The organism is Chloroflexota bacterium (genome assembly GCA_034717495.1).
Classification (GTDB): Bacteria; Chloroflexota; Anaerolineae; order JAAEKA01; family JAAEKA01; genus JAYELL01.
Window position 1 is genome coordinate 14,019 of record JAYELL010000103.1, and the last position, 50,758, is coordinate 64,776.

The following is a 50,758-nucleotide window of genomic DNA, read 5'->3' on the forward strand; positions in this document are numbered from 1 at the left end:
GTTAAATCAAATTGGCGCGGCACGGGAATCAGTGGCAAATTCGAAGTATCCATTTCGATTGGTTTAGCTCCTTGCTAACTATCAATTGTAAGTGGTCAACGATCAGTTGTTAACACCTGCGCCGGAAGATTCTTTTCCGATTCCTGACCTGGACATGCCAGAGGAACGCTGATTGCGCAGACCTCCGGCGCAGAGATCGCTGATCTTTTCTGATATCTGATCAGCGTTTACCCTTCGGCTGCGCTCAGGACAGGTCGGCGGTTATCTGCGGTTATGATTTTTCTCTGATTCCTCCGCAGATTCTCTCTGATCTTGTTTGGATTGATCTGCGTCCACCCTTCGGCTACGCTCAGGACACGTTTGCGTTTATCAGCGTCATACTTCGGCTACGCTCAGCACAGGTCTGCGGTTCATTCAGGTCTGCGATACATCCTTCTTGTTAGATTGGCGGTCACGATCGAGCAAAACCCCGGTGGAGTCGATGAGTCGGCGACGAACTGTTTGGGCGTCCAGACCGCCCTGTTCCATGCCAAGCAACGTAGCGCCCACCACCGGCGGCACACGGAGTCTCACCAAGCGGGCCAGAGGCGCCACCGCATGGATCGTTTCGCGCATGACGTCGATCAGGCGGGGGCTTCCTTTGTAAAAGCTGCCCGCCAGCACCACTTCAAACGCAGAATTCTCAAAATTCAGTTGGCGGATGACGCCGTTGGCCAGGTCGCCCAGCCCCCGGCCGGACCAGGTGATGAGGTCCTGCGCCACCTGGTCACCTGATGCCGCCACGTCAAAGACGATGGGAGCATGAGCCGGGCCCAGGTAGTAGCGATCACGCGCGAGTCCGGCCAACAGATCAACCGTGTCTCTGGCGCCCGTTGCTTCCAGAAAGGCGCCGCCAAGCACTGTGGATGGCCCTCGTTGCGTCCAGGCTGCGGCTACAGCTTGCACCGCTTTGCCCACCAATTCAAGGGCGCCGGCATGCTCACCAAACAGAGCACTCGATCCGGTGACACGCCCAACTCTGCCTTGCTGGTCCCTGCCCCGACAGTTGACGCTGGTCCCGGCGGATACAGCCACTCCCCAGCCGGTCCTGGAGCCTGCCAAAAGGCCGGACATGGCATCGTTGACCATAGCGTACGGTGCGCCGAGGTCGAGAGAATCGATCATCCGGCGGTGTGGTTCGACATCTTCGGGCCAATCATAGCCGGCGAGACCGAATCCCGCGCCGGTGAGGACTCCCATGTCCAGCCCGGCCGAGGTCAGAGTGCGATGGATGAGGTCACCCAGCACCTCGCGAGCGCCCTGCCAGCCGATGGCTTCCCAGCTGCCGGGACCGGTTTCGCTAAAACCGATGGCCTGGCCTTGTTCATCTGCGATCAGGGCGTGGCTTTTGGTGTTGCCGACGTCGACGCCGAGGTAGTATTTTGTCATGATTCTTGATGTCAGAATGTCAAGATGCGGATCGTGACATGATGATATTATTCACTGGGGTTACGCAGGTGAGTATTTTCAGAAGCCGGCGACACGGGGACGCGGCGACACGGGGACGCGGCGACCCTGAGACCCTGAGACTCTGAGACTCTGAGACTCTCTGAAACTCCGAAGTGCGTAACATCAGTTATCAAACTGCGGCAGGTACGCTTGGTTCGTGGCGATGAGATCGTTCAGGACTGCTTCAACCTGGTCGGCTGAAGGCCCCAGAGGATGGGCGAGCAGCGCCTGGTAGGCGGCGTCGCGGTCACCATGCACGGCGGCTTCAACTGTGAGCAATTCGTAGCTCTTTACATGCGCCAGCAGGCCGGAACAGACCGGCGGCAGGGGTTCAGTTGCGATAGGTTCGATGCCCGAGCGACCGACACGGCAGGGCATCTCCAGCACCCAGTCTTTGGGCCAACCAGGTACAGCACCGCCATGTGGAACATTGACCACATGTGTTTCGCCCAGATCGTTGTAATGGGCGTTGAGAAGTTGCGTAGCCACGGTCGAGTAATAGGCCCCGCCTCGTTTCATGAGGTCGTCCGGCGGCTCGGTCAGGGAGGGGTCGGCGTACTGCGCCAGCAAGTCTCGCTCGATCTCCATCACTTCCTCCGCGCGGGAGCCTGTCTCGTCCCATTTACCCTGTTGATCCAGCTTCTTTTCAGTGAAGTAGAAATACTGCAGATAATAATTGGGCAGCATCTTCAGCGATTCGATCAGTTCCGGCGGCCATTCAGGTTCCTCGCTGGCCCGAAGGTCGGCCAGGGCCCCGGCGATGACCTGCTGCCAGACATCTTCCTGCCCAATCGAAAATCCTCTGTGCCAGGAGAGATGGTTCAGGCCCAGGGTATCGAGTTGTGCCTGAGCGGGATCGATGCTCATGCCACTGCGCTTTTCAAGCTGCTCGATGATGTGCATCTTGGCGGTGATCGGCGCATTGCACACGCCAGCCGCTGGCACAGCCGGCGCGTGGCGAGCCAGGGCCTCGGTGACCAGCCCCGCCGGATTGGTGAAATTGACCAACAGGGCGCCGGCGGCCGATTCCTGCATGTCGTTGGCAATGCTGAGGATGGCGGGGATAGTGCGCAGCGCTTTGGCCATCCCACCCACACCGGTCGTCTCCTGTCCAATCAGACCGTGGCGCCGGCCCAGGTACTCATCCTCCCGACGGGCCTGCATACCACCCACCCGAAGCTGGGTGGTCACGTAGCTGGCTCCAGCCACGCCTTGACGCTGGTCGGTGGTGAGATGCACCTGAAAGGGGGAGCCTTTGGCCTGCACCATACGCCGCGCGAAACCTCCGACGATGTCCAGACGCTGCTGGTCAATATCCACAAGCCAAAGTTCGGACATGGGGAAACTATCGATTCGCTGTAAAAAGCCGTTGATGAGTTCGGGCGTGTAGCTGGAGCCACCGCCGATGACTGCTACTTTCATGTCCAGAGTCCTTTCATGTCATTTCGACGCGATTGCTTTTTTTTGTGTTAGTGTCGGCGAATCTGCACGGAGGGCTATTTCGGTTTGCCCGCGCAGCAGGCGGGCGTCATCACCATCAGGGTGACAGATTGCGGTGGCAGAACGATAGCCTGGCCGTTTTCCAGCGCCAGCGGTTCCAGTTCTTCGGCCATGTGTTCTCTATCCAACCGCCACACCTGTACGTCGTTATCGAGCGAGAAATTCTGCAGCCACAACGGCATACTCTTGGTTTCATCCGCCAGATTGACGAACATGATGGTGAGAACGCCATCCGGGCGTTTGGCCGCATACACGCCTACATCGGGGTCGTCGGTGTTGGCGTAGACCTGTTGCTCGCCGAAGCGTTTATAGAGTTGATAGGTGTAGTAGGTCGGTCGGGCATCGTAAGCATCCAGAAGCCCATAGCCTCCCTGCCCGCCGCGGGTGACGAGAATGAAGTAGCCGACCATGTCCACCTTGTTTTTGATCAAACGGCCCAGCACGTCGGCCCACCAAATGGCGTTGTAGAAGGAGTCGGGGGTGGCCTGGCCACCGACGGCGTGGGTGTAGTGCGAATTGATCTCAGTGACGGCGATGGGAATATCCCGGCCTGTGGTCTCGCGGATCACGCTTCGCAAGCTGGGGATGATGTGATCCCATTCGCGGGAATTGGTCCGCATTTCGTCGACGGTGGCGGGGATGCCTGGATCGCCGCTGGGGAAGGGATAACGATGAATGGTAACGATGTCCACCATGTCGCCGTTGGCTTTCAGGAACCCGGTCATCCAGTTCCGGCCAAAATCATCGACGGGATCGATCGAGGGCGTTCCTGCGTATTGGTGCGGTTCCGGCCCCATCAGCAGGATTTCGGGATCGATGGCTACCATGGCTTCACCGTACTGTCGCCATTGCTCGTTGTAGTAGTCGATGTTGCCCCATTGTTCCCAGCCAGGCATGCCGGAGTAGAGGGTAGGTTCGTTGCCGATGGCCCAGTAGCGAATATTGAAGCCTTTTTCGATGTTGGCGTAGCGCACCAGATCGGCGGCCACTTGGGAAGAGCTGTCGGGCAGGCGCACATTGATCATCGGCTCAACGTTCAGTTGCCGAGCCAGGGCGATGAATTGGTCAAGCTGGTAGGGCTGGATGTCGTTCTTGTCGCCCCATTCGCCGCCGGGATAGCGCAACAGGGTCACGCCAGATTGCTCGGCCAGGGGGATCGTCTCCGGTCGAAGGGAGACCCATGGCCCGTAGTTGGAGCCAAAGACCAGCGGATTGATGGTCCCCAACTCCCTGGAGGGATCGACGAAAAGTGTGCCAGGCACCGCCGTTGGCACCGGTGTGAAGGTGGGCAGGGCTTGTAGTTCCTGCGTGACAGCCGGCGGTTCGGATGAGGGCGTCTTCGCCGGCGCTTCAGCCGATGGCGGTGTCACCACAGGGGATTCGATGCCAACACAGCCCGCCAATAGAAACACCAGGGCCAGCAACAGCGCCCAACCAGCCAACCGCCTGGAAACACCCATCACACACCTTTCCTTACTCTTCAGGATCATCCATACTGCAAGGAACCTGGAGATGCTTCGGCACGCTCTGCGTCAGCATGACATAACCGAAGTTCCTTAGCAGACTTGCTCCGTGTCGAGAGGCGGAATCATGACATTCTGACATTCCGACATCCCAACCCCTACTTCTCCACGCCGGTAATGACCACACCCTGAATAAACCAGCGTTGGGCCAGGAAGAAGATGATTACCGGTAAGATCAGAGCCATCAGGGCCGCGGCCTGGATCAACGGGGGCCTGGAGCCGTAGATGCCGTTGAAGAAGGCAAGACCCACCGCAATGGGCTGGAGTTCGGGTTTGGTGGAGAGATAGATCAGCGGCGCGAAGTAATCGTTCCAGGCGAATACCAGGTGGAACAGGGTTACTGCGACGATCACTGGCCATGACAGTGGCAATATGATCGATAAAAGAATGCGGAATGAGCCTGCTCCATCGATTCGTGCCGCATCGTCCAGATCATGAGGAATCGTCATGAAGTACTGGCGCAACAGAAAGGTATTGTAGGCATTGGCGAAAAAATGAGGTACGAGCAGGGGCAACCAGGTACCGACCCAGCCGATCTTCACGAAGAAAGTGTAGGTCGGAACGACCGTTACAGCCGCAGGCAGGAAGATGGTCGAAATGAGGATAATGAACAGGATATCCCGTCCTGGAAAACGAAAGCGGGAAAAACCATAGGCAACCAGAGTGCAGGAGATGACCGTGCCGATAATTCCGATGACGGCGATAGCAAGGGTATTGAAAAAAAGCCGCGGGAAGTTGATCAGATTCCATGCCTCAAAAAAGTTCTCCGTGGTCGGTGCAAAGGTCCAGGGTCGGTCCAGGCTTCGCCAGGAGCCTTGCCAGAGGATCTCTTCCTCGGGATTGGCCGGGTCGACAAAGATACTCTCCTTGCGTCCCTTCTTGACGATGGCCAGTTCGTGTTGCGTTCCATCCTCGAAGGGCACTACGTAAACATCCAGGACCTCGCCACCATACTCGAAGACTGCCGCCTCCGCCGGCCATTCCGGTGCGCCCAACTCAGTAATCTGGTCGGTGGTGCTGAAGGCGATGAAGAGCATCTGCAGGAATGGCGCGAGAAAAGCCGCCAATAGCAGTAATACAAGCAGGGTAATGGCGATTGTCTTCCAGAGATTTCCCCAGTTCCTGCGCTTTTTTGTCCCGGTCGCTATCGTTGAGGCCTGCAGGGTCTCGCCTGTGTTTGTCATGGTCAGCGCTCCTCTAACTCGAATCGCCGGCGTAGTAAACCCAGTATTTAGCGCTCCAGAACATGAAAATGGTAACCACCAGGATCACCAGGAAGAGCAGCCAGCCCATGGTCGCGCCGTAGGCCATGTTCTGGTAGGTAAAAAAAGTTTTGTAGAGGTAAAGGTTGTAGAACATGGTGGCGCCGCCCGGGGCGCCCGTGCCTGAGTTGAGGACCAGCGGCACCAGAAAATACTGGAACAGGCCGACGACGGTCAGCAGCAGGTTGTAGAAGATCACCGGCGAGATCAAGGGCAGGGTCACGTTGAACAGCGTGCGCCAGAAGCCAGCGCCATCGACCTTGGCCGCATCGTAGAGCTCGGTGGGCACTCCCTGCAACGCGGCCATGTTGATCAGCATGGCGTTGCCGATTCCCCACAACCCCAGGATCACCAGGGCGGGATAGACCCACGTGGGATCGTTGAGCCAGTTCGGTGGATTCTTTACCCCCAGCCCCTCCAGTGCCATATTGAGCCAGCCTGTCTCGGGGTTGATGATGGCGCCCCAGATGAAGATCGCGGCCACGAAGGGAATGATGTAGGGAAAATAGAACAGCACACGCATGAAGTATTTGCCGTACAAATAGGCACTGTTCATCAACAACGCCAGAATGATCGGCAGGATCATGCCCACGGGCAGGGCGATCAGGCCAAATTTGATCGTAATCAGCAGCGATTCCCAGACCTGGGTGTCCCGGAAAAGGGTTCTGTAGTTCTCCAACCCCACAAAGTTCACCGCTTCACCGCTTCCCAGCCGGATGTTGGTGAACGTGAACACGACGGAGGCGATTACGGGGATCAGCGTAAAGATCAGGAAACCGATCAACCAGGGTGAGATATAGAGGTATCCCGTGAGGGCTTCCCGTCGGGCCATTCTGGACATGCCGCGCCAGCCCGCGCCCTTCTTTTCTGGACGGGATTGAAATTCAGTGATGGCTTCCATACCCTGCGCTCCCTGATTGCTTACGATGTTTCAGCGTGTCATCCCGGGGCAGGCCAGCTTCGGCCGGCTTGCCCCGGATTTTGTTGCAGAAGCCCAAGCCGCCTGGGTTTCTGCCTGTTTCAGTGGCCTACTCAGCCTTGTCGAAGATGACCTGAAGATCGGTCAACAGGGCGGCGATCTCGGCATCTATGTCGAGGCCAGCGTCATTGGACATAAGGCTGTTGAAGGTGTCTACACGGTCCCAGGCCTCGTTCCAACCAGGCGTGTAGCCCTCGGCGCTGGGAATGTCGGGATAAGCCAGACCGGCCTCCATGACAGCCCAGTTCTCCACGTTGGGATACTCTTCGCCCTTGGCGGCAAAGAAGTCCGCCATTTGCTCGGCGCGGGCGGGCATGCCGCCGTAGGTGGGAAGCAAGGTGGGGGCGGCCTCACCGATGAGGTAGGCCATGACCTCGAAGGCCTCGTCGGGATGTTCGGTTCCCTTCCAGAGACGATAGGTGTCGGCATCGACGCGGCCATGCACTTCTCCTTCGTAAGCGGGCAGTGCGGCCAGGTCCCAGCCGTCACCGGCGTCGCCGAGGCAGCAGGTGTACCACATGTGAGTGATGGCCATGGCGACCTTGCCGGAGTTGAAGGGATTGCCAGCGCCATATTCGGGGCTTTCAGAGACAGCGCCATTGGGGCTGAAGGGTTGTTCGCCCCACATGCTGTCGTAGTTCCAATTCCAGGCAGCGGCCCAGGCATCGGGGATTTGGGCGGTTTTGCCATCATCGGCAACGAGCGAGCCAGCGTCGAATAACGCGCCCATATGGTTGGGGTGCTGCCACTGCGGGAAGTAGCCGAACTGGACGATGTTGTCGGTGTCGAATTCAGCCATGGAAGCATCGTTGCCGTCGGCGTCCACGGTCAGGATTTTGGCGATTTCAGCCAGGGTGTCGAAATTCCACTCGACTTCAGAGCCATCGGGCATGATGTACTTGTCGCCATAGCTGGCGGGCGGGTAGTTGAGTCCGGCCTCGTCGAACATCTCTTTCTGATAGAAGACAGCGGCGGGGAAGACGGCGAAGGGCAGACCTACCTGACCCTCATCGGTGATGTAGAACTTGACCAGCTCCTCGTTGAATTGGGTGGTGTCGTAGTTGCTTTTCTCAACGAGGGAGCTGATGTCCAGCCACTGGCCGTGGAAGGCATTGGAGCCACCCCAACCCACGGGGCCGATGACATCAGGGCCGGCGCCGGCCGCGATCTGCGTCGCCAGCGTATCGCGGGCTGCATCGTAGGGCACGACTTCAAGGATCAACTCGATGTTATCGTGGCTGGCGTTGAAGTCCTCCACGACCTGAGCTTGCACTTCCTGCTGTTCCGGGTCTGTCCCGGTGCCAAGGCCAACGAACCAGCGGACCTGGACCTTGTCGCCAGCCATCTCCTCGACCTTCTCGGCAACTTCTTCGACCTTCTCGGCAACTTCCGGGGCTGCCTCTTCGACCTTTTCGGCCACTTCTTCGACCTTCTCCTGAACCTGCTCGGGCTGCACAGCGCCGCCACAGGCCACTGCCATCATGCTCACAATCAGAAGCATGGCCAGTAGTCCCATCAACCTGGAATTACGCATAACAAATCTCCTCCTGTAAGGAATGTAGAAAGGTGAAAACCAGACACCTCAGCTGGTGATCTGGCATCTGAATATCGGGGAGTTGGTGCCCATCCATCCGCCGTAAATCAGCTTCGTGATGGTTCACATCTCGCAGATACCCAGGTGCCAGCGCGCCAGAAAACCGCTCGTACCATGCTAACAACCACATGACTTGCGAACGACCAGTTCAGTGGGCAACAAGGTCAGGGGCTCACCCATCCCGGTACGCACCACGGAGATCAACTGCCTGGCCGCCGCGCTGCCCGCCTCTTCGATCGGTGCCCGAACGGTGGTCAACGGTGGCGACAGCAGGTCCACAAAAGGCACGTCGTCGAATCCAATGATCGCGACATCCTCCGGCACCCGTTTGCCGGCCCCTCGCATGGCAAACATGGCACCGGTGGCCATCTCGTCGTCGCCGGCGAAGATAGCGTCGATCTCGATGCCCTGCATCAACCATTCTTCGACCACCTGCCGGGCTTGAAGACCTTCGAAGTCACCAATGCCCGCCAATGCTGGATCGAAAGGCAGGCCATGGGCGTTCAGTGCTTCCCGATAGCCCATCTCCCGCCAGTAGGAATCCTCGTTTCCGGCAGGACCGGCGATGAAGGCGATGCGCCGGCAACCATGTACCTCGATAAGGTGCTCGACGGCCCGCCGGCTGCCCGCCTTGTTCTCGAAGGTTACACAGGGTATCGACAGTCCCGCCGGTGGCGTGCGATGCAACAGCACCAATGGAAAGTCACGCCGGTAGAGCCTGGCGAGGTCAGCATCACTCAAACGGTTGGTGAATACCATCAAACCGTCCGTATTATGCTGGCCCAACGGCATGGAACTGTACTCAAGATGAGCGGGAGTCTGAGAGGAGGCATGGATCAGGAGATCGAAACCGCTCTCGCGGGCTGCCAGCTCGATTCCCTGAATCAGAGGATAAAAAAAGGCCCCTGCGATCTGCGGAAGGAGCAGGCCAATGGTGGCAATTCGCCGACCGGCCAACGTCCTGGCCGCCGCATGAGGCGTATAATCCAGCAATCGCATCGCCTGACGAACCTGAACCATGGTATCGCCGGCAACGGGTGCTGTATCGTTGAGAACCCTGCTGACCGTGGAAATGGAGACACCGGCCAGTCTGGCTACATCTGAAATCGTGGCGCGTCGTCGCGAATTAGCTATCGTCACAGAATCGCTATGTCCACCAAATTGAACCGAAAGGGTTCTTAGAAAGCGCTTTCAGTGTCGCCAAAAAAAAGCCATCTGTCAGACCACCATGGTCCAACAACCCACTGAAAGCGCTTTCAGTATAACAGACGATTTGGCTTTTGTCAAGAGAAGATTAAGATGGATTTGAAGCGATTTCGTGGAGTTCACGTGTGCGCTCAGGAATGAGAATCTATCAACTTGAAAATCGACCAGGCACTTCACGCCTCATGGCATTGGCTCCATCCAGGCTTCGAAGACAGCGGCAATATTCCTGGCGGGCACGTCGTTTCCCCATTCGCACTGGGCGATGACGCCCCCCGTGCCCTTGTCCAGCACCCGGCGCACCCGGCGCACCGCCTCCTTGACCTGCTCCGGCGTGCCAAAAGGCAGCACCTGCTGGCGGTCGATCTCTCCCCAAAAGGTGATTTGCCCCTGGTACCTGTGGCCAAGCAGTTCGATATCCATGCAAAAGAGCTGTGAATTGAGCACATCCACGCCAATCTCGATCAGGTCAGCGTAGATTGCCTCGATGTTGCCATCGGAGTGCATGAAGGCGAATTTCCCGGCGTCGTGAATCAGCCGACAGTAGTCGGCATAGAGAGGTTTGAAGATCTCCCGCCACATGGGGAGTGAGATCAGCAAGCTTCGTTGCATCCCCCAATCGTCCATAAAACTGATGGCGTCCACGTCGGTTTCCGCCCACATCTCGATTTCCCGCAAAAAGAACTCATGAACCAGATCGCGCAGTTGCAGTACTTCCGCCTCACCATAGGCCAGGTCAATAAACAACTGTTCACTGCCGCGCAGGAATTGCATACGCTCGAAGGGTCGGACCGTGGTGTCGGCCACGATGAAGGGCTCGCTTTCAGCGCAGAGCTTGTGCGCGGAGCTCAGGTCTGCGCCCTTCAGTATCTCCCAGGGAGGCTGGAGATGATCCAGCGACCTCCATTGGGCCAGTGGTGGCTTCTTGACTTCACCGATCACTCCAGGCTCGGCCACCGACCAGCCACAGCCCCACTCGTCTACGTAGTCGCCCACCCTGCCCGGCGATCCCCTGGCTTTTTCGGCCCGGCCATAACAGGCGGCCATCTGCGGATGGTCGATGTCCAGAGGATAACGCTCCAACATCGCCCTCAACTCACCCTGGTTGAACATCTTGACGCCCGGCAGGGTCCAGAGATCGCGGGGCGCTCGATCCGGCTTCTGGAAGCGAAGGGTTCGCCGCATGCGTTCCTTACTGGTCATGGTCTCGCTGCTCATACGATGCTCCCTGAGGAGAGGTCGGGGACAAACATTCCCTGCCGCAACAGCCTGGTGGACGACCGCTGGGAATCCAACCGCACATCCTTGTCGCGACAAAGGGGACGCGAGATGGTCCCGCGCCCCCTCCAGTTTGACAGTGTGATCAGTTATCAGTCCTTTGCCACCGGTGAGGGTAACCGTTTACTGATAACTGATCACTGATTACTGGCAGGCAGCAGTTACTCCTGCCCACGCGGGTAGTCCGCCACATCCTCGGTGACATAGACGGAATATTTGGTGGTGCTGATGCTTTCGAAGCAGGGCCAGTGGCAGGCCTGAACGCCGAATTTATCTGGCTCCAACTGGTCGCCCCTGATGTAGGGTTTCCACATGTCAGCCGGGGTGCCATGCCAGAGGAAAATGCCGCCGACATCCTCAGCCAGGATGCGTTGAGCCTCCTCGAACATGGCGCTGCGTGTATCCAGATCGCCCATTAGAGCCGCCGCTTCCGTTACCAACTGGTCGAACTCCTCGTTCTCCCAGGCATGGCGGCCACCTGATTTCCAGATCCCCAACAGGTTGGAGGCGTCGAAGTAATCCATACCATAGGAAACCTCGCCGATGGTGATTTCATAGGCATTCATCGCATCCATGAATGTCTTTGAATCAGTGTTCGTTATCTCAACATCGATGCCCAGGTTTTCATTGAGCATGGCGCCGATACCGTTGCCAACCGCCACTTCCAACTCCTTTGCCTGACGAAGATTGAGTACCAGAGGTGGGAAGCCCTCTCCTCCCGGATACCCGGCCTCGGCTAACAGGCTTTGGGCCAGTTCCGGATCATAGGCCTGGTATTGTTCCAGCTCCGAAGGGGGCAAGGCATCGGGGAAACCGGGCATGAGCATGCCGTAGGCAACCTGGCCAGAGAATTTGACGATGTTGTCCACCAGCCCCTGGCGGTCGATGGCATGGGCAAACGCCTTGCGCACATTGAGATCATCAAAGGGAGGATTGAAGGTATCGAAGAAAACGTAGTAGGTGCGGAAGTCGCCGAAACCAGGATTATACTGCGCGCTCAGCTCCGGATCGGCTGCGATGAACTCCAGGTCTGCAGGAGAGAACCATTCGTGTGACAGGTCCAACTCATCGGCCAGGTAGGCATTAAACTCTTGATTCTTGTCTCCGTAAATGAAGGTGAATCGTTCCAGGTAAGGCGTTTCCTTGCCGGTGTAGTTAAGGTTGGGCGCCATCACGATCTGCTTGCCCTTGGTCCATTCCTCCAGGATCCAGGGCTCGGAGGAAAGCGAGGTCTCGGGATCGTTGTTATAGAATTCGCCGAATTTCTCCACCTGGTGCTTGGCCATGGGCCGGGAGAAGATCATGGTGGCAGGCGTGTAGGGAGCCGGCAGCTCGGTGACGACCTGCAGGGTGAAGTCGTCGATGGCCTTGACCCCCAATTCCTCCAGGGGCAACTCACCACTGACCACCTTATCCCAGTTCTTGGGATTGGAGGAGTAGCCCCAGTACCAGGCGAAGTCGTAGGCGTGCTCAGGATCGGCCATGTACTGGAAGCTCCACTCGTAATCGTGGGCCGTTACCGGAACGCCGTCGCTCCAGGTCAGCTCAGGGTCCAGGTGAAAGGTCCAGGTGAGGCCGTCGTCGGCCACTTCCCATGATTCCGCTGCCGCCGGCTGTAGCTCGAAGTTCTTGTCGAGCCGGATCAATGGGGTGCTCAAGGTTTGCCAGGGCGGATCAGGACGGTTGTACACCGCTACCGGGAAGTCGATCGTGCCATAGGTCGGGCCGATCATAACGCGCAGATACTGTTGATCGGGCGGAGCAGCATCGGCGGGCAAGGTCACGCCGAAGGCGTTTACATATTCACCGGCAGGTGCCTCGGCGGGCGCCTCCTCGGCTTCCGGTGCCGTCTCGGCCGCTTCCTTGGTTGGTACTGGCGTCGCCGGCTGGGGCAGCGGTGTGGGGCTGGCCGCCGGTGCCGCTGGTGCTGCTGGCGCCGGCTGGCAGGCCGAGACGATCAGGCTCAGCAGCACGAGCAATGCGAGCAGGGAGAAGAAACGTTTTTTGTTCAGGCCGGTCATCATGTCCTCCTGGGTAGGTGATGGCGTAAAGGAATCGCTCATCGGGTCTGTAAGGCGTTCCGATTCGTTGATCCGATCAAGCTGGTGTTGGTCTCAGGTTTCTCCTTTCTAGGTGTGGCATAGAAATCGCCGGTAGCAACCGGCAGGTCAATTCAACATCTTCGGGTCCAGGGCATCGCGCAGGCCGTCGCCCACAAAGGTGAAACCGAGTGTGGTGATGGCGATCATCAGCGTGGGAAATAGCGCCAGATGCCAGTAGACCCGAATATAGGCGGAACTGGTGCCCACCATCTTGCCCCAACTGGGAAGGGGGTCGTTGATGCCCAGGCCCAGAAAGCTCAATCCGGCTTCAGCAAAGATGATGACTGGAATCCCCAAGGTAACCATGATGATCAGGGCCGGCATCGCATTTGGCAGCAAGTGGCGACGGATGATGTAGAGGTTGCCCGCCCCTGCGGACCGGGAAGCGAGGACATAATCCTTCTCCCGCAGCGCAAACAACTGGGCCCGGGTCAGGCGGGTCAGGCCGATCCAACTGACGATGGCGAGGGCCATGATGACATTGACGAGACCGGCGCCGAAGATGCTCAGAATAAGCAAGGCAAAAAGCAGGCTTGGAAAAGCAGTCATAATTTCGATCATTCGCGTAACCACAAAATCGACTCTGCCGCCCAATAGCCCTGCCGCGGCTCCCAGGGAGACGCCAATCAGGACGGCGAAGATTGACACGGAGAAGGCAACGACAAGCGATGTACGCGCCCCGTAGATGATGCGGCTCAACTGATCACGTCCCACCGCGTCGGTGCCCAGCCAGTGTTGGGCGGAGGGAAACTGTAGTGCCTCCGAAAGCACAGCCTTGTCATAGCGAGTCGGCGCCAGAAAATCGGCAAAGATGGCGACGAAGATCAACGACAGAACGATTATGAGCCCTGCCATAGCCAGTCTGTTGCGCGAGAAACGCCGGGCCGCGTCTTTGAGCAGGCTGCGTTGTTCTGTGATCTTCAGGTTTGCAGAGGGAACAACTGCGTCGCCAGATGATTCCGTTGTCACGGATTTAATCCTTCAACCGTACCCGTGGGTCCACTATGGTCAGCAGGACATCACTGATCAGATAGGTTACTCCCCACAGCACTGCAATCAGAAGAATAAGGGCCATGATCATGGGGTAATCCCGCTCAAAGGTGCTTGTGACGAAGAACCGTCCTAATCCGGGAATCCTGAACACCGACTCTATGAAGATAGAGCCGGTCATCAGGTCGGGAATGAACACGATCAACACGGTAATCAGGGGAATCGCGGCATTCTTGAAAACGTGGCCCAGAACGACCGAGCGCTCTTTCATCCCTTTGCTACGGGCGGTGCGCACATAATCGGCGTGCAAGACCTCCAGCATGCTGACCCGGGTGTAGCGGGCCACCATTGCCATCGGCAACAGCGCGTAGGCGAGTACCGGCATGATGTAGTGCTTTGGCTCACCCCACCCTCCGGTGGGCAGCCAGCGCAGCCGCACGGCGAAGATAAGTATCAGCCAGGTAGCGATCACAAAGCTCGGTACCGTCATACCTGAAGTGGCGAAGAGGGATACGGAATAATCCAGCCATGAATTCTGGCGCAGTGCCGCGACGATTCCCAGGGTCAAGCCCAGCGAATAAGACAGAAGAACCGTCATCAAGCCCAGCTGCAATGTAGGAATCCACACTCGCCCGATCAGTTCGGTCACTGTCTCCGTGGGGCTCTGAAAGGGAATACCAAAATCCCCTTGGAAAGCGTTCCACATATAGCGCGCGTATTGCTCCAGTACTGGCTTGTCAAGACCATATTTGCGCATGATATTGGCCTTGGCCTCTGCCGGCAGTGGCATTTTTGTCTCGTCAAAAGGTCCGCCTGGGACCGAGTGCATCAAGAGGAAAGTGATGAGGGAGGCAGCGAAGATTGCGAAGATGAGCCCAGCTATCCTGCCCAGCAAATATCGCGTCATGTTCAATCTTTAGCCATGGTGCTAGTGCAGTTTCGACGGTAGGGTAGCCATTGTGGGTATTCGAGCAGCTTTAAGGATACCATAGCAGGGCTTGAACTACAAACGCCTTGACAGCGCCTCCCTTTCCAGTTAAGCTTGGTTCGATTGGCGCAGGAACAACTGGCCACACAGCGAATGAGGACGCAATTTTCGATGATTCAAACACAACATCACGAAGCGACGTGGGACTCATTGGACAGCAGGCCGATTCCCCCATGGTTCAACCAGGCCAAATTCGGAATCTTTGTCCATTGGGGAGTCTATTCCGTTCCCGCCTGGCGGCCTGTGGGGAAGACGCTCTATGCGTCGTACGCTGAATGGTATTACGCCAGCGTAATCGATGACCTGGATAACGGAGGGCGCGAGTTTCACAAAAAGAACTACGGCCAGGACTTCGAGTATAGAGATTTTGCTCCATTGTTCAGGGCCGAACTGTTCGATCCCGCCTCCTGGGCCGAGCTGTTTCGCCGGTCAGGTGCCAGGTACGTCGTACTGACCGCCAAACACCACGACGGATTCTGCCTCTGGCCCACAAAAAGCCCGTACAAGGAGAACTGGAACAGCCTGGCCACCGGTCCCAGGAGAGATCTGGTCGGTGACCTGGCAGATGCTGTGAGAAGAGAGGGCCTGAGAATGGGACTCTACTACTCCATCATAGAATGGGAAAGCAATCCTACCCACCGAACTGAGTCAGGATACTTTCTCAGGAGAGAAACCATCGAAAAATATGGTATCCCTGAAGATGAATATGTGGATGGTCACCTGCTGCCCCAACTGAAGGAGCTGGTGACGGCCTACCAGCCAAGCTTGATCTACGCTGACGGCGGCGAGTGGGACGGTAGCGAAGACCACTGGAAAACCAGGGAATTCCTGGCCTGGCTCTACAACCAGGCTGCTAACAGAGAGGAAGTGGTCGTCAATGACCGCTGGGCCAAAGATATGCCGGGAAAACACGGGGACTATTATTCCAGCGAGTATGGTGACACCGCTTTGGTCGGGCCCGGGCATCCCTGGGAGGAAAGCCGTGGCATAGGTGGCTCCTACGGGTTTAACCGGGCCGAAAACATCGAGGATTACAGCACCGCCAGACAGCTCATCCACGAGCTCGTCCATGTTGTCAGCAGAGGGGGGAACTTCCTGCTCAATGTGGGGCCGACGGCAGATGGTCGGATACCGTTGATCATGCAGCAGCGCCTGCTGGAAGTCGGTGATTGGCTAAGGGTGAACGGCGAGGCTATTTACGGCACAAAGGCCTGGCGCAGGCAGAAAACCAGCGTTGACAGCAACCTTGCTTCAGTCCTGTTCACGGTCAAGGGAGAGGACTTGTATGCCATATGCACAGAATGGCCGCAGGGCGATCTGATAATCACTGGTCTGAAGGGCAACGACCAACTTTCCGTGAGTCTGTTGGGAGTGAGCAAAGAGCTTAGTTGGGAAACCGTGGATGATCGTATCGTAATCGCCCCTCCCCCGGTCTTGCCTGCCGAAACGCTTTGCCAACACGCCTACGTTTTCAAAGCAGGCGGGGTTCTCGGGTGAAAGATAACAAGGGCGACCCGCCGCCACGCCGATGCGAATGCACGCTTTCCAGCGGGCTCGGTCAGTCCTTCGGCAAGCTGAGAATGCAATGATACCTCCTTATACCGGCAAAAAACGCCCAAATTCCATGCGTCATCCCACCCATGATTACACCGCGACTGGCGCGTATTTCGTTACCATTTGCGTCCATGACCGGCAACCACTGTTCGGCTGTGTAGCTGATGGAGACATGCATCTGAGCGCCCTCGGCATGATCGCGGGTCACTGCTGGCACGATGTTATGGCCAATCATTCTCATGTCGAACTGGACGTTTATGTCATCATGCCCAACCATGTACACGCGCTCTTGCAGATCCTGGTCGAGCCTAGAGATCAACCCGCGGCGGCGCAGCGCCAATTTGCGAGACCCATCGCCGGATCAATCTCGACCCTGGTCGGCAGGTACAAGGCCGAAGTGAGCCGGAGGGCAAAGCGGGCCGATCTTGCCCCAGCAGGAAAACTCTGGCAACGGAATTTCCGGGACCGCATCGTACGCGGGCAACGCGAACTGGAAAATGTGCGTGCCTACATCGCTACGGACCCTCAACGCTGGGGCACAGACCGTCTGTGCCCCGGTGGACGGCCGAAATGGCATGAATGACGCTGCGACGACAGGGTTTGACTGAGAGATGGATCCAGCCGCCATTCATGCCCCTGCTAACGCGACCAACGCTCGTGAACGGGCAGCAGCTCGGGGAACACCGCATGGGGTTCGCTCTGGTACCAGTAGGCGGCCGAGGCGATGTCATCGGTGAGGGGCTCGAACTTCTCGCCGGGCCACCAACCAAGTGCCTGGACGGTCACTCTTAGATCGCGTTGGAAGCGAACGGGATCCAGTATGTGCCAGCGGTAGAGACCGTGCCGCGGGACCTCGCCCGGCTCCTTGTGAAAGAGGGGATAGCCCAGGAAGGGCGTCGAATAGGTCTCATCGCCGAAACACCACGCTCCGCCAAAATAGTCCTCCGTGCCGGTACCACAGATCGTGGGATAATCCTCGTCACCATCCATGTAGAACTTGACCTCGCCCTCGCCCCACCAACCGTTGGAGAATTGCGTCCAGGCCAGAAAGGTTCCCACGTAGTGGCCCTGTCCCTGTACATTTTCCAGGATGATGTGTTGCGGTTCTCCCCGTGTTGTCATTGAGCGCCGCCACTGGGCATGGAAGTAAGCAGCGCTTTGGGGAACATCGGTCAGCGCGTAGGTAATCTGGTAGAAGAATTCCCCAAGTGGTTCCCGATGCTGACTCTCGATGCTAACTCTGGCCCGCTTGCGGAAGGGCATCGGCCAGTAGCAGTTGAAACCGCCTGAGGGGTTAACCGCCACAGCCAGCGAGTTGACGTTGTAGCGTAGCCCGTGCCCGTTGCAGAAGAAGTCGCCCAACGGCACCTCGACCGAGGGATGCTCTTCCTCATCCCAATGGAATCGAAGGATCGTGTCCCGGTAGGCCCTGGGATGTGCGGTGATCCAGATGTGCTGGATGATACCTGGTCCCTCGATGTCAGCCAGCGTGGTGACGCCCGGTTTCAGCGACATGATGCATGGCTCCACCTTCCAGCCGCTGCCCAGCATGGAGGCCGGATGTTCCCTGAAGTGTGGAGGCAGCCCGGTGGGCGTGCCCTCCGTGCGGGCAGCGATCGCCTGCTGGTCGGGCACAGTCGCCCTGGCGCCACCACCCTTTTCTCCCGTTGGGTTCTCCGCGGAGATCGAGCGGGTCTCGGCGTTGGAAAGCAGCGGAAGGCTTCCTAATCCCAGGTTGAAAAGATTGAGCTCATTCATCGGTTTGGCTCCTTGAACGATTCTGTGAAGATAAGTCTCACCAATTTCATGGGGTCTTCCCTTGGACCACGGGAAATTCGGCGATGCGAAGATTCGTGCACCCGTAGGGGATCAACTGCAATTCCTCTATCGGCTCTTCCGTTGCGACCGGGCTGTCCGGTACTTGCTGTGCAGAGCCCTCTTCTACCTGCCAGTGGGGAACTCGCCGGCCCTTCACGTGCATGCGGACAGGAGCACCCTCCGGGGAAAATGGGCAGTTCCCCAGGGGATGTTCAATCACTTCCGCGTCTTCTGGAAGCGTCTCCTCATTCACATCGAGGGCGTAGTTCCAGGTCGTTGTCGGATAAACCTCCCAATCGGCGTGGGGCAATTCCCGGTAGGGCAGGTCTTCATGAATTCGTTGCCAATCCTCACCGATTCCAAGGGCGTAGAGCAACGGCCCCCGTTCGATGGCGATGGCATTATTCGGGCGATGCCTCAAGGTGGGAGACATTGGCAATGTTAAAACGACTGTGGTTGTGCCGGTCCACTGGCGCTCGATAGGGTGAAATGTTCCTGGCTCCGGGCGCATCGTCTCATGCCCGATCCGGATGCGCGCCCCTTCTGCCCACGAGGGCACTCGAAGGTGCAGTGGGAAGCGCAGCTCCCGGCCGCTGGTCACCGTGAAGGTCAGGGTATCCCGGAATGGATAGTCGGTGTCCAGCTTAACGCAGATCGCGGTCCCATGGATCTCCAGGCTGACCTGGCTGGGTGCATAAGCGACTGCCGCAATGCCGCCATCTGCCGTCTGCATCCAGAGATGCGAGGCGAATTTGGGCCAGCCCTGGCTGAGATTTGCAGTACAGCAGCCGTAGTTTGGATCCACACCGAAAATGTTCGCCTCGGGCCCGTTGGTGGTCCAGATGCGGCCCTCTTTCACGCTGCACTCCACCTGGTTGACCTGCTGATCATACTGGTGCGACCACATGTCGGGCGAAAAGGTCGCCGGCAGGGCGTTGAAAGCGATCTTCTCCAGACGGTCGCCGAAGCGAGGGTCGCCCATGATTGAAAGCAGCACCTCCAGCGAAAACATCTGCTCCACGACCGCGCAAAGCTCGGTGCCCTGGGAAGGGTTCTTTCCAGCCAGACACTCATCTCCCGAAAACAGGCCCGTTGCCATGCCGTGATGGCGGTCCAGTTTTTCCATCATGTCATAAACGGCCTGCCGGTCACGATCATCACCGCTCATCTGCCACCATAGTCCATGGGATTTGATCGCCATGGCGTTGTTGACGACGTGCCCCATGAAATTCCAGCGGCCCTTTGGCGTAGGTCCGGACAGAGGCCAGCGATCGAAGAAGCAGCCCCAGTCGAATCCCTGGGCTTGCAGCTTGACGGCCAGGTCCAGCAGCCATGGCTGGCCGTTCCTCTCATAGAGCCAATAGATGGCAATCAGCGCCTCAAACCAGCGAAACTGTCCCCAGTTGAACAGCGGTGCGAGATCGATGTGCTCGTCAACCTTGCGCAGCGCTCTTTCGAGTGCTGTGATGGCGCGTTCGTCTCCCGTGGCGTCGTAATACTGCACAAGCACCTTGGTGGCCAGGAACTGGCCCCAGAGGTCATAGCGTTGGTCTTCCTCCTTCCCGCCAGCGATCACCATAGCCCGCGGACCGAGCCAGCCGTCCTCGTGCTGGCGGCCGATGATGGTGTTCATGTAGCGGGTGACCTTGCCCTTGAGCGCGTCATCATCCAACAGGAACGCCAGCGGGATCAGGCCGTCCAGCCAGTAGGGCGCCCGCTCCCAGCCCTCCGTGTGTCCGCCGAACCAGCGGCTGTCCCTGACATCGGGCCAGAACTCATCCAGCTTTCCACTCAGCCCGTTGGCCTGAATCAGAAGCTGTTGCCTCAGCCAGCCGTCGGGACGGATGCTACCCAGCGGCAATGGCCGGAAGAAGGGTGCCTTGATTTTTGTCTCGCTCACGTCAGAGTGGCTTCTCGATCATATCACATAGGTTGGCCTGCCAGCGGCCTCTGCCCGACGACAGGCGCAGGGTAATCACCTCCCTGGGTGCGACGGTCAGCGGGAAGCTCAGATCCTGCCAGCTCAGTTTCCCGGCGCCACCCCGGCCGTGACGGTCGGCAATGCGAACGATAAAGCCGTCACCGTCCTCGGCTGGTTTCAGGGCTGTCAGCTCCAGCTCTGGTGAGGAAAGAGTTGCCAGGGAGGCGATGGCAGGACGCGGGCCCGGGTGGCAATGCATGGTGATTGGCACGACGGGCAGGTTGATCTCGCGGGCCCGCCGGACCACTTGCGCATCGCGCCAATCTCCCGCGTGGGGCGACAGCACCAGGGTGAATTGCTGCAAGCCCTGGTCGATCCAGTCGTAATGTTTCTTGGATCCCGGGAGGTGGGGTTGATGGTAGGCATAGGGAGGGGACCGCAGGATGGTCAGTCGCAGCATGCTGCCGGCCACATCGCAACCGTACTTGCCGTCGTCTATCAACGCCAATCCCACCCGCTGCTCCGGGTGCCCGCGGGCAGGGCCGCTGACGTCCATCCACATCTGGGTGGGTACCTCAGCGCCATCGCAGGGACGGTTACACCAGCCAAAAGGCACGTCGTGGGTCGCCTGGGGAAGATCGGTAGGGAGATCGAAGGCCAGCTTGATCATTCGCCAACGGCCTTGCCAATGGAGCCAGTTGCGAATGAGAATCTCTGCCCGGCCCTGGCGCAGGATGATCTGCTGGAGCCAGGTGCTGCCTTCGTAGCTGCGTCCGACCAACAGCGACGCCTGCAGGGGCCCGTCATCGCAGACGGAGATACGAGCATTGCCAAAATGGCCGACGACCTTGCCGAAGCGGCGAACGTCGTGGGACCAGGTATCGCTGGTATCCTCCAGTACCTGGGCCACGTTCCAGCCCCTGGAGGATACCAACTCCAGGCCGCTGGCTTTGTCCACACACGAAACAATGACACCGGTGCTCGGGTCCAGGCGCACGGACAGTCGTTCGTTCTGCAGCGTGGTGGGGGTGGCGTGGGCGACGGGAGCGGCGTTGGCATGCTGCAGGCCCGGTGCGAAGCGGTAGACCCGGTAGCCCAGCGGCGGCAATTTGGCCTGGAAGAGGATGCGGTCGAGGCCGTGATCGGATCTGCTGAGAGCCTCATGAGTCTCGATCAATTGATGGACAACAGCCTGCCCCTTTTCATCGAGCAGGCCCCAGTGGCCATCCTGCCAACGCTGCCATTCGGTCCAGGGCTCATATTCCACATAGCGGGTTGATGGGTAGGGGAAGGGATTGAAAAGGACCAGGGTGCCGCCTGGCCCCTCCGTGTCGATGCCGGCGGCAATGGCACGGCCGGCGCTGTTGGCGATCTCGTCGGCGCCTAAAATGACCCGGCCCAGCGCCATGATGGTATCGTCCTCTGCTTCCTTGATAGAGCAGCCACCCAGTGTATCGTGGAACTGGTTGAAGCACAGGTCCTGCCACAGAGTCCGCAGGCTCTGCATCGGCGCAGATCGCCCGGCCCACAGTTGGGCCATGACTGCCATGCGCTCGGCGACGAGCAGGTGGCATTCAGCCTGGCGGTGAGCGCGCTTGAGCGCGCTGTTGGCGGAGTAGCAACCCACGGCATGGAACTGGAGCTCCTCCGCCACTACCGGCAAGATATCGGCTTGCGGCCGTATGGAGGAAAAGTAGGCCTGCGGGGAGCTGAAGCGAATATCCAGATCGGAGTGGGTGCCAGCGATGGCCTGCACGTTTTCGATCTGCTGCCTGGTGGGGCCGCCGCCATGATTGCCCAGGCCAAAGAAGCACATGGTGTGGCTGAGCCCGGTGGGTTTGGCATCCACCGCCTGCTGGATATGCTTTGCCTGGTCACCGGTGCGCGAGGTGTAGGAGGCTGTGATGCGAAAGGCCAGAACGCGGCTGCCGTCGGGTGCCTGCCACCAGAAGGCCTGCGCCGGCAGCTCTTTCTCGTGTGGGCCGGGCCGCATGAAGACATAGGCGTCGAAACCACACTTCTTCAAAATCTGCGGCAGTGTGCCGGCATGGCCAAAACTATCCACACAATAGGCAATGCGTGGCTCGGTCCCGAGGCGTTCGCGCATGACGGCCTTGCCCAGAAGAACGTGGCGCACAAAGGACTCGCCTTGCGGCAGGTTCATGTCGGGCTGAACGATCATGCCGTTCACAACGTGCCAGCGACCCTGGCGGATGAATTCTACAATCTGGTCGAGGAGATGAGGATTCTCCTGCTCGATCCATCGATAGATCTGGGCCTCGCCGCGCACGAATTGGAAATCGGGATACTCGTGCAGCCGATCGACGGCTGACTGGCTGGTAGCCAGGGCCTCGGCCCGCCCTTCGGTCCAACGCCAGAGCCATACAGGGTCCAGGTGGGCCTGACCGATCATGTGAACTGTCGTTCTGGGCATAAGGGGCAACTCCGGGCGCAATCTCAGGCGAAGGTCACTGTCAGCGCTTCCCCCGCGGCAACGGTGAGCGGCTCGGCAAAACGCAGTCGCATGAGGCCGTCGATTCGCTCGATATCAGTAGCGACGGCCTGCTCACCCAGGTGGACTGCGGCATCGGCGCGGCCGGTCTTCAGGCATAACTCTTTCAGCCTGAGGCTGCCGTGGTCCAGGCCAAGCCGGGCGCAATCGCCGGACTGGCTGAAAACGCCCCAGCCGCTGCCGGTGACGAAGAAACTGCGCAAGCTGTCCGGGCCAAGTCGGGGCGCGAAGGCCAGGCTCCCGCGCGTGGCGTCATAGCGATAGCCTGTTGCCGCCTCCAGCAGCACCCAACTGGCCATCGGGCGCACGTAATGATCGCCGCACTCCACCTCGTTCCAGGGACTGCGGCGGCTACCGTCGTGGCGCTGGCGGATGTCGGCCAGCATGGTCAGGGCCGGCTCGATAAACCCTTCGTAGAGCAACAGGCAGGCCAGCGGGTATTCCAGGCCGCTCCAGACCTCGTCGCTGTACTGGGTGGGGATCTCGGGCTTGCCGCCGTGGGGCCAGGTGCAGATGTAGAGGCCTTTGTCCCGCTCATCCATGTAGATGCGTGGCTTTTGATCAGCCTTTTTGAAACCCTGGCGCCGGTTGAAGTTGAAGATATTCAGGACAGCTGTCTTGACATGTTTTTCTGGCAGGAGATAGCCCAGATCAAGTACATGGGCCCACCACTGGCCCAGCAACTGGTCGATATGGCAGCCGCTGCCGTACTGTTGCTCCGCGTGCTGCTCCAAGTCGACAACCTGGATGTAGTACTCGCCATTCCAGCACAATCGATCGTAGTTCTTGCTGCCCAACTCAAAACGCCCGCGATAGCAGCGGGCCAGATCCTCTTCGCCCTGAAGTCTGGCCATCTCCTCGGCAGCGCGCAGGGCAGCCAGGTAGAGGCTGCCGATGAAGGTGTTGGGACCATAGATCGAGATGTCGTAGGTGTTGGGTTGCTCACCGCGAATGACGCCGTCCCCTTCCGTGTCGTAGTCGTCCATCATGTGCTGCATCAGCTTCCTGATCCGCGGCCACATCTTATCGAACCAGGATCGCTCAGCACCGTGGCGCACTTCCCGGTAGGTCTTGAGCACCGTGCCCAGTTCGCCGTCCATGGCCGGGTTGCGCGGTCCGCCAATGAATTCACTCCAGGGCCGGGACAGGTAGAGAGGCAGGGGAGTTCGGTGAGGAATGGCGCCCTGGGGACTCATCTGCTCCACCAGGTCAGTGTGGCGCATGCTGCGTTCCAGGTCGGGGAAGAGCCTGGCCAGGGCCATTTCGTAGTTCCAGACATGGGTGCAGTTCAAGGGGCAACACCCTTCCATTTCCCCATGAACGGTGCTTGCGCCATGGCAGCCCTCGAAGCCGTGGAACCGGCCGTCCTCGTTCCAGAGACAAGTGGGTGTGCGAATGGTGGAGATCGGCCCAGCCACAGATTCCAGCAACTGCCATGGCAAGGTGCTGTCGAAAAAGCGGTCACGATACAGGCGGGTTTCCGCCACCAGGCGCTCGTAGTGGTCCCGCATGTATTCAACCACAGCCAGGGCGCTGTCAAACCGGTTGTTGTACTGATTGCCCAGCCAAAAACGGCTCTTGCGATCGGCAATGCCCATGTTGCGCTGGTCCCACGTCAGGTAGCGGTTGGGAAAATACCAGGCCAGCACCAGCGGCACCGTCCGGCTCGCCCCCGGCGCCAGCTCGAAATGCACCGCCAGCGCCCCGTTCCAGGTTTGCCCGGCCGGGCTGGCGCCACTGCCGCCTCGATCAGGCAAACGACCGCGGTGTTTGCTGAACTGATCCCATAGCTGCCGCGGTGAGTGCCATTGAAGCAGGGTACTGATCTCGTCCCCCGGCTGCCTGAGCGCAGCCAGCGCCAGGCGTCCGTTGGCCGGATGCCCTTGCTCCAGCCGGGTGTTGCCCATGTCCAACACCTCCAGCTCCCGCAGATGCACCATGCCGTTGATGTTGCCGCCGTAGCCGGGATCGCACACCCCGTCGATGCGGGTCCTGCCGTCCCAGCCCACCAGGTTCTGCTGGGCTGCCAGCAGGGAGACCTCAGCGGACTGCTCCCCAGGATTGTTTACTGTGAAGTTGAAGAGAACGGCAGGCAGCCCGGAATCGTGGCTGTTGAGGGGCAAAAAGGGGCTGAAAGCCTCCATCTGCACCGCAACCGGCAGGGCATTGCTTTGATAGGCCACCTCCACGATGGGGTATTGGGCCCTGATCTGCAGGCCATCCACCCCGGGCAGGTGACTCAGGAGTCGCCGCGAGCCCTCGGGAACCAGGTGATCGCTGACGCTGGGCGCAGGCTGGAAGGCGCCATCCTTGTACAGCGAGTCGCTCTGCAGCACCACGGCGCCCTGCTCTCCCTCCCCACAACCGGCCCAAATGGCGAAAAAGCTGTCCGGAACGTGGGCATCATGATTGACGTTGTTTCCGATCTGCCATTGGCGCAGGCCGCCGTCGCCGGCCAGTGCCACGCTGCCGGTCCCGATGCCACCCAAGGGCAGGGCCACGGCGCGCAACGCCTCGCCTCGATAGGTCAATGCTTCGCTGGCTGTGAGGTGTTGAGGAGACATATGATCCTCCTGGCATTTCCGGGGACGATTGGACGACTAGCTAATGGCCAATTGCCAATTGTGAATGGTCGATTGTCAATGGCAGAGGGGAATTGCCAACATTTGCACCTGTCGATCTTGATTGCGTAAGCGCCTACTATCGAGTATAACCAGGATGGCCAGGCTGTCAACGTGCGTGCCCTCCTTTTGCCATCGCTTGACAGATGCCACACCCCCGGCTATAGTTGGCGTGACTTTTCGCAACCAATCTCTCTTCCCGACCACGCGGAGCAAGGACACAGACTCATGGAAAAACGCACCCTGGGCCGCACCGGCCTCGACGTATCAATTCTCGGTTTCGGCGGGTTCCACCTCCTGGAGATCAGCGCCAGCGATGTCGATCTTCTTCTCAACAAGTATCTGGATGCAGGTGGCAACTATGTGGAGACCGCCGCCGAATATGGCGATGGCGAGTCTGAACGCAAGGTCGGTCCGATCATGGCCGCCCGGAGAGAGGATTGCATCCTGGCCACCAAATGCCATGCGCGAGACGCGGCCGGCGCCACCCCGATCATCGAAAGCAGCCTCGCCAATCTGCAAACAGACCACGTAGACATCCTGTTTATGCACCATGTGCAGGATTTCTCCGGGCTGGACGCAATTCTCGCGCCCGATGGTGCCATCAGAGCAGCCGAGGAGGCTCGGGACGCTGGCAAGGTCCGTTTCATCGGGATATCCAACCATGGATATCCCGAACTCATGATCGAAGCCCTGAAACGCTATCCCTTCGACGTGATCATGACCGGCTTCAACTATTACGATCGTTTCAATTTCCCGTTGATCGAGGAAACTCTGCTGCCGCTGGCCCTGGAAAAGGGGGTCGGGGTGGTTGGCATGAAGGCGGTCGGGGATGGGTATCTGTGGCGATCGGCGGAGATGGCATTTCGCTACGCCTGGAGCCTGCCCATCCATGTCATGGTGGCCGGCATGAACACCCTGGAGTATCTCGATATGGATCTGGGGTACGCCGCGACCTATTCGCCGTTGAGCGATGAGGAACGGGATCAATGGGTTTTCGATGCCCCTGAGTTGGGCAACTATGTCTGCCGGCTGTGCGACAAATGCCTGCCCTGCCCGGAAAACATCAACATCCCCCTGGTCTTCGAAATGGAAGGGCGTTTCGACCGCCAGATGTGGGATGGCGTGGTGCGTAATCCTGGCGACTACTGGCTTCGCAATTCCCTGCGTTTCTGGTTTGGCAACCAGGACCGGGCTGTCGCCGGCTATGATGCCTTGCCAGTCAGGGCCGATGCCTGCAGCGATTGTGGCGACTGTGAACCCCGCTGCCCCTACAACCTGCCCATTGTCGACAAGCTGCGCCACGTGCACTACAAGATGACCAACGCCGAGGTGTTGTATTAGCCGCGCACGGAAGAGAGTACAATGAACTACGACGCGCACGAGCCGCTACCCAAAACCATGCCGGCCATTATCTGCCACGGCCCAGGCGATTACCGCCTGGATGAATGGCCTGTCCCCGCGCCTGGGCCTGAGGAGGTTGTGATCCGGGTCAAGGCGGTGGGCATCTGCGCCAGCGACCTGAAATGTTACCTGGGCGCCCCACTTTTCTGGGGAGATGAGCATCGGGAGGGGTACTGCCAGCCACCGGTGATTCCAGGTCACGAGTTCGCTGGCGAGGTGGTGGCCCTCGGTGCGGACGCCGGCCAGAAATATGGCCTGACCCTGGGCGACCTGGCGGTTTCCGAGCAGATCGTGCCCTGCTGGCAGTGCCGCTTCTGCAAACGTGGCCAATACTGGATGTGCCAGGACAAACACGACATTTACGGTTTCCGTCAGCGGGCCTTTGGCGCCATGGCCCAGTTCATGCGCTTCCCGGCCGACGCTATTAACTACAAGGTGCCCACCGCACTTCCCGTCCAGTACGCCGCCTTCATTGAGCCTCTGGCCTGCTCGATCCACGCCGTGCAGCGGGGGGAGATCGAGTTGGGCGATGTAGTAGTGGTCGCCGGAGCCGGTCCCTTGGGACTGGGCATGGTAGCTGCGGCCCGGCTGAAGAACCCCGGCCTGCTCGTTGCTGTCGACCTGCGGGAGGAGCGCCTGGCTGTGGCCAAAGCCTGCGGCGCCGACCTGACCCTAAACCCCGGCACGACGGACGTAGTGGACGAGGTACGCCAACTGACCGATGGCTACGGTTGCGACGTTTACATCGAGGCCTCCGGGCATCCGGCGGCGGTTGAGCAGGGCCTGCATATGATCCGCAAGCTGGGTACCTTTGTCGAGTTTAGCGTCATGCGCGAGCCGGTGACAGTAGACTGGACCATCATCGGTGACAGCAAGGAGCTGAATATTCACGGCTCCCATCTCAGCCCCTACTGCTATCCCATCGCCATCGACATGCTGCAGAAGGGCCGCCTGCCGATGGATCTTATTGTTACCCACCAACTTCCTCTGGCCTCGTTCCAGGAGGGCATCAACCTGGTGTCGACCGGGGAGCAGTCCATCAAGGTGATACTGATGCCGTAACCAAAAGATTGGTCCAGTATTTCGAAACTGGACCAATCTGAGTTCTTGGAAGTACCGACGGTCCTTACATCATAATATGCAACCTTGCCAGGGCGAAGCCATTTCTCACACAGCCAGGCTGTTCAGTCGCTCGAAGCCTTCCTTCCAGCGGCTATCCGGCAGCGGTTCATACCTGTCCCGCCCGGTGGATTCGGCAACGGCCTGACGCCCAGCGGCGATACTATCGAGATGGCCCGTGGCAATGGCCTGGATCATGATGTTGCCCAGGGCTGTCGCTTCGACGGGGCCCGCCACGACCTGGCGCCCCGAGGCATCGGCGATGAACTGGTTGAGCAGCCGGTTCTGCGTTCCGCCGCCAACAATGCGAATGGTGTCTACCCGGCTGCCAGTCAGAGCCTGGACCGCATCGACCAAGCCGATCGACTTCAAAGCCAGGCTTTCGAGACAACAGCGCACCATGGCGCCAACGCTCTCCGGGACTGCTTGCCCGGTGCGTTGGCAGTAGGATCGAATGGCGGCAGGCATGTCACCCGGAGCCGCGAAATCGGCAGCATCGGGATCAATGAGGCTCTGAAGCGGTTCCGCCTCGCGAGCCTGGTCGATCAGTTGTCCCCAGTCCAGGTCCTGTCGCCCCTCTCGCTGCCACTGGCGGCGACTTTCCTGCAATAGCCAGAGTCCTGTCAGGTTCTTCAGCAGTCGAAAAGTATCACCAACGCCTCCCTCGTTGGTGAAGTCCAGCGCCAGAGCCTGTTCATTGATCACCGGTTCGGGCCACTCCATGCCAACCAGACTCCAGGTGCCACTGCTGATATAGGCGCTCTTGCTATCCAGGCCGGGCACGGCTGCGACCGCACTGGCCGTATCGTGGCTACCGGTGGCAATTACCGGCACGTCCGGGCTCAAGCCAAGCTCCGCTGCCACAGCGGGAAGCAGCCGCCCAACCACGCTGCCTGGTTCCACCAACGGTGCCAGGATATCCATGGGAAGCTCCAGTTGTTTGAGCAGCCCCGTTGCCCATTGCCGGGTTCGGGCATCCAACATCTGACTTGTGGAAGCTACGGTGTATTCCACCACGGTCTCGCCGGTCAACCAGTAGGCAAACAGGTCGGGAGTCATCAACAAGGTCTTTGCCAGGTCCAATTGGGGATCTTCAGACAGTTTCCGGCTGAGCAGCTGAAACAGGGTATTGAATTGAATGAACTGGAGGCCGGTGACCTGGTAGATCTGATCCCGGGGCACCCGCTTGAACGCCTCCTCCAGTATTCCATTGGTGCCGGGGTCCCGATAGTGAAAGGGATTTCCCAGCAGGGCTCCGTTCCTGTCCAGCAGGGCATAATCGACACCCCAGGTATCGACGCCGATTCCCGCCGCCGGCTCGTCGTAGCGAGCGGCATAGCGACTGAGTCCCTGCTTGATTTCAGTCCATAGGCGCAAGTGATCCCAGTGCAGCCGTCCAAGCAGGTTGACTGGACCGTTGGGGAAGCGGTGCAGTTCCTCCAGGGCAAAACGGGCGCCATCCCAGCGACCGAGCATGACCCGACCACCTGAGGCTCCCAGGTCTACGGCGAGAAAATTGGCTGTTGCCGGCATTGCTATTCTCCCTCAGCGCATCTCCTGACCACCGGTGACGTTGATGGCCTGTCCCGTCATGTAACTCGATTGCTCGGAAGCCAGAAACACCAGAACGTTGCCCACATCCTCGTAGGTGCAACCTCGCTTCATGGGCACCTGGTCGATGTATTTCTGGCGCACCTCTTCCTCGCTGATGCCCCAGTTGCGGGCATATTGGCTGTAGAGGGAATCAACCCAAAGGGGTGAATCAAGCAGGTTGCCGGGACAGATGGCATTGGCGCGCACACCATGCTCGGCAAGTTCCAGGCCCAGGCTCTGTGTCAGGCCGATCCCGCCGAACTTGGTCGCGGCGTACGCGGAGTTTTTATAGCTGCCCTTTTTGCCAGATTTGGAGTTAATCTGGATGATCACCCCACTTTTACGAGGGATCATCACCCGGGCTGCGTGCTTCGAGCAGAGGAAGTAACCGAACAGATTGACGTTCATAACAAAACGCCATTTTTCGGCCGGAAACTTTTCGATTGCCTCGGCGATCAACACCCCAGCGTTGGAGACCATGATGTCCAGTCGCCCAAAGGTCTCAACCGTTCGGTCAACCATGGCGGCTACGGCTTCTTCATCGGTCACGTCAACCTTGACGGCCATGGTGCGCCGACCGGTCCCGGCAGCGATAGCCCCGGCGGTTGCTTCTGCGCCTTCGTGGTTCAGATCGGCCACGACCACATGCGCTCCCTCGGTCGCCAGGCGCTGGGCAAGGGAGGCACCCAGGCCCTGGGCGCTGCCTGTGACGATGGCGATCTTGTCCTCAAGTGTACGATTCATTTAGATTCCTCCTGACCTGGTGTGCAGAGGACCGCTGATTTACGCAGGCCTCCGGCGCAGATTTTCGCTGATCTTTTCTTGGATTGATCTGCGGCCACCCTTCGGCTACGCTCAGGACACGTCTGCGTTCATCTTGCGGTTATGTTTTTTTCTTTTCACCGCTGATCATGGCAGCATCTGGCGCAGGAATTCTTCCTCAGCTTCCACCGTCCAGATCCGGCCATCCTTCAACGCCGCGTACACGGAGGGCAGTTTGTCTTTCAACTCAGGCACTGGCGTCAGCGGGAATTCCTTGATCTGCGGGTAGATGACCACCTTGCCGGGGAAGACCTGATCCTTGACCGCCTGCAGGCCATCCTTGGCAGCGCTGAGTGAACCGATGGCGGCTACCGAACGATTGGGAGACAACACACCCGACTCGGCCTGATCCAGCATCAGACGCAGGTCGTCGATGGAGGATGCCGAATGGCCGATGATGCGAACATCCCGCATGAAGATATCGCTCAACTCAAGCGATGCTTCTGTGCCACGAGCCACGCCCGCAAAGATGTTCATGACGCCCTCATCCGCCAGGTAGTTGGCGGCATCGGAAATTACAAAGGGAACCGGGGCCATCACGACGATATCATCGAAACCCTGTTCCTTGAAGGGGGCAATGCCCTCTGCATAGGCTTCCTTTTCCATTGGATTGAGACAGATGAACTCGATGCCCATTTCCTCGGCCTCGCCGCGGAAGCTCTCCTCCAGATCGGCGAGCCGCACGTCGCTGACATCGGTGCAGAGGATGACGCCGGGTCCACCATCAACCTGAATGGCCCGCTGCACGTGCATGCGTCCCATGGGACCACCGGCGCCGACGAACCATGCCCGTCCTCCTGGCCGCAGCGACGATCTCACTGGCATATCGCTGTAGGCAGAGGCGATGTCGGGGTCTTTGCCGCCCACGTAGAGCCAGCGGTTGTAGTGAACCCGCCCGATGTCCACATTCACCGGACGATCCAGGGCCCGGTCCATCACCAATGCGACGGTCCCGAAGTCAGCCAGATGGGGACTGACCGTTTCGATCAGTTCGGCATCACCGCCAAGCAAGATGATGTCATCCACCTGAGCGACCGGTGGATCGCTGAGATCGCTCACTTCTGTCACTGTAACGTCCAGCTCTTCCGCCCGGGCCTTGACCCACTCAGCCAGGTAGTCGGGCACGTTGGTCAGCAACACCCGGGTCGGATGGGACCACTGCTCGAAGCCGGCGCTCAACGAATAGGTGTGCTGCGGATTGGCATGGGACCCGATGATCCAGAGCACGCCATCCGGTTTGATGCTGGTGCGATAGGTCAATCCGTAGGCGGCAGTCACGCAAGCCCATGGCTCTGTAAGGGCACTTTCAGCATAGCCGGTGGTGTCCTTGACGGGAAGCAGATAGTTGCCTTCGTCGCCGTTGAGAATGCGCTGGTCGATCACCGTGTATTCCGACAGGCCACCCTGGATCTCGTAGCCATAGGCGTAACCCACGCCATCCACGAAGATATCAGCCTGGATGGTGAAGCGGTCACCTATCTCGTACTCATCTGCCAGGTTCTCGCCCACGCCGACCACGGTCATGGCGATCTCATGGCCCAACACCACCGGATCAGACGCCATATCCCGGTAGATGCGAGGATGTTCCTCGCCCAGGCGGATCACCTTGATGTCGGAAAAACAAAGCCCGGTAGCATCGTGGCGGACCAACAACTCGTCCGGCCCATGCCGGGGCATGGGGACTTCGATAACCTGGTCGTGATCGCCCAGGTTTTCCAGGCCAGCGCCATACAAGGGCCACACCTGGTTTTTTTGGGCCAACGGTGTCTCGGCAGTCTTAAATTCATTCAGTTTGTCAGTCATATGGTTGTATTCCTTCTTTTCGATAGGCGATTCCCAGGGGTTCCTGTTCCTTCGCCTCTTGTGCATGGCGGATGAAGACATCGGCAATGTCCACCCAGTATCGTCCGACCTCGGTGTGATCCATCCAGTCTCTCATGGGCCGGCCAGTTGAGCCAGCACTTCTGCCGGCGTCATGTCGACCGTCACGCCAGCCTCTATGACCTGTCGTCCCGTCTCGCCCGGTGGCACGGCGTAACCGACCTGGGTATAAAATCCGTTGCGCCCGCGCCTGGCGGGCAGATGTTCCTTTGCCCAGGCGCTTTGATAGCCCAGGCCCGCCACCCGCTGCATCACCGTATGGCCATAGATGAAATAGGCGCCATCGATGAAGGCCTGGCGCACCGGCGCCAGTTCTGGCGCGTCGAAGTCGTCGATCAACTTGTTGCCGTAGCTGTTCATCTCGGTACCCGCGTTGATGGGAAGATCACGGGCTTGAGCCAATTCGACGACTCTGTACAGGTTCTCAACTTTGGTTTTTTTGAGAAGGGGATCGCTGATGTTCCAGTTCCGGTCAGGAACGATATTGAGGGCCACTGCCCCCTTCTCGATCAAAAGATCCAGGTATTCTTCGATAGCCTGTTCACCGGCCGAGGCGCCATCCAACCAGGCTGCGCAGGGCAGCGCCCCACAGGCCTCGATGAACCGGTGAAACTGCTCGATGGTCGGGAAAGCCTCCGGTCCAGGCGGGACGTAGCCCACGCCACCTTGTTTCATCAGTTTCTTGCGAATCGCATTCTGCAAGTCGGGTGCATCGCCATTTTCACCGGCAAGAGCTATGACTTTTTCGCGGCTCAGGTCCAGCTTTTCGGCCCAGAATGCGGCGGGATCGGCAACCGATGCCTGTGCCGCACGAATGTAGGCCACCACCATGTGGCGTTCGGTGGCATTGCCGCCGGGTGTCAGGGGCAGCACATCCTGCTCATAGTCGATGGTTACCGGGTCCAGGTAGGCATTGATGCGTGCTGCCACGCCAAGATTGCGCTGGCGGGCCCGCTGGCGAAAACCGGCTGCGATCGGGGCCGCTTCGGCCGGAATGGCACTCGACACGAATCCGATGCCCATGTGGTAGGCAACGCCCGGCTCACCGGGCGAGTTGATCTCCCGCGTCGCAAACTCTGGCATATAGGCCCGAGTCTCGATCCCGGCGCTGCCTCGCACGCCGATCAGTTCACAGGCGTCCAGAAACTCATCGACACCATCGAGGACATCGAAATCGACGATGCCCATGAGCCCGTAGCCTTCCTGTCTGGCCAGCCAGGCCAGCGCCGAAGGAGAATAGCCGTAGGCATTGTAGGAAAAAAAGGTGTGGCAGTGCATGTTCGCCACGTCACCGGCCGGCGGCACCGGCAGGGTGCCTGCTTCGACCATGCCGGCCAATGCCGCAAGCGCTTGCTGCCGCTTGCCGGGATCAAAGTCGTTCAACTGCTCCATCGGTGAGAGAGATTCGGTTTGCACGATTTCATGCCCCACTGTCGCCGATGACTGCCTGGCCGATGACGGCCTGACGGAAGTGCTCATCAGGCCGGGTATGAATCCGGGCAACGGCCTCTGGTGTCATGAAATTGGGACCACCCAGGGCGTAAGTACCGACCAGAATCCGGGCCGTCTTGACTGCCATCGCTGCGATGTTCAGGACATTCTGGGCGGTGTCGCCCAACACAAAGGTGCCATGGTTCTGAATGTGAATCAGCTTGGGCCGCTCGCCATAGTCGTCTATGTAGGCGTAGATGCGCCGCTGCACCTCCCGGGCCAAAGGAAGACCGGGATCGGTATAGGGAACCAACACCGGAGCCACACCGCAAAGCACGATTTCATCAGGAAAGAGTCGCCCCTGGAAGGCCTGCTCAAAGGCTGTTGAGCAGGTGATCATGTTGATGGCGGAGGCGTGGAAATGTCCCACGAATTCCACACCTGGCAACTCCAGACAGATGGCGTGCAGCCCTGTTTCCGTCGACGGGTGACCAGGTGCTTCAGGATCGACCTTGGCATCGGTCAGGGCAGCCTTAACCTCAGCATCGGTCAGGTCCGGGCCGTCCAGCATCCCCATGGTCTTTTCAAAATCGATCTGGATGAATCCATCCTCATCGATGGTACGCATTTCCCGGCCACTGCCCTTGATCCAAAAGCTCTGGTCGTCGGCACGCGCGGAGGTATTGCCCTCACCCAGAATGGCATAGTCGTTGACAGGGTTACCAATTTCTCGAGTCATTGCCACTAATTGCGACAGGATTTCATTGTTTGACATGTTGGTTGTTTCCCCTCACTTAAGGAAACTTTCGTTGCAGATCCAGGAGGGCGGGGAGACCCCGCCCCTAACTCCCAGTTTGTACCTCGGCTTGCCAGGTTTTCATCTCGGTTACCCGCTTCGGGTTCGTCTGCGCCGTCGCGATGAGCCACTGCCCGCGGCGGCCGCGGGATCAGCGGCAGCCAGGGTTCGTTGTTTGCTGATCCAGGCCATGCAGTTTTCGTCGTGGCCCATGAGAACGTCAGCTGCAAGGATGGCTTGAAGAATCTCGCTTTCCAGCGGATTGGTGATCGCGCAGGTCATGCCCGAGCTGATCGCCATGGCGACGAAACTGGCATTAAGGGCCTTGCGGTTCGGCATGCCAAAGGAGATATTGGAGGCGCCGCAGGTTGTATTGCACCCCAGATCCTCTCGAATCCAGCGAACGATCTCAAACAGTTGCTTGCCAGCGCCAGGGACTGCACCCGCTGGCATGGCAAGGGGATCGACGATGACGTCCTCCCGGGGGATTCCGTAGGACTCTGCCCGCTCCACTATTCTCTTTGCGACGGCAAAGCGTTCCTTCGGGTCGTACGAAATGCCGCTCTCATCGTTGGAAACCGCGATCACGGCCGCGCCATGTTCGGCCACCAGGGGCAGCACCTGCTCCATGCGCTGCTCCTCGCCGGTCACCGAGTTGACGATAGGCTTACCCCAGGCAGCCTCGAGGCCCGCCTTCAAGGCCGACACGACCGATGAGTCGATGCAGATGGGTACATCCACCACTTCCTGCACTACCCGGATAGCCTCAGCCATCACTGCCGGCTCTACCTCATCGGGATTGGCAACACCGATGCCGGCATTGACATCCAAAATATGGGCGCCAGCTTCTACCTGGGCAATCGCGTCCTTTCTTACCCGGCTATAGTCACCGGCTTGCATCTCGGCAGCCAGCCGCTTGCGACCGGTAGGATTGATACGCTCCCCGATGATCACAAAGGGCCGACCAGGACCGATGACAACTGTCTTTTTCGGTGACTTTACAATGGTCTCCATAGTCTCATAGCTCCTTGAATGGATACTGCTGATTGAATGTGACTGTACAGGTGTCATTGCAAGGAGTGTTTTCCTGCGACGAAGCAATTCTCAAGCTGGCAGAATGCGTTCAAGAAACCTGGAGATTGCTTCACCACAAAGCGGTTCGCAATGACAGATCCAATAACCAACTTTTCGAGTAACCGCTCAGGCATAAGGTGCACCCTTCGATACGGCTTGGGCTCCTCCGTCGCCAAGGTCTACTCAGGATGCGCCACTCCTGGTGGCATTTCCTTCGCAACCCATCCGTCGAAAATCACCCTGAGTAGCTACCTTTACGTAATCCTGCCACGGTGGCGCCGTCTTGGGCGAGGCACCTCATATTCCAGGGTGCCGTCCCGCCGTCTTGGCCTGGGCAACAGGCCCGATTCCTCGATGATCTCAGCCACCAGTTCTTCCTGGCGATAGGCCATCACGTGTACGCCCGAAACGCCCTCGATTTCCTTAATCTGCTCGATAATCTCTACACAGATCCTTTTGCCCTCCTGCTTCTTCTTCTTTTTCGGAGTCTTGCGCAAGCGCTCCACGATAGCATCAGGGATCACGATACCAGGCACCTTGGTACGCATGAATTCAGCCGCTCGCTCAGAGCGTAGCGGTCCCACGCCCACCAGGATATACGCCTGTTCGTGCAGGCCCAAACCACGGACCTGCTCCATGAAACGGCAGAAACGGGGAACGTCGAAGCAGTATTGGGTCTGGATGAACTGGGCGCCCGCTTCGATCTTCTTGGCAAGCCGCAAGGCGCGCCAATCGTAAGGGGGCACGAAGGGGTTGGTCGCAGCGCCGATGAAAACAGGCGGAGGGGTCGTCAACTTACGACCGCTCAGAAACCGGCCATTGTCCCGCATGATCTTGGCGGTGCGCAGCAATTGAATCGAGTCGAGATCAAATACCCGTTTGGCTTGCGGCTGGTCACCTGCCGTGACGTCGTCGCCTGTCAGACAGAGCAGATTTCGTACGCCCATCGCTGCCGCACCGAGCAGATCTCCCTGAATAGCAATGCGGTTGCGGTCGCGGCAGGACATCTGGTAGACCGGCTCGTAGCCGGCCCGTGTCAGCAGCGCACAGATAGCCACACTGGACATATGACAGTTGGCGCCGGAGGCATCGGTGGCATTGATGGCGTCACACACCTCCGAGAGAATCATGGCAGCCGCATAGACCTCCTCCGGATCGGCGCTGTCAGGTGGATTAAGTTCTGCGGTCACAGCAAAGCGGCCTGTCCGAAGCACCCGTTCAAGGCGGCCGCCCGATTCAAGGCCTGTGCTGGCATGTTGGTAGGATGTCATGGTTTCACGAACCTTCTGGCGGGCAATCTGAGGGAAGATCGACAACACCGGTCAGCTTGCCCGCTGATCGAATCTCAGGCTCAAGCGTCGTTCCGTGCCATCCCTCAGGCACCTGGCGGTCGACACCGGTGAGCATGTTGACCCAGGCCGAAGTCCCCTCGAGCCGGCGGTTCACCGGCGGCTCGATCCACAACAATTCCTCGCCGTAAATAGACATGCGCAGCGAGCGTTCATAGGCATCGTTCCAGACACAGGCCATCTCCGGCTTGACCTCACAGTGTCCATCGGTGCGCACCCCGCCGCAGGGTCCATTGCGCAGGTTTTTCGGACAGGACATGGGACAGGTCATTCCCGTCGAGTGCAGAATGCACTGGCCGCACATCTGGCAGTCAAAGACCAGGCGTTTCCCCAGTTCCTCCGGCCAACGAAACCAGCGATTGGCACGCTCATAACCCAGTCTTCGGATGAGAGGGTCCAGGCTCCAGAACAACTTTTCCGTCCCCTTGTAGACATGCTCAAGGAAACGGGGCCGATCACGAAGAAATGCACCAAGTGCCATTAGGAAACCATCACCTCTCGAGTTTCAGCTGTAACTTCCGTGTTTCATCACTGCCGCAATAAACGCTTCAACATTCTCCGGCGAAACATCGGACTGCACAATATGAGCCGGTGCGCACATGTAGCCGCCACCATCGCCCAAGACCCTGATCTTTTCAGCCACGTCGGCCTCGATCTCCGCCGCCGTGCCGTTGGGCAATAAATGTTGTTGATCGATGGCGCCCCAGAAAGAGAGCCGGTCGCCCAGTCCTGACTTCAGATCGTGTGCTTCGTGCCCGGGCACGTTTGGCTGCACCGGATTAAACACCTCCAGGCCGATTTCGACAAGATCGTCGAGGATCGGAGCCACCGCGCCATCGGTGTGATACATGATCAACAGATCGGGGTTGCGGGCCTTGAACTCCTGGAAGAGCTCCGCGTAACGAGGCTTGAAAACACGGCGCCACATTCTCGGCGATATCAACATGCCATTCTGGGCGCCGAAATCATCGCCAAACCAGATGCCATCCACACCCAGGTCCACCAGGCTTTTTCCGATACCGATGCTGAATTCCTTAACCCGATCGATCAGCGCCTCGATATAGGGTTCACCCAATGCCATGTCCATCATAAACTTCTCCAGGCCCACCATGTGCCATGACATCTCGAACATGGTCAGCTCCAGGTCGCCGATGATGAAGTAATCATCCCGGTATTTTTCGGTGTAGAGCCTGGCATCGTCGAAGCGCCCATCGGCCAGTGGGTCGGGGAAGGGAAAGCTCTCTACCTCGGCGACCGAAGAGACATCCTTCAGCGGCGCCTCGATTGTCTCCATGTAGAGGGGACCCTGTCGCATCACCATGCCGAATTCGTTGATGATACAACCGTCATCGGTCGTCGGGTGGCTGTAGCCGCGGGGCAGGCTTCCGCCGACCACCACGCAGTCACTGCCCATGGCTGTACGCAGTTCGTTGGCCGAAATGCGGTAGGTTAGATCCTCGAAATAGGAGGTGGTATAGTGGATCGGAATCCCGTAGGTCTCACCGAAACTGTCGGTCAACTGCCGGCACAGATCGAACTGCAAAGGGACGCGGTCCGGGATGCCGGTGCGTTTCAAGGCCGTCAAGACGCGATCACGCGGTTTCATACTCATTGATTTTCTCCAGACCCGGGCAGGCCAGAACTCAAATTAGGGCTTCGTCCCTCGACACGCTTGGGACACGGCTGCGGTTGTGATTTTTTCCTTTCACCGCAGATTTACGCAGACCTGCGGCGCAGAAGGTGTTAAGGACTCAGTCGAGATGAAAAACCTCGGTCAGTTCCAGCATGTTCTCATCGGCATGAGAGCCGCCAAATCCCTCAAAATAGGGTGCCATGAAATCCTGCCACCTGGCGTTAATTTCCTCCCTCGCCATGCCATCGAGAGCGGCCTGAAGGCCTTCGGGCGTCTCACAATACCCGAATAGCAGACCATCATCGCGCAAGAACAAGGAGTAGTTGTGCCAACCCGTTCGCTGCAAGGCGTCCCGCATCTCCGGCCAGACCGCCTCATGGTGTTCCTTGTACTGCTCGATCATATCCTCCTTGACCTTCAGCACAAAACCGACGCGTTTCATTATGATAAGCTCCTCATGATTTTTGTTTGGAAGGCAGGTGGACGGGGGCAAGCCCCGCCCCTACCGTTAACGGGCCGCGGCCTTGGAAAATCGACCGCGACCCGTGACTTGACAGTTGCATCTTTCTGCTTTTCAGAACACTGGTACTTCGGTTCCGAAAACCGACGTGTTACTTGGCTTCGGCCTCGACATTGTCGGCCGTGTAGACGGAGAAGGGTCCCATCAGCACCCGCAGACCGGCGTCCCGGGTCGGGTCCTTCTCGATGGTGTAGGTGCCCATGCGGCCAGCTTCGAAGCGCTCACCCACCTTGCCCTCGATGGCACCTGTCGCCAGAAGATAGCTGGTGTAGTAGGTCAGGTATCCCAGATCGATGAAGCTCCAGAGTGCAAACTCCGGTGCACAGCCGTTCAGGGTATAGCTCACCATCTCGGCCGGCAAGCCCAGTCCGCTCACCTTGACATCGTCGCACAGCCCCTCATCCTGCATTGCCTTGGCGGCGGAAGCGATGCCCACCGTCGTCGGCGCCATGATCAGGCCCATGTCGGGATATTTGTCCACCAGCGCCAACGCCTGGTTGTAGCTGTCTTCCGACTGGTCGTTGCCGTAGACAATGTCCACCAACTCCAGGCTGGCATAGGTGTCGTCGGTGGCCAGCACATCCTCCAAAGCGGCGATCCAGGCGTTCTGGTTGGCGGCATCGGGGGAAGCGGAGAGCACAGCGAACTTGCCGCCGTCATCGCCCAGGATGCTCAGGGCCATGTCGGCCATCACCTTGCCGGTCTCGTCGAAGTCCACCTGGGCGATGAACACCTGCTCACCCTCGGCCGACGGGATCGGCGAGTCCCAGGTCACCACCGTGGTGCCTGCTTCCAGCGCTGCCTGGGCCGCCGGGGCGATCTGGTCGCCTGCGTTGTTGGAGAGCATGATTGCATCCTGCCCCTGAGTGGTGGCAGTGGTCACGATCTCGATCTGGCCGGCGACGCTGTTCTCAGGTGTCGGTCCCAGGAACTGAAGCTCGCCTGTATTGCCCAACTCCTTGTGAGCTTCCTGGGCGCCATTGTTGGCCTGGTCGAAGACCAGAATACCCAGGAATTTGGGCAGTAGCACCATGTTGACTTCCTGCCCAGGCGTGGCCATCACGGGTCCGCTGGCGCCGACCTCCTGAGGACCAGCCTCGGCCTCGACATTGTCGGCCGTGTAGACGGAGAAGGGTCCCATCAGCACCCGAAGACCGGCGTCCCGGGTCGGGTCCTTCTCGATGGTGTAGGTGCCCATACGACCGGCGCTGAAGGTTTCCCCTTCCGCACCCTCGATGGCACCTGTCGCCAGAAGATAGCTGGTGTAGTAGGTCAGGTATCCCAGATCGATGAAGCTCCAGAGTGCAAACTCCGGTGCACAGCCGTTCAGGGTGTAGCTCACCATCTCGGCCGGCAAGCCCAGTCCGCTCACCTTGACATCGTCGCACAGCCCCTCATCCTGCATTGCCTTGGCGGCGGAAGCGATGCCCACCGTCGTCGGCGCCATGATCAGGCCCATGTCGGGATATTTGTCCACCAGCGCCAACGCCTGGTTGTAGCTGTCTTCCGACTGGTCGTTGCCGTAGACAATGTCCACCAACTCCAGGCTGGCATAGGTGTCGTCGGTGGCCAGCACATCCTCCAAAGCGGCGATCCAGGCGTTCTGGTTGGCGGCATCGGGGGAAGCGGAGAGCACAGCGAACTTGCCGCCGTCATCGCCCAGGATGCTCAGGGCCATGTCGGCCATCACCTTGCCGGTCTCGTCGAAGTCCACCTGGGCGATGAACACCTGCTCACCCTCGGCCGACGGGATCGGCGAGTCCCAGGTCACCACCGTGGTGCCTGCTTCCAGCGCTGCCTGGGCCGCCGGAGCGATCTGGTCGCCTGCGTTGTTGGAGAGCATGATTGCATCCTGCCCCTGAGTGGTGGCAGTAGTCACGATCTCGATCTGGCCGGCGACACTGTTCTCAGGCGTCGGTCCCAGGAACTGGAGCTCGCCTGTATTGCCCAACTCCTTGTGAGCTTCCTGGGCGCCATCATTGGCCTGGTCGAAGACCAGAATACCCAGGAATTTGGGCAGTAGCACCATGTTGACCGTCTCACCAGGAGTGGCTTCGACGACCCCTTCGGATACCGCGGGTTTCGTTTCGGGCTCGGCCGGTGTCTCCGGCTGGGTTTCGGCAGGAGCGACTGGCTCCGGTTCCGGGACTGGTGCGACCTGCCCTCCACAAGCGGCAAGCAACATGCTCAAAATAATCAGTAGCGCAACCATGCGCCAGGCATACGTCTTCATACTTGACATCCTCCTTATTGGAATGTACGAACTGCTTTGAATTGTCCACTATCAATTGTCGCATGTCAATGGTCAACAGCTGATGCAATGATGGTAACATCTTCTGCTGTCATTGACAATTGGCGATTGACAATCAACCATTAGCCATTGCGCTACGCCTGCCGGGCGAAGCGGCGTCGATCGCGGTATTCGCGTACTGCTCCAACGGTGTTGGGTATCAGAACAGACAGGATCAACAGAATACCGATAACACCGGTCTGAATATGACCGGTCATGTTGGCAAGGGACATGCCATTGCGCAAACTCAACACGATGAGAATCGACAGCAGGACGCCCCACAGAGTGCCCGAGCCGCCGAAGATACTGACACCACCCAGCAATACCATGGTGATGATATCCAACTCGAAGCCGGTCGCCAGGTCGCCCCGCACGGCACCAAGGCGGGCCGCGTATAGCAGCCCGGCCAAGGCAGCGACGGCGCCCGCGGCTGCAAACAGGATCATCTTGACCCGATCGACCTTTACGCCGGAATAGCGGGCCACATCTTTGCTGTTTCCAATTACATAGACGTAGCGACCGAAGCCTGAGTAATGCAACAAAATGATCGAAATCACCAACAGAACGAAGAATATGATCAGCGACAGAGGGAGGTTTCCGATCAAGGGCTGCTGACCCAGCCTGTCAAACCAGGCCGGGAAGTCCCCGATGGAACGGTCTTCAAGCAAAATGCGGGCCCCACCGCGAAACATGATCAGCGTTGCCAGCGTGACCACCAGCGAAGGCAGGCCCACTTTTGCGATCCAAAAACCGTTGAAGGCTCCACCTATGGCACCGATCAGGATGCCTGCCAGAAAGGCCAGGGAAATGGGAACACCCTGATGATAGAGCCAGGCCATCACACAGGCTGCCAGCCCCATCATCGAGGCTACTGATAGATCGATTTCGGCGTTGATAATGATAAAAGTCATTGCCAAAGCGACGATGATCTTTTCAATCGAGAGAAAAAAGAGGTTGATCAAGTTGTTGGAAGTGAGAAAAACAGGGGAGAGTGTGCTGTTGATGGCGATGATCACCAGAAGCACCAGCAGCAAAAACCCCTCCCAGCTCTTCAGACGGTTCCAGATGCGATGGAGAAGGCTGTTATTATGCATAGCTGCCCTCCTGTCCCTCGGAGCCATCTCCGTCCGAGCCGAGTTCCAACTCGCTCTGGGACCAGAAGCTCTGAATTCGATTCATGATGACGGCATCGGTTGCCACTGCCAGCAGGATCAAGAGACCCAACAGGAAATCCCGCCAGAACTCACTGATCTCCAGCCAACGAATGAGGCTGTTTTCCAGGAGATCGATCAGGATCGCACCAAACATTGCCCCGATCATGGACCCGGCCCCGCCGAAGATGTTGACGCCACCGACGACCGCAGCAGCTACCGATTGCAGCTCAATGCCCAGTCCTGCCACGACTGTGATATTGCCAAATCGGGCCAGATACATGAACCCCGCCAGACCGGAGAGGGCGCCGCACAGCACAAAGGCGATAAAGACGATGCGTTTGGAAGGGAAGCCAGCCATCCTGGCTGCCTCAGGATTGGAGCCAATGGCATAGAGCCGGCGCCCGTAGGGCAGAAACATGAGAACGAACTGGAAAATGATCACCACCAGAAGGGCCATCCCAAACATCAACCGGATGTCCAGGTCGCCGAAACTGACGATATTTGCACGCGGAAGATCGAGGATCCACTGGGGAAGGTCCGCTGTCAGCACGGTTTGCGCATCGGAGAATTCAACCAGCATTGTCCGATAGATGGCAAGAGTGCCCAGCGTGACAATGATGGCCGGCACCCCGCCATAGGCCACCAGCACGCCATTTACAGCTCCCATCAGGCCTCCTACCCCGACTGCCATCAGCACCGCCACAATGGGTGAGATGTCGTTGTTACCGGCAAGCTGTTGCCCGACAAAATAAGCTGTGAAGCCAACGATCGATCCGACGGACAGATCGATATTGCGGGTGAGAATCACCAGGACCTGGCCGACAGTCACGACGGTGATGATTGCCACGCTGGTGGAGATGCGATTGAAGAAACGAGGACTGATATAATTCTCAATCTGGGTGCTGAAAAAGAGAAGAACCATCAAAATCAGGAACAGCAAAACCAGGATCCGAAGCTGTTCGGGACGGAGAGTGCGTCTGATTGCGTTCATTGGGCGAGCTCCATAGCCAGGTCGTGTTGCCCCATGGCTGCCGTCATCACTGCTTCCTGAGTTGCCTCCGCGCGGGGGAAAACGGCCATCTGCCTGCCCTCGCGCATGACCAGCACACGATCGCTCATCGCCAGCACCTCGGGTAGATCGGATGAAATGAGAATGATCCCTAATCCTTCGGCTGCAAGATCGTTGATGATATGATGGACTTCAACCTTGGCGCCCACGTCGATGCCCCGGGTGGGCTCATCCAGGATCAACAGTTTCGGGTGGGCGTTTAGCCACTTGCTGAGCATTACCTTTTGTTGATTGCCACCGGAAAGCTTTTCAACCTCGGCCATAACCGATGGGGAGCGAATTGTCAGGCGGTCCCGGTATTCCTCCGCCGTTTCCTGTTCCTGCCCTTGTTTGATCAGCCCAAACTTACCCAGATACCGTTTGAGCATCGGCAGGGAGATGTTCGAGGTGATCGTCATGGGCATGATCAGCCCCAATTGCCGGCGGTCCTCCGTCATGTAGGCAATGCCGATGTCCAGGGCTTGCTCCGGCGACTCGATCTCAACCGCTTGCTCTTCAAAGGTGATCGTTCCCGAATCGGCCGGTTCGATGCCGAAGAGCGCCAGGGCCACGTCGGTACGCCGGGATCCGACCAGTCCGGAAAAGCCCAACACCTCGCCCTGGAATATATCGAAGTTGATATCGCGGAATACCCCCTCCTTGCCCAGATTCCTGACCGACATCAGGAGATCACCCTGTTCGGTCTCGCTCTTGGCGAAAAAGCCCTCGACCTCCCGGCCTACCATATCCTTGATAACCTGATCTGTGGTCACCTCATCGCGCGGGTAGGATGAGACCAGTTTCCCGTCTCGAAGAACGGTCACCCGATCCGCGATGGTGAAGACCTCATGCAAGCGATGGCCGATGAAGAGGATGGCAACCCCCTGTCTACGCAGCGAGTTAACCAGCTCGAACAGTTGGTCTACCTCGTGGGCAGAAAGGGAGGCCGTAGGCTCGTCCATGATCAGGATCCGCACATCCAGGGAGATGGCCTTTGCGATCTCTACCGCTTGTTGAGCCGCCAGCGTCAGACCACGAGCAGGCATGCGCACATCCAGCTTTACATCCAACTCAGCCAGGATGGCTTCGGCATCGTCGTACATCTTTCCCCAGCGCACGACAGGACCACGATCCTGGTGGCTGATAAAGATGTTTTCGGCCACGTTCAGATCAGGATAGACCATTGGTTCCTGATAGATAGCTGCGATGCCATGGGCCTGCGCCTGCTGCGAGTTATGGATATGCACCGGTTGGTCGTCCAAAAGGATTTCACCCTGATCAGGCCGGTAAATGCCGGTCATGACCTTGATCAAGGTCGACTTACCCGCGCCATTCTCGCCAATGAGAGCGTGCACTTCGCCCGGATAGACCAGAAGCGAAACATCATCCAGCGCTTGAGTAGCGTCAAAGCGCTTGGAGATGTGCTGCATCTCCAAGATAGGAATCTTATCTGGGGATCCAGGCATTTGTCACCTCCTGCTTTCCTTTATACCTGCACGACATCCACGCCGTGCAAACGTAATTGCTGCACAATCTGCTTGGGGGCACCGACATCGGTGATCACCCTATCAATCCTGTCGAGATCAGCAAAGGTGGAGGCCGCCACCTGGCCCCACTTGCGAGAATCGACCACAGCCACCACTTGCTGGCAACACTCGATCAGCCTTCTCTTGGTCCTGACTTCCTCCAGATTGACGTCGGTCAGGCCCTCGTCGATCGTGATGCCACGGGCGCCGAAGAAGCCGATCCGAACGTGAATATCCTCAAGCAGATCGCATTGGGACCGTCCGACCAGGGAAATTGAATCACGGCGCAAGTGTCCACCAGGAACGATGACATGAATGTGAGGCGTCCGCAGCAGCCACAGAGCTGCCTTCAAACTATTGGTGACCACCGTCAACTCGCTGAGTTGTTCGATGTGGGGAATGATGGCCAGTGCCGTGGTGCTGGCATCGAGGGCGATGGTGTCACCATCCCGGACCAGCTGAGCGGCCGTCCGGGCAATTCGGGCCTTGTTCTCGGCGTTTTGCTGTTGCCTGATATCAAAAGAGAGCTCGGGAAGAACGTGGGTAGCCAGAGCGCCGCCGCGGGTTCGCAACAATAAACCCTGTGCGTTCAACGCCGCGAGATCGGTCCGAATGGTGACTTCTGATACGTCAAATCGAAGGCTCAACTCGGCCACGGAAAGTTGCCCGGCTTGCGCCAGCGCAGCGAGGATGCTTTGCCTTCGTTCGGCCAGTCGGTGCTCTTTGCCCAAGAGACATCCCTTTGTAGCTTTCGGAATCAGTTAAAAATTACATATTTCGGAAGAAATCGAAAGTATTATATAGTAAAGAATTTCGCTTGTCAAAGTGCAGATTTCGCGACCCGAGGCTACTGATACACACCGTGCTTTTTTACGGCGGCGATGAAAGCCTCGACGTTCTCCATCGAGGTGTCGGCCTGCACAATGTGAGCCGGTGCGCACATATAGCCGCCACCCTTTCCCAGAACCCTTATCTTCTCGGCCACATCGGTTTCGATATCTTCGGGGACGCCGTTTGGCAGCAAATGTTGCTGGTCAATCGCGCCCCAGAAAGAGAGACTATCACCGTACTTGCCCTTAAGATCCTCCGGTTCGTGGCCCGGCACATTGGGCTGAACCGGGTTGAAGACTTCCAGGCCAACTTCAATCCAATCTCCCAGGATGGGGGCAACTGCACCATCGCAATGCTGCATAATAACCACGTCCGGGTTGATTGCCCTCAGTTCGGCGTAGATTTCGCGATAGGATTCTTTGAAGTATTTCCGCCACATTTTGGGTGAGATCAGCATCCCGCTTTGCCCGCCGAAATCGTCGCCGGCCCAAACTCCATCCACCCCCATCGAGACCAGTTTATTGCCGATAGCCAGCGAGAAATCCTTGGTCTTTTGGATCAGTGGCTCTATGTAAGGTTTCTCCAGCGCCATATCGATCAACAATTTCTCCATGCCGACTGACAGATGCATCATGTCGAACGTGGTCAATTCCATATCACCGATGATGAAGTACTCGTCCTTGTACTTCTCGATGTACATTTTTGCGTCGTCGAACCGGCCTTCTGCCAGCGGATCAGGAAACTCGAATTCCTCCACGTCCGCTGGGGTCTCAAAATGGGACATAGGGGGAGGGGAAACGACTTCCACATAGATGGGCCCCTGGCGCAACTTCATGTTGAACTCATTGATGAGATAGCCATCTTCATCCACAGGATGCTCGTAACCCCGGGGCAGGCTGGCGCCGACCATCACACAGTCGCTGCCCATCGCCACGCGAAGTTCGTTGGCCGATAAGCGATATGTCACGTCTTCGTAGTAGGCGGCGGTATAGTGAACGGGGATATCATATTTCTCACCGAATTTCTCCAGCAATGAGCGGCACAGGTCGAATTGGAGCGGCACCCGATCGGAGGTCCCGGTTCGGCGCAGGGCTGTCAGTACGCGTTCTCTTGAGTTCATTGCTAATTCTCCTGACCTGGACAAGCCAGAGGAACGCTGATTACGCAGACCTCCGGCGCAGATCATCGCTGATCTTTTCTGATATCTGATCAGCGTTTATCTGCGTTGATCCTTCGGCTGCGCTCAGGACAGGTCTGCGGTTATGATTTTTCTCTGATTTCTCCGCAGATTCTCTCTGATCTTGTTTGGATTGATCTGCGTCCACCCTTCGGCTACGCTCAGGACACGTCTGCGTCATCTGCGGTTATGTTATGTTCTTTTCACCGCTGATTTACGCAGACCTTCGGCGCAGAGGTCGCTGATCATTTATTAAATCAGTGAACTTGAAAGAGTAATCTTCCAGCTTGATTATCTTGTTCAATCAGCGCGGCGTTGCATCAGGCAAACCGCCGTCAACCGGGATCGTAGCGCCGGTTGTTGGCGTCTGATGCGTTACGAAAAACAGCACCGCATTGGCAACGTGCCTGGCCGTGACTTTCGCTTTGAGCAGGTTGCGACTGTGGTAATATTCTTCCAGTCCCTTTTCGTCCAGCCCTCTGGCTTTCATCCGGTCGGGACCCACTTCGGCCCATAAGCCTGATTTGTACTGCCCATCGGAAAAGATGGCATCCGGTGCAACCATGTTGACCCGGATTGCGAATGGGGCCAGTTCGAGGCTGGCGATTCGAGCCAACTGGTGGCTGGCAGCCTTGGTGGCGCTGTAGGCGCCAAAATTGGCACCCGGTGCAAAAACGTTCTTGGTGGAGATAAGAACAATATCGCCGCCTGTCCCTTGAAGCGTCAAAAGCCGGCCCGCCTCAGAAATCGTGAGCAAGGTTCCCTCCACATTCACCCGTTCGACTCTCTGAAAAGCGGCCAGGTCCATTTCCACCAACGGTGAAACCAGGGCAATGCCGGCATTGACGATGACAATGTCAACGCCGCCCCACGCCTCGATGACGCGCTGGAAACCCCGGGCGACAGAGTCCTGATCGGTGACATCGAGCGGAACGCCCAGAATGCGATCCTGCACTCTTTCGGCGAATTCCTGCACAAGGTTGTCGAGCCGCTCGCCAGGCAGGTCGGTTGCGGCGACATAACAGCCCTGGTCCAATAGCCCGCGGCAGATTCCGTGACCTATCGCGCCCGCAGCGCCCGTTACCAGTGCTACTTTGTTGCGCAGTGGGCCGCCAGCTTCAGTCGGCTCTTCACTAACATAAAGCAGGCCCAGGTCCCGCAGACAGATTACCTGCGGTTTTGCGCCTTGTTGGGCGACATACTGTTCGAAGGCGGTGTCCAACTCTTCCCGGAGCGTTGTCGCTGATTCAATGTTTCCAGGTATGTCCAGATAGAGCGGCGGGGTATCCAGTCCTTCAATTTCGGGGGGAGGTCGTTGCCCGGCCCTATCGGGAGAGGAGGCAAAAACAACGGCCTCCTTGCCTGCCAGCCCTTTCAAAATGACAGGGTCGTAGGGCATGTCGGCATTGCCAGTCGGATTGGCCAACAGTCCTCGAATCGCGGGAGCTACCCAGGCCAGTTCAGCTATGGACGAATCAGCTGTTTCTTGCATTTCCATTGACTAGTTTCCTCTCACCGAATCGAGCATGAAAAGCGCGTTTTCGGCCGGCGCTTTTCCATCGAATACTGCGCTGCCCGAGACCACAATATCGGGCCCCATACGGGACACCTGGGCCACGTTGTCACGGGTAATGCCCCCATCGACGGCGATCAGGATATCTTTGCCGGCGTTGCGGGTCATTTGCCTGGCATTTGCTATCTTTCCTTCGGTAGAGGGGATGAACTTTTGCCCGCTCCACCCCGGGTTGACCGCCAGGAGCATGATCAGCTCGATCTCGTCCATAAGAGGGTCGAGAGCTTCCAGAGGCGTGCCGGGGTTCAGCGCAACACCCCGCACAATTCTGCCGCCGGGTTCTCTGACGCTGGTCATTTTGCCCAGGGCTTGCAAAACGCGATGGGGGTGAATGGTTGATTCTACCTGGATAGTAACGATGTCGGCTCCCGCCTTGACATAACTTTCGAGACTATCAAGGGGATTTTGGATCATCAGATGCGCATCCAGCAGCATAGATGATCTATTCATGGCTTTGATGAGCGGCGGCCCCACGGTCAGGCCCGGGCAAAAATTCCCGTCCATTACGTCTACGTGGAGCAGTCCAACACCAGCCTGTTCAATAGCAGCCAGTTCGCTGCCAAGGTTGAGCAAGTCCGCCGTGAGCATCCCCACACTAACGGTGGGGATGAGCTCACGCAGCCGATCCATGGTGTTTCGTTCAGGCATCGTTTTCTTCGCTTCTCAGGGTCTCATACAGTTCCAGAGCCTCGGCCGGTTTCATGTTTTCGTGGACGACTTTCCCAACAGCCGTAAGCATAGCTTTGGGGGTATCGCTCTGGAAGATATTTCGTCCCATATCCACGCCGGCGGCCCCTTGTTGAATGGCGTTATAGGCCATTGTCAGGGCATCCAACTCCGGAATTTTCTTGCCGCCGGCCATCACAATCGGCACAGGGCAGGAGGCCGTAATCGTCTCAAAGCCCTCTTCGACAAAATAGGTCTTGACGAAATGAGCGCCCAGTTCGGCACAGATGCGACAGGCCAGCCGGAAATATTGGGCGTCCCGGACCATATCCCTGCCCACGGCCGTCACCGCCATTACAGGGATACCGTAACGCAGCCCCATGTCCACCAGTCGGGTCATGTTGTAGACAGAACGGGTTTCAAATTCGCCACCGATAAAGACCTGAATGGCCACAGCCGAGACATTCATTCGAATAGCGTCTTCCATATCGACGGCGATTTCTTCGTTGGACAGTTCTTTTAGAATACTCGGTCCGCCGCTGGCCCGCATGACAATCGGCTTGGAAATGGAGGCCGGAATTGTCGTGCGCAAGATGCCGCGCGTCAGCATCAATGCATCGGCATAGGGCGCCAACGGGACGATATTCAGGTCTATCCGTTCAAGCCCCGTGGTAGGACCCTGAAAGTAGCCATGATCAATCGCCAACATCACAGTTCGGCCTGTATCCGGGTTGAATATTCGGGCAAGCCGGTTCTGCATCCCCCAACCGAGCGCTGCGCTTCCCTTCAGGAAGAAGCCGGGCGTTTCCATCGGGACATCTTCGTAGAATTTCTTTTCCTTCTTTGATACATCTTGCTCTGGCATGGTTTTTCTCCTTGGTTGAGATATGGGAGTTGGTTACACGAGATTTCATCGGATTTGAGTAATTCATACCATACAGTGGAGAAGTAGACAAGTACACAAGTAGACAAGTAGGAAGTAGACAAGTAGGAAGTAGACAAGTAGACAAGTACACAAGTAGGAAGTAGACAAGTAAATAAGTAGACAAGTAGACAAGTACACAAGTAGGAAGTAGACAAGTAGGAAGTAGACAAGTTAGCCGATGCGCCACGGCCTGGCTCTTCCTTGGTTCCTCGTTTACCTGTCTACTTGTTTCCCCATCAGCCTGAGCAAACAACTGTAAGCCTGGTCCCACTCAGCTTGATTGGCCGGTGCAAAGGTGAGCAGGTCAAAAGAGCGCTGCACCAGTTGCCGCCCTTCGGCCACCGAAGCAATATGGCCCAAGGCCATCATTTGCATCAAAAGATTGCCGGCAGCGGTGGCCTCGATGGGGCCGGTGATGACCGGGCGATCGGTAGCATTAGCCGTGAACTGGGACAACAGTTGGTTTTGCGTGCCGCCGCCCACAATGTGCAGAATCTCCAGGCGACGCTCGATAACTTCTTCAATTCGTTCCAGCACCCAGCGATATTTCAGGGCAATGCCTTCCAGGGCGCAGCGAACGATTTCCCCCTTGCTTTCCGGGACAGATTGGCCG

At 58.2% G+C, this 50,758-nt stretch carries 40 protein-coding genes; 4 read left to right on the top strand and 36 right to left on the bottom strand.

Features of this window, described 5'->3' with window-relative positions; all coding sequences use genetic code 11:
• Positions 1–414 precede the first annotated feature (414 nt).
• The 11 genes from U9R25_18420 to U9R25_18470 all read right to left on the bottom strand — a co-directional run bounded on the left by U9R25_18420 (position 415) and on the right by U9R25_18470 (position 14,826).
• On the bottom strand, positions 415–1,428 hold the full coding sequence (locus U9R25_18420) for a BadF/BadG/BcrA/BcrD ATPase family protein (GenBank protein ID MEA3337872.1): 1,014 nt from the start codon (positions 1,426–1,428) through the stop codon (positions 415–417).
• 183 nt (positions 1,429–1,611) lie between these two features.
• Positions 1,612–2,910 (bottom strand): 6-phospho-beta-glucosidase, encoded by a 1,299-nt coding sequence (locus tag U9R25_18425; protein MEA3337873.1) that lies wholly within the window; start codon positions 2,908–2,910, stop codon positions 1,612–1,614.
• 74 nt (positions 2,911–2,984) lie between these two features.
• The gene (locus U9R25_18430; protein MEA3337874.1) at positions 2,985–4,448 is read right to left on the bottom strand and encodes a hypothetical protein; all 1,464 of its coding nucleotides are present in this window, start codon (positions 4,446–4,448) and stop codon (positions 2,985–2,987) included.
• A 161-nt stretch (positions 4,449–4,609) separates the two neighbouring features.
• Positions 4,610–5,695, bottom strand: a complete 1,086-nt coding sequence (locus U9R25_18435; protein MEA3337875.1) for a carbohydrate ABC transporter permease — start codon at positions 5,693–5,695, stop codon at positions 4,610–4,612.
• A gap of 13 nt (positions 5,696–5,708) precedes the next feature.
• The gene (locus U9R25_18440; protein MEA3337876.1) at positions 5,709–6,674 is read right to left on the bottom strand and encodes a sugar ABC transporter permease; all 966 of its coding nucleotides are present in this window, start codon (positions 6,672–6,674) and stop codon (positions 5,709–5,711) included.
• Positions 6,675–6,801: 127 nt separating this feature from the next.
• A complete protein-coding gene (locus tag U9R25_18445; GenBank protein ID MEA3337877.1) occupies positions 6,802–8,286 on the bottom strand; it encodes an extracellular solute-binding protein in 1,485 nt (494 codons plus the stop codon).
• Between the two features lie 177 nt (positions 8,287–8,463).
• Entirely contained in the window at positions 8,464–9,486 is a 1,023-nt protein-coding gene (locus tag U9R25_18450) for a LacI family DNA-binding transcriptional regulator (GenBank protein ID MEA3337878.1), read from the bottom strand.
• Positions 9,487–9,732: 246 nt separating this feature from the next.
• Positions 9,733–10,767, bottom strand: a complete 1,035-nt coding sequence (locus tag U9R25_18455) for a uroporphyrinogen decarboxylase family protein (GenBank protein ID MEA3337879.1) — start codon at positions 10,765–10,767, stop codon at positions 9,733–9,735.
• A 221-nt stretch (positions 10,768–10,988) separates the two neighbouring features.
• Positions 10,989–12,890 (bottom strand): peptide ABC transporter substrate-binding protein, encoded by a 1,902-nt coding sequence (locus U9R25_18460; protein ID MEA3337880.1) that lies wholly within the window; start codon positions 12,888–12,890, stop codon positions 10,989–10,991.
• A gap of 105 nt (positions 12,891–12,995) precedes the next feature.
• Positions 12,996–13,898 (bottom strand): ABC transporter permease, encoded by a 903-nt coding sequence (locus U9R25_18465; protein MEA3337881.1) that lies wholly within the window; start codon positions 13,896–13,898, stop codon positions 12,996–12,998.
• Between the two features lie 4 nt (positions 13,899–13,902).
• Positions 13,903–14,826, bottom strand: coding sequence for an ABC transporter permease (locus U9R25_18470; protein MEA3337882.1), 924 nt, complete (start codon positions 14,824–14,826; stop codon positions 13,903–13,905).
• A gap of 192 nt (positions 14,827–15,018) precedes the next feature.
• On the opposite strand from U9R25_18470, the gene U9R25_18475 reads away from it, so the two are divergent.
• Together U9R25_18475 and U9R25_18480 are read left to right on the top strand one after the other, a co-directional pair.
• Positions 15,019–16,404 carry an alpha-L-fucosidase gene (locus U9R25_18475; GenBank protein MEA3337883.1) on the top strand — a complete coding sequence of 462 codons (1,386 nt, stop codon included), beginning with the start codon at positions 15,019–15,021 and terminating at the stop codon, positions 16,402–16,404.
• A gap of 88 nt (positions 16,405–16,492) precedes the next feature.
• A complete protein-coding gene (locus U9R25_18480) occupies positions 16,493–17,044 on the top strand; it encodes a transposase (GenBank protein MEA3337884.1) in 552 nt (183 codons plus the stop codon).
• Between the two features lie 56 nt (positions 17,045–17,100).
• Here the strand turns inward: U9R25_18480 and U9R25_18485 are convergent, their stop codons facing one another.
• Genes U9R25_18485 through U9R25_18500 form a run of 4 tightly spaced genes read right to left on the bottom strand, consistent with a single transcriptional unit; the run spans position 17,101 to position 25,276 of the window.
• The gene (locus tag U9R25_18485) at positions 17,101–18,219 is read right to left on the bottom strand and encodes a glycoside hydrolase family 172 protein (GenBank protein MEA3337885.1); all 1,119 of its coding nucleotides are present in this window, start codon (positions 18,217–18,219) and stop codon (positions 17,101–17,103) included.
• 46 nt (positions 18,220–18,265) lie between these two features.
• Complete coding sequence (locus U9R25_18490) at positions 18,266–20,179, bottom strand: glycoside hydrolase family 127 protein (protein MEA3337886.1); 1,914 nt, start codon at positions 20,177–20,179, stop codon at positions 18,266–18,268.
• Between the two features lies 1 nt (position 20,180).
• A complete protein-coding gene (locus U9R25_18495; protein ID MEA3337887.1) occupies positions 20,181–22,634 on the bottom strand; it encodes a glycoside hydrolase family 38 C-terminal domain-containing protein in 2,454 nt (817 codons plus the stop codon).
• Positions 22,635–22,657: 23 nt separating this feature from the next.
• Positions 22,658–25,276 carry a GH116 family glycosyl-hydrolase gene (locus tag U9R25_18500; GenBank protein ID MEA3337888.1) on the bottom strand — a complete coding sequence of 873 codons (2,619 nt, stop codon included), beginning with the start codon at positions 25,274–25,276 and terminating at the stop codon, positions 22,658–22,660.
• A gap of 285 nt (positions 25,277–25,561) precedes the next feature.
• Here U9R25_18500 and U9R25_18505 point away from each other — a divergent pair, with 285 nt between their 5' ends.
• Together U9R25_18505 and U9R25_18510 are read left to right on the top strand one after the other, a co-directional pair.
• On the top strand, positions 25,562–26,677 hold the full coding sequence (locus tag U9R25_18505; protein MEA3337889.1) for an aldo/keto reductase: 1,116 nt from the start codon (positions 25,562–25,564) through the stop codon (positions 26,675–26,677).
• 21 nt (positions 26,678–26,698) lie between these two features.
• Positions 26,699–27,799 carry an alcohol dehydrogenase catalytic domain-containing protein gene (locus tag U9R25_18510; GenBank protein MEA3337890.1) on the top strand — a complete coding sequence of 367 codons (1,101 nt, stop codon included), beginning with the start codon at positions 26,699–26,701 and terminating at the stop codon, positions 27,797–27,799.
• A gap of 105 nt (positions 27,800–27,904) precedes the next feature.
• Here the strand turns inward: U9R25_18510 and U9R25_18515 are convergent, their stop codons facing one another.
• The 21 genes from U9R25_18515 to U9R25_18615 all read right to left on the bottom strand — a co-directional run.
• Complete coding sequence (locus U9R25_18515) at positions 27,905–29,389, bottom strand: rhamnulokinase family protein (GenBank protein ID MEA3337891.1); 1,485 nt, start codon at positions 29,387–29,389, stop codon at positions 27,905–27,907.
• Positions 29,390–29,401: 12 nt separating this feature from the next.
• Positions 29,402–30,193 carry a sorbitol-6-phosphate dehydrogenase gene (gene srlD, locus U9R25_18520; protein MEA3337892.1) on the bottom strand — a complete coding sequence of 264 codons (792 nt, stop codon included), beginning with the start codon at positions 30,191–30,193 and terminating at the stop codon, positions 29,402–29,404.
• A 165-nt stretch (positions 30,194–30,358) separates the two neighbouring features.
• Positions 30,359–32,074, bottom strand: a complete 1,716-nt coding sequence (locus U9R25_18525; protein ID MEA3337893.1) for an alcohol dehydrogenase catalytic domain-containing protein — start codon at positions 32,072–32,074, stop codon at positions 30,359–30,361.
• Entirely contained in the window at positions 32,067–32,198 is a 132-nt protein-coding gene (locus tag U9R25_18530; GenBank protein ID MEA3337894.1) for a hypothetical protein, read from the bottom strand. The genes U9R25_18525 and U9R25_18530 overlap by 8 nt, the downstream gene beginning before the upstream one ends.
• An 8-nt stretch (positions 32,199–32,206) precedes the next feature.
• Positions 32,207–33,568 carry a hypothetical protein gene (locus tag U9R25_18535; GenBank protein ID MEA3337895.1) on the bottom strand — a complete coding sequence of 454 codons (1,362 nt, stop codon included), beginning with the start codon at positions 33,566–33,568 and terminating at the stop codon, positions 32,207–32,209.
• 4 nt (positions 33,569–33,572) lie between these two features.
• Complete coding sequence (locus U9R25_18540; GenBank protein ID MEA3337896.1) at positions 33,573–34,358, bottom strand: class II aldolase/adducin family protein; 786 nt, start codon at positions 34,356–34,358, stop codon at positions 33,573–33,575.
• A gap of 111 nt (positions 34,359–34,469) precedes the next feature.
• Positions 34,470–35,393 carry a dihydropteroate synthase gene (locus tag U9R25_18545; protein ID MEA3337897.1) on the bottom strand — a complete coding sequence of 308 codons (924 nt, stop codon included), beginning with the start codon at positions 35,391–35,393 and terminating at the stop codon, positions 34,470–34,472.
• Between the two features lie 314 nt (positions 35,394–35,707).
• Positions 35,708–36,724 carry a methylenetetrahydrofolate reductase gene (locus U9R25_18550; GenBank protein MEA3337898.1) on the bottom strand — a complete coding sequence of 339 codons (1,017 nt, stop codon included), beginning with the start codon at positions 36,722–36,724 and terminating at the stop codon, positions 35,708–35,710.
• Positions 36,725–36,728: 4 nt separating this feature from the next.
• The gene (locus U9R25_18555; protein MEA3337899.1) at positions 36,729–37,283 is read right to left on the bottom strand and encodes a methylenetetrahydrofolate reductase C-terminal domain-containing protein; all 555 of its coding nucleotides are present in this window, start codon (positions 37,281–37,283) and stop codon (positions 36,729–36,731) included.
• 24 nt (positions 37,284–37,307) lie between these two features.
• On the bottom strand, positions 37,308–38,414 hold the full coding sequence (locus tag U9R25_18560; GenBank protein ID MEA3337900.1) for a uroporphyrinogen decarboxylase family protein: 1,107 nt from the start codon (positions 38,412–38,414) through the stop codon (positions 37,308–37,310).
• A 139-nt stretch (positions 38,415–38,553) separates the two neighbouring features.
• Positions 38,554–38,877, bottom strand: a complete 324-nt coding sequence (locus U9R25_18565) for an L-rhamnose mutarotase (GenBank protein MEA3337901.1) — start codon at positions 38,875–38,877, stop codon at positions 38,554–38,556.
• 169 nt (positions 38,878–39,046) lie between these two features.
• On the bottom strand, positions 39,047–41,188 hold the full coding sequence (locus U9R25_18570) for a substrate-binding domain-containing protein (GenBank protein MEA3337902.1): 2,142 nt from the start codon (positions 41,186–41,188) through the stop codon (positions 39,047–39,049).
• Positions 41,189–41,340: 152 nt separating this feature from the next.
• Positions 41,341–42,339, bottom strand: coding sequence for an ABC transporter permease (locus U9R25_18575; GenBank protein ID MEA3337903.1), 999 nt, complete (start codon positions 42,337–42,339; stop codon positions 41,341–41,343).
• Positions 42,332–43,390, bottom strand: coding sequence for an ABC transporter permease (locus U9R25_18580; protein MEA3337904.1), 1,059 nt, complete (start codon positions 43,388–43,390; stop codon positions 42,332–42,334). Before U9R25_18580 ends, U9R25_18575 begins: the two co-directional genes overlap by 8 nt.
• Complete coding sequence (locus U9R25_18585; GenBank protein ID MEA3337905.1) at positions 43,387–44,913, bottom strand: sugar ABC transporter ATP-binding protein; 1,527 nt, start codon at positions 44,911–44,913, stop codon at positions 43,387–43,389. The genes U9R25_18580 and U9R25_18585 overlap by 4 nt, the downstream gene beginning before the upstream one ends.
• Before the next feature lie 20 nt (positions 44,914–44,933).
• Positions 44,934–45,704 (bottom strand): DeoR/GlpR family DNA-binding transcription regulator, encoded by a 771-nt coding sequence (locus U9R25_18590; GenBank protein MEA3337906.1) that lies wholly within the window; start codon positions 45,702–45,704, stop codon positions 44,934–44,936.
• A gap of 116 nt (positions 45,705–45,820) precedes the next feature.
• Positions 45,821–46,924 carry a uroporphyrinogen decarboxylase family protein gene (locus U9R25_18595; protein ID MEA3337907.1) on the bottom strand — a complete coding sequence of 368 codons (1,104 nt, stop codon included), beginning with the start codon at positions 46,922–46,924 and terminating at the stop codon, positions 45,821–45,823.
• Between the two features lie 361 nt (positions 46,925–47,285).
• Positions 47,286–48,479 carry an SDR family oxidoreductase gene (locus U9R25_18600; GenBank protein MEA3337908.1) on the bottom strand — a complete coding sequence of 398 codons (1,194 nt, stop codon included), beginning with the start codon at positions 48,477–48,479 and terminating at the stop codon, positions 47,286–47,288.
• 3 nt (positions 48,480–48,482) lie between these two features.
• Positions 48,483–49,202, bottom strand: coding sequence for a ribulose-phosphate 3-epimerase (locus U9R25_18605; GenBank protein MEA3337909.1), 720 nt, complete (start codon positions 49,200–49,202; stop codon positions 48,483–48,485).
• The gene (gene lsrF, locus U9R25_18610; GenBank protein ID MEA3337910.1) at positions 49,195–50,085 is read right to left on the bottom strand and encodes a 3-hydroxy-5-phosphonooxypentane-2,4-dione thiolase; all 891 of its coding nucleotides are present in this window, start codon (positions 50,083–50,085) and stop codon (positions 49,195–49,197) included. Before lsrF ends, U9R25_18605 begins: the two co-directional genes overlap by 8 nt.
• Positions 50,086–50,358: 273 nt before the next feature.
• The coding region (locus U9R25_18615) for an FGGY-family carbohydrate kinase (GenBank protein MEA3337911.1) at positions 50,359–50,758 on the bottom strand (400 nt) is incomplete at its 5' end.

Bases quoted from the DNA above. Each gene is read 5' to 3' on its own strand.
- U9R25_18420 (MEA3337872.1), bottom strand. From the start codon at position 1,428: ATGACAAAATACTACCTCGGCGTCGACGTCGGCAACACCAAAAGCCAC.
- U9R25_18425 (MEA3337873.1), bottom strand. From the start codon at position 2,910: ATGAAAGTAGCAGTCATCGGCGGTGGCTCCAGCTACACGCCCGAACTC.
- U9R25_18430 (MEA3337874.1), bottom strand. From the start codon at position 4,448: ATGGGTGTTTCCAGGCGGTTGGCTGGTTGGGCGCTGTTGCTGGCCCTG.
- U9R25_18435 (MEA3337875.1), bottom strand. From the start codon at position 5,695: ATGACAAACACAGGCGAGACCCTGCAGGCCTCAACGATAGCGACCGGG.
- U9R25_18440 (MEA3337876.1), bottom strand. From the start codon at position 6,674: ATGGAAGCCATCACTGAATTTCAATCCCGTCCAGAAAAGAAGGGCGCG.
- U9R25_18445 (MEA3337877.1), bottom strand. From the start codon at position 8,286: ATGCGTAATTCCAGGTTGATGGGACTACTGGCCATGCTTCTGATTGTG.
- U9R25_18455 (MEA3337879.1), bottom strand. From the start codon at position 10,767: ATGAGCAGCGAGACCATGACCAGTAAGGAACGCATGCGGCGAACCCTT.
- U9R25_18460 (MEA3337880.1), bottom strand. From the start codon at position 12,890: ATGAGCGATTCCTTTACGCCATCACCTACCCAGGAGGACATGATGACC.
- U9R25_18470 (MEA3337882.1), bottom strand. From the start codon at position 14,826: ATGACGCGATATTTGCTGGGCAGGATAGCTGGGCTCATCTTCGCAATC.
- U9R25_18475 (MEA3337883.1), top strand. From the start codon at position 15,019: ATGATTCAAACACAACATCACGAAGCGACGTGGGACTCATTGGACAGC.
- U9R25_18480 (MEA3337884.1), top strand. From the start codon at position 16,493: ATGATACCTCCTTATACCGGCAAAAAACGCCCAAATTCCATGCGTCAT.
- U9R25_18485 (MEA3337885.1), bottom strand. From the start codon at position 18,219: ATGAATGAGCTCAATCTTTTCAACCTGGGATTAGGAAGCCTTCCGCTG.
- U9R25_18495 (MEA3337887.1), bottom strand. From the start codon at position 22,634: ATGCCCAGAACGACAGTTCACATGATCGGTCAGGCCCACCTGGACCCT.
- U9R25_18500 (MEA3337888.1), bottom strand. From the start codon at position 25,276: ATGTCTCCTCAACACCTCACAGCCAGCGAAGCATTGACCTATCGAGGC.
- U9R25_18505 (MEA3337889.1), top strand. From the start codon at position 25,562: ATGGAAAAACGCACCCTGGGCCGCACCGGCCTCGACGTATCAATTCTC.
- U9R25_18510 (MEA3337890.1), top strand. From the start codon at position 26,699: ATGAACTACGACGCGCACGAGCCGCTACCCAAAACCATGCCGGCCATT.
- U9R25_18515 (MEA3337891.1), bottom strand. From the start codon at position 29,389: ATGCCGGCAACAGCCAATTTTCTCGCCGTAGACCTGGGAGCCTCAGGT.
- srlD (MEA3337892.1), bottom strand. From the start codon at position 30,193: ATGAATCGTACACTTGAGGACAAGATCGCCATCGTCACAGGCAGCGCC.
- U9R25_18525 (MEA3337893.1), bottom strand. From the start codon at position 32,074: ATGACTGACAAACTGAATGAATTTAAGACTGCCGAGACACCGTTGGCC.
- U9R25_18530 (MEA3337894.1), bottom strand. From the start codon at position 32,198: ATGGATCACACCGAGGTCGGACGATACTGGGTGGACATTGCCGATGTC.
- U9R25_18540 (MEA3337896.1), bottom strand. From the start codon at position 34,358: ATGTCAAACAATGAAATCCTGTCGCAATTAGTGGCAATGACTCGAGAA.
- U9R25_18545 (MEA3337897.1), bottom strand. From the start codon at position 35,393: ATGGAGACCATTGTAAAGTCACCGAAAAAGACAGTTGTCATCGGTCCT.
- U9R25_18550 (MEA3337898.1), bottom strand. From the start codon at position 36,724: ATGACATCCTACCAACATGCCAGCACAGGCCTTGAATCGGGCGGCCGC.
- U9R25_18555 (MEA3337899.1), bottom strand. From the start codon at position 37,283: ATGGCACTTGGTGCATTTCTTCGTGATCGGCCCCGTTTCCTTGAGCAT.
- U9R25_18560 (MEA3337900.1), bottom strand. From the start codon at position 38,414: ATGAGTATGAAACCGCGTGATCGCGTCTTGACGGCCTTGAAACGCACC.
- U9R25_18565 (MEA3337901.1), bottom strand. From the start codon at position 38,877: ATGAAACGCGTCGGTTTTGTGCTGAAGGTCAAGGAGGATATGATCGAG.
- U9R25_18570 (MEA3337902.1), bottom strand. From the start codon at position 41,188: ATGAAGACGTATGCCTGGCGCATGGTTGCGCTACTGATTATTTTGAGC.
- U9R25_18575 (MEA3337903.1), bottom strand. From the start codon at position 42,339: ATGCATAATAACAGCCTTCTCCATCGCATCTGGAACCGTCTGAAGAGC.
- U9R25_18580 (MEA3337904.1), bottom strand. From the start codon at position 43,390: ATGAACGCAATCAGACGCACTCTCCGTCCCGAACAGCTTCGGATCCTG.
- U9R25_18585 (MEA3337905.1), bottom strand. From the start codon at position 44,913: ATGCCTGGATCCCCAGATAAGATTCCTATCTTGGAGATGCAGCACATC.
- U9R25_18595 (MEA3337907.1), bottom strand. From the start codon at position 46,924: ATGAACTCAAGAGAACGCGTACTGACAGCCCTGCGCCGAACCGGGACC.
- U9R25_18600 (MEA3337908.1), bottom strand. From the start codon at position 48,479: ATGGAAATGCAAGAAACAGCTGATTCGTCCATAGCTGAACTGGCCTGG.
- U9R25_18605 (MEA3337909.1), bottom strand. From the start codon at position 49,202: ATGCCTGAACGAAACACCATGGATCGGCTGCGTGAGCTCATCCCCACC.
- lsrF (MEA3337910.1), bottom strand. From the start codon at position 50,085: ATGCCAGAGCAAGATGTATCAAAGAAGGAAAAGAAATTCTACGAAGAT.